Below are 55,180 nucleotides of genomic sequence, written 5' to 3' on the forward strand. Positions count from 1 at the left end.
AATACTAGTATACAATCCATTCAGGATTTAACCTTTCAAACCATCTCGGAATTCTCCTATGCCAAGAAGTTACGATTTTCTGTATCCCTTGGTATTCCTCACTCTAAAGGTTTTTAACGGTTAATAACCGATAATTATCAGTTAAATGAAAGAAGGAATACTGATTTTTAAATTAGACTACTTTCTGTAAATCTTGCTACACTTGAGTGTTCCCTTTAATACTAGTATACAATCCATTCAGGATTTAACCTTTCAAACCATCTCGGAATTCTCCTATGCCAAGAAGTTACGATTTTCTGTATCCCTTGGTATTCCTCACTCTAAAGGTTTTTAACGTAATAACCGATAATTATCAGTTAAATGAAAGAAGGAATACTGATTTTTAAATTAGACTACTTTCTGTAAGTCTTGCTACCCTTGAGTGTTACCTTTAATGCTGGTTAACAATCCATTCAGGATTTAACCTTTCAAACCATCTCGGAATTCTCCTATGCCAAGAAGTTACGATTTTCTGTATCCCTTGGTATTCGCCACTCTAAAGGTTTTTAACGGTTAATTGAATTGATAAATTAGAACTGTTTGTCTTGCTAAATTGATTGTTGAGACCAGAGATGATGATTTTAAATTTCAAGCGAAGGATTTGAATAGAATTCTTTTGAAGAAGTTGAAAATATCGAAATTTCTATTAAATTTAGCTTATGACACTACAATACTGTTCCGACCTCCACATCGAATTTCCAAGGAATAGACAGTTCCTACAAGAAAATCCAATTATTCCAATGGGAGATATTTTGATCTTGGCAGGAGATATTGCTCCTTTCCGTATAATGGAACAACACAAAGATTTCTTTAAATTTTGTTCTGATAATTTTAAGGAGACTTTCTGGATTCCAGGGAATCATGAGTATTACGGGTTTGATATTACACAGAAAAGTGGGGGTTTTCATGAAAATATAAATTCCAATGTTCATCTGTTAAACAATCAAATTGTAGAATTAGAAAATGTTCGGCTGATTTTGTCTACACTTTGGACAAAAATAAATCCAGCAAACCAATGGCAAATTGAAAGAGGAATGAATGATTTCAGGACTATTCGATATGGAAAATATCTACTTTCTGCCGATAGAGTCAATGATTTGTACCGGGAAAACTATGGGTTCCTCGTGAAAGCATTAAAGGAAAATACACAAGAAAATAGAATTGTGGTCACTCACCATGTTCCTACATTTCAAAATTATCCAAAGCAATATAGAGGAAATGTGCTCAATGAGGCTTTTGCCGTTGAATTAACAGATTTAATTGAAGAATACAAACCCAATTATTGGATTTATGGACACCACCATGAAAATATTCCTGAGTTTAAGATTCATGAAACCACTATGTTGACCAACCAATTGGGATATGTTGAAATGGGTGAGCATAGAGGTTTTAATTTCGAGAAAACACTTAAGTTTTAGTCCTGTTTGCTAGAATTAAATTGGGGTATCTCTTCGATTACCTTTGGATGACAAATTATTCAGTGGGTGAAGATACAGCTGATTTAATCATTTCAAAAAACGCGTTTAAAAAATACCCGTATTATCAAAAACAGAAAAAATAAGGAATATTGGAGCTGAATAAAGCTTTATGCTTTCGAGCCATAAACCTTTTTCTAATTCTTTCGAATATAAGGGATGGGCTAATTATAGCTTCAGAGAAGAGGGGTAAAACAATGGATAAATCTACTCTTCCAGAATAAAGTCCACCGCTAATTGGACATGTAAACCGGTCGTGTCAATCAATTGAAAATCCGTTTCTTTTTGTTTAATGAGAATAGGCAGCTCAGTGCATCCCATAATCATAGCGTCTGCGCCTTTTTCTTGTAAAGACTTCATTTGATCTAAAAAGTAACTTTTAGCTTCATCAGAAAAGATTCCTTGTGTTAATTCTTTCGATATATAGTGATGTATGGTGTCTATTTGTTCTTCATCTGGCAGAGTGATGTCTAGTGGATAATTTGCTTTGATGAACTTCTCTAAAAATCCTATTTTAACAGTTGGTTTTGTACCTAATAGACCAAGATTTTTAAAATTGTTTTTTACCGCAAAATCTCCAATGGCTTTTCCAATGTGAAGGATAGGAACCTCAACTTTAGCCTGAACAAACTCATAAACCATGTGTGGCGTGTTGGCGCAGATTAAAATTCCTTCTGCTCCAATGGAAATAAGTTCTTTTGAAATTCTTAAATATTCTTCTTGAATTTTTTCACGATCTCCAGAGCGCATTAAAGCAATGTTTAAACTGTACAAAAGCAACTCAGGATTTTGATCATGACCAATTTTATCTCCTACTTTTTCATTAATCATTCTGTAATAATCTATCGTAGAATGATAGGACGTTCCTCCAATTAAACCCAGTTTTTTCATTTCTAATTAATTATTTTTTCTTACGGCGAGTGTTTTTCGTTAACAATTAGCCAAGATGTTACCGCGAGTGCTACTGCGAGTTTCGAAACTCGTGGTAATACCTCGCATTAATAATTTTCAATCCTTACTTCTCAAAAATAATACTCCAAATTCCTCTTACTTCATTGTCTCCGTAACCCGTTGCTTTGTCTTCAGGGTACAAATCTGCTAACATCGCCAAGGTAGCTGGTTTTACTTGTTCTTCCTTTGTTCCATGGCATTGCAAGCACATTTCATTGGTGATAATTGGATAATAAAACTGAACTTTGTCTCCCTTCATTTTAACATTCGGAGTGATTTCTTTACCTGTTTTCCCTTCTGCAATTAGTCCTTTATAATATTCAATTTGCTCCAGTTCCTCAGCATTAGCTTGGTTATTTTGATTTCTCGGCTTGTCACTCACACGGGTTATTTTGGCATTGTGCTCCTGGCTCATACTGTCTGTAAGTGTCATGGCTTGAACGTTACAAAACTCTAATGCATGTTCTGTTCCTTTCTCCATTATTGCGCCCATCAAGTTCTTACCTAATGTTGCTTTCGTTGTGGAGGCGTACTTAAAGCCAATGTCACTATATTTTTGAATTTCGGCTTCCTGTTTTTGTTGCTCCACCAAAACCAGTGAATCTTGTGTTGCTTGTTCTTTTTCCGCCAATTCTTGCTCGTTTGGAGATGAACATGCCACGAAAAGAGATCCAGTAATCATTAGGAATGCTAGTTTTTTCATTGTTTCAGTTTTAATGATGTTATAAAGTAAGACAAATATAAATGTAAGGTTTTTAAATTAATGATACAAAAGTCACAGTGAAAGACTTTGATCTTTGTCTCTTAAAACTATTCACCTTTTCATCCTTAAGAAAATAAAAAAATCCCAGTTTATCTCTTCCGCATGATCTTGTCAGTTCAACGCTTAATCACATACTTGAATAGATAGGTTTGCTGGTGAAGTTTAGGGTAGGTACTATGTTTTAAAGTCTCAAATACGCTCTATTGCAAACAATCAATTGACAAATGACATTTAATAGGTGATAATTCGTAATTTTGAATTATGACGGAAGACGAACAACAAATCTATCTAAAAGTGACACCAATTCTTGAAGTAAATCACGAAAGTACAAAGCATTTAATTGCAGATATTGATACTTCACAGTCGAAGAAGCAACAAGCGATTGATTTATATTTAAAAGTGCGTGATGGCTTTATTTATAATCCTTATCACCTAGATTTACGTCCTGAAAAATTGAGGTCAAGTGTGGTTTTGCAGAAGAGTAGGGCTTGGTGTGTTGAGAAAGCTATTGTTTTGGCGACTGGGTTGCGTGCTTTGGGAATACCTTCGAAATTAGGTTATGGAATTGTGGTGAATCATATTGGAGTGGAGAAATTGACGGCAGCTTTGCGCAGGGAAGAAATTGTTTTTCATGGTTATGTTTCTGCCTTTATCGATGGAAAATGGGTAAAATCTACTCCGGCTTTTGATCCATTGATTTGTAAACTCTCTGGTGTTGAACCTTTGGAGTGGGACGGCGAAACAGACTCTTTATTTCAAGCGTATAAAGGCGATCAGAAATTCATGGAATACAAGCATTTTTATGGAGAATTTGAAGATGTTCCTGTGGAATTAATGAACGCGGAAATGAAAAAATATTATCCTCACCTTTTTGAAGAAGAACACAATTCTCGTAGTTTTTCATTCTTTCATTTAGATTCTTAATTTCTACCCTTATGTGTTACAATGTTCAACAGAAAGCAACATTAAAAGAACTGACCGAAAAATTTAATGCACAGTTTGAAATGCCAGCGCTCTACACTCCCCAAAACCTAGTGAATGGTTTTAATTTCCCTTTACTTCCTGTTTTAAAGACGGATTCACCCCAGACCTTTCAATTTCTTAATTGGGGACTAATTCCGCATTGGGCAAAAAACGAGGATATTCGAAAACACACTTTAAACGCGAAATTGGAAACCATTGGCGAGGTGGCTTCTTTTCGAGATATTAATGAGCAACGCTGTATTTTGCCAGTGACCGGATTCTATGAGTGGAAATGGTTGGACAGTAAAGGAAAACGTAAGGAAAAGTATTTGATTCAATTGGAAAAGCAGACTGTTTTTGCTTTGGCAGGACTTTATAGTTCATGGACAAACCCTAAGAATGGAGAAGTCGTTGATTCGTTTTCTTTGCTAACTACAGAAGCCAATGAAGTGATGGCTGAAATTCATAATATAAAAAAGCGAATGCCTTTAATTATGGACGACAAGCAGGCAAAGAAATGGCTATCCGAAGGGAATTTAGCGCTGAACCATGATTTAAAAACGCAATGCATAGAAAATGATGGTCAATTGGACTTGTTTTCGTAATGTATCTGACAATTAATGGCTTTCACCTAGACTTGATTTGCTTTTGATATGGTTTTTTCATAGTTTTTAGGAAAGTTACAATAGTGTAACTAATCAAACTAAAATAAATCTATTATGTTAAAACGTTCAAACGCAATAAAAAATGGTTTAATTCTTTTCGTAATGCTCGGGATTTACTTCCTTATACTTGATGCATTAGGATGGGCTGATAACACATTTTTAAGATTAGGGAATTACATATTCGTGGTACTAATGATTAATAGTTCGCTCAAAAAAGCAACTCAAAACGGAGAGGACTATTTGAGTAAAATGGCCGTTGGTGTGGTTACGGTGGCCATTGCAATGACGCTAGGTGCTATATCTTTATTTGCGTATTTAATGATTCTTCAACCTGATATTGAGCGCTACATTAGTCCAGTTATCGCCGCCAATAGCTACTCAGGTTTGAGTATAGCACTTTTTATACAAAGTATAGCCTCATCTGTGATTTTGGTTTTTATAATGTCACAAATGTACAAAAACAAAAAGTCCACTGAAGTAGTTTAGTGTCACGTTATTTTTAAGGGTTGGCTTACTATATTCTTTTGAATGCTTATCAGGAACCTTGTCAGCTATTTAATATGCTACAATAAAAAGTACTCTCTTTAGCTAGGTCAAATCTTTCCAGCGTTGAAAATTAAGATTTTCAACGCTGGAAAGGATGATAGTTGTGGGTGCTTTTGCTTTTTCCCTTTCACTTGAAATATAACCTTAGCTCAATTTCATCCTGAAGTGGATTTCTTTATTCAACTGGTTGGAAATAGAAATTTGTAAAGGATCTTGTCAGTTTACCGCTAAATCACATTATTGCTGGGTTGGATATATTTACTGGTAAAGTATCGGATTGGTATTTTCTTTTGAATTATTTCTTATTTTTAAGAGATAATCCAAAGAAATGATAGATTTTAAGAATAAAACAACTTTAATAACTGGTGGTGCGTCAGGAATTGGGAAAATAATGGCAAGATTACTTCTTGAAAGAGGAGCTAAGGTTATTTTATGGGATATCAATACTCAAGGTATAGCGGATGTTATTGCGGAGTTTAAAGAGAAAGGGGAGATTTGTGGTTACACCGTGGATATTTCGGATCAAGAACAAGTTAAATCTTCTGCAAAAGAAGTGAAGAAAGAACAAGGTGTCGTAGATATTTTGATCAATAATGCTGGGATAATTGTTGGTAAATATTTTCATGAACATTCCACAGAAGAGATTTCTGCAACGGCAGCTATTAATGCCAACGCGCCAATGATTATTACCAGTTGTTTCATAAAAGATATGATGGACCAAAACTTTGGCTCGGTTTGTAATATAGCTTCTTCTGGCGGACTTATTTCTAATCCAAAAATGTCGGTTTATGCAGCGAGTAAATGGTCTTTAATTGGCTGGTCGGATAGTGTGAGATTGGAAATGAGTCAACTCAAGAAAAACATCCATTTTACGACCATAATGCCCTATTACATCAATACAGGAATGTTTGACGGAGTGAAATCTAAAATTCCTATTCTGGATCAAGAAGCAGCTTCCTTAACGATAATAAAGGCAATTGAAAAAAAGAAAGTAATGGTAACCTTACCCGGTTGGATTTATAGAGTTACACGATTGGGACAGGCGGTAATGCCTATTAAAATGTTTGATTGGTTTGCTGGGAGTATTATGGGGATTTACAAAACCATGGAGAATTTTATAGGTAGAAAATAATAGATAATCAGCAATTCATAATCGGGGGTACTCGCGCCCCAGCGAAAATGGAAAGCTTGATGAAATGATTTGTATCAGCTATTCAATAAAACAAAGCGACTTTAGGAGCTCTTGGAGGATTGATGATAGCGTAACAAACTCATGAAACAACTTGGAAGTGCAGATGGATTAAGGCGCCCAGAAATAATTACTAATGGATGAATTACAAATTACGAATTAATGGCGAGCGGCATAGCTATCGAATGCGTTGATTACGAATTGGAAATCAAAAAAACAATAATACCTTACTAAAAACCAAGCTGTAACATGAAATAGTCCCGACCAGCGCCCCTGTTAAACATTAAATTAATGATTAATGTTTAATTATTAATGGTTAACGCCCAGGGTATTGAATTTCAACCGTGTTGAAATTGACGTCCAGCGCAACCCTCGTTAAACATTAAACCTTAACAATTAAACATTAGAAATACAGCGCAACAACATCACCGCAACCCTCGTTAAACATTAAACCTGAAAAATTAAACATTAGAATATAGCGCAACAACATCACCATCGTTAAACATTAAACCTTAATAATTAAATATTAAAAATTAATGTTAGTCCTCTGCCTCTGGTTTTTCTTCTTCCTCAAAACCACTCATCAGATCATGAGTTTTGGTGTTGTACATTCCTTTAAGATCGTCAATTTTTGTTTTTTTCCACATTGGAACACCTACAAAATAGGCTGCTCTCCCTATCACATGGGCACTGATGGGGGCGGTGAGTAGAAGAAATACAATAATGGCAATAACACGTGTTGTGATGGAAGTTTCCATGTAGTAAAGGGCTAGTCCCAATAGAATTAGTCCTACTCCCAGGGTAGCTGCTTTGGTCGTTACCGACATTCTCAGGTATAAATCAGGCATACGTAATAAACCTATGGCTGCGAGGAGAATGAAAAGTGTTCCAAGTGAGATGATTATCATTATTAAAATATCATTCATTTCTTTTTCTTTTTTCGAGGTAATATGAAAATGCTACGGTACTTAAAAATGCGATAAGAGCAAAAATCATTGCAATATCTAAAAATGAAGGTCTTTTGGTAACAATGCTATATACGGCTATAATTGAAATACCAATTGTGATCAATAAATCTAATGCCACAACCCTATCTGGCAGGGTAGGTCCCATTAAAAACCGAATGAATACCAACAAGGTTGAGGTGCTCAATAGGGGTAAAATAATGTATGTTAAATAATCTTCTATACTCATCGTACTATATTCAAAATTCGTTTTTCAAATCCATTTTTAATGCCATCGATAAACTCCTCTTTATCGTGAACATACATGGCGTGGATATACAATACTTTTCTATCGTCTGAAATGTCTAGGCTTAATGTTCCAGGCGTTAAGGTAATCACGTTGGCCAAGAGTGTTATTTCTAAGTCTGATTTCGCATTTAAAGGGTAGGCGATAATTCCTGGTTCCATGTAAAACTTTGGGGTGATTACATCAGCTGCTACCTGCAGGTTGGCTTTAATAAGTTCATATAAAAAGTAAAATGTAAAACTGATTAAGCGGGGGATTATAATAAAGTATTTTTGTTTTTCTTGACTAGAGCTAATAAGCCAAAGTACTAAGAAACTCAATATAAATCCAAAAGTAAAATTAACCGCATTTATTGTACCGGTAAGAAATACCCATACTATAGCCAATAAAATATTTAATAAAAATTGAACTTTCATGGTTTTGTAACTTATTTAATTCCAAACACAGCATTATAATAATGTTCTGTGTTCATTAATTCTTCCCCAATTCTCGCGGCCACCAATTGAAAGTGCTCGGCGAAAAAACTGTAATATAAAGTAACTCCTACCAAAATAATGATAGGAACAACATAGGCCGCTTTTTCAGAAAAACTGAAATCTTCAAAATATTTAAAGGAAGATTTTCTTTCTAATTTGGGCGCATCTTTTGAAAAGCTTTTGTTCCACACTTTCGCGATGATCACCAATGTGATTAAACTGGCAAAAATAAACATCACCAGCATTGCTATTTCTCCAGCGGTGTAACTTGCGCTAAATAAGGACACTTTTGGCCAGAATCCGGAAAGGGGAGGAATACCCACTAATGCGAAAAGGGGAATGGCAAAGAGCAGAGAAAGGCGTGGATAATTATCCATTAATCCACCCATATTTCTCAATTTTGTAGAACCAAAAATACGGAACATCACTCCACCCATCATGTACAAGGTCGCTTTTACAATTATGTCATGGAACATATACATTACGGCTCCCACAATTGCTACTTCAGTAAATAGACTGAGTCCTCCAACCATGAATCCGATGTGACAAATAATTAAATAGGAGAATACGCGTAGAATATCTTTTTGCACTAAAGCACCTATCCCTCCGAAGAACATGGTTAGTCCTGCAATGACCATTAAAATGATTTGATTCACTTCTCCCAGCGGGAATATTAAAGTAAAAACGCGGAGCATTGCATAAATCCCCACTTTGGTTAATAATCCGGCAAAAAGTGCTGAAACCGCCGCAGGTGGCGTGTGATAGGAGGCAGGTAGCCAGAAATAAAGCGGGAAAACTCCTGACTTTACTCCAAATCCAATGAAGAAAACCAAAGATATTGTCTGAATTAATCCTTGATTCTCTATTTCTGGAATGATACGAGACAATTCGGCCATATTCAACGAGCCAGTAGCACCATAAACCATTGCTATTCCAGTAAGGAAAATGATGGAAGAGATCATGTTTAATGTAAAATACTTGACTGCCCCTTCAATTTGTATTTTTCTTCCACCGATAGTAAGTAATACAAAGGAGGAGATGATAATTACCTCAAACCAAACATAGAGGTTAAACAAATCCCCAGTTAAAAATGCACCGCTCAAGCCCATGATTAAGAAATGGAAAATGGCATAATAACCAAATTTTACTCTTGATGAAACCATGTTTTCCGTAGAGTAAATCGCGAGTGCAAAGGCCACTATGTTGGTGAGTAATATTAAAGAAACAGCTAGCGTGTCTGCGACCATGCTAATTCCAAATGGCGCTTCCCAGTTTCCTAATTGTATGCTTTGAATTCCGCTACTCCATACTCTTTGAAATAGTAGTGCCGCGATTACAATTCCTACACCACCTCCAAGAATACTGATGTAACGTTGGATTTTAGGTTTCATCCAAAAGAACAACAATAATACTGCTGTTATTAAATGGACAATGATCGGATATATTATTAAATGTTCACTCATGTTATTTAATATCGTCAGTTTTATTCATTGTATCAATATCGTCAGTTTTTAAGACTTTATATGCTCTTTTGATCAAAACGATGGCAAAAGATTGAAGTCCGAAGCTGATTACAATTGCTGTTAAAATCAATGCTTGTGGAACGGGATCTGCAAAAATACCTTCCAACATTTTTCCATCCTCAGCAATGAGTGGAGGTCTTCCTTTAACTAGGCCTCCCATCAGGAAAATTAAAAGGTTTACACCATTTCCAAGTATGACAATTCCGATGATTAATTTCACTAAACTACGGCGAAGAATCAGATAGATTCCTGCTGCATAAAGTATTCCCGTCATTATCGCTAATAATATTTCCATAATGTTTATACGCTTTCTGAAATAGTGAATATGATGGTTAAACAAACGCCAATGACTACAAGGTAAACTCCTGTATCAAAAAACAAAGCACTACCAATTTTACCAAGAATAGCAATGTCTTTTTCGTACCACAGCCCCGTCATTAGTGGGTCTCCCGTTAAAATAATAGGAGCTAAGGCACTTAATATAGCGATGGATAAACCAATGGGGATTAAAAAACCTGGATGCATCCTTAATACTTTTCTTGTTTGTGTTAGTCCATTCGCAAAAGCGTGCAAAATAAAGGCAATGGCAGCAATTAGTCCCCCAATGAAACCTCCTCCTGGTAAATAGTGACCACGCAATAGCACAAAAACTGAAAATAAAATCAGCAAGGGCAAAAGTGTGGTTGAAACGGTTTTTAATATTAAACTTTTCATATTATTTCTCGTGTTTCTTTAAATGTAATTTCAATAATGCAAAAACGCCTATGGCTGCAATAGACAACACAACAATTTCTATCATGGTGTCAAATCCACGGAAGTCTACCAAGATAACATTCACAACGTTTTTTCCTTTGGCAAGGGTGTAAGCATTTTCTGCATAATATTGCGTGGTAGACTTTATAGGATTTTCATTCATTATTTCAATAATGGTTAATGCTAAGAATGTTCCAAAAGAAGTAGCGATAATTCCATCTCTTAACCTGTTGGTTCTGTTGGATAGTTTTAAATACTTAGGTAAACGGTAAAGCACTAAAACGAATAAAATAACAGTTAATGTGTCTATCGAAAATTGAGTCATTGCCAAATCGGGTGCTCCGTAAAACACGAAGATTAGACACATGGTGTAGCCCAAAACGCCCATTCCGGCAATTGCAGATAGTCGTGATTTTGTAAATACTGTGAAGATAATGGACACTAACATCATGGCTAAAATCACAATTTCGTTCCAGTTTAGTGCTTTGATTTCTTTTAATTCTAAGAAAATTCTTGGATTAATAAATACGTGAATTCCAAAGACTAAGGTGAGCAGAACCAGTATGATTAGTACATACCTTCGCAAATATCCATTTTGGAAGGTCCTGGTAAGAAAATAGGAAATTCTTTGAAATAAATCTGCAAATTTTAGTGCTAAACTCTTAGGAGCGAAGGCATCAAATTTGAGCATTCCGCTTTCTTTCTTGTGACTTGGTTTCCAAAAGAAGTAAATGGCAATACCTCCTAAAATGGTAATAGCACTCAGTAAAATGATTAAATTGAATCCGTGCCAAATAGCTAAGTGTGGACTCGCTTCTCCCGTTAGTAGCGGGGTAATGTTTTTTGTGAATAAGGCTTCAACCATTGCAGGGAATAAACCGAACAATAAACTTAAAGCTGCCAAAATCATAGGCATGAACCACAATAAGAAATGTGGCTTTTTAATTTCACCTAATGCTTCTGGCTTTTTCCCAGAAAAAGGTTTTACTCCTACGAGTAGACCTGCAAATACCATTAAAATGTTGGTTAAAACAGCCATGGTGGTCAAGAGCGTTGGGTTTAAACCTCCGTTTAACGTTGCTTCATAAATCAGGTCTTTTCCTATAAAACCAATAGTTGGGGGGAATCCACCACTTGATAAGGCTGCGATAAACCCTGCAATTGCTAACGGCATTAACACTTTACGAAGTCCGCCCAATTGGGTCACGTCACGCGTTCCTGCTTGGTGATCAATGGTTCCTGTAACCAAGAATAAACTTGCTTTGTAAAGTGCATGAACTACAATAAAAACAATGGCTGCAGTAATTGAAGATGTGGTTCCAATTCCGATTAAAAACACCATTATTCCCAAAGCTCCAATTGTTGAATAAGCCAAAATTCCTTTTAAATCGGTTTTGAATAAGGTTTGAAAGGCTGCGTAAAGCATTGTTATTGCTCCAACAATTAAAAGCGTGGTAAAGAAATAGGAGTTATTTTGAAAGTGCGGAGTAAAACGCAATAGCAAATAAATACCCGCTTTTACCATGGTTGCAGAGTGCAAATAAGTAGAAACTGGTGTTGGCGCTTTCATTGCTCCTGGCAACCAAAAATGAAAAGGAAATTGGGCCGATTTTGTAAATGCAGCCAAGAATATAAAAACCATTAAAATAACCGAATACTGATGATTGGCGAATACCTCAGGGGACTGAAGCATTTCGGAAATAGACAGTGTTCCTGTGATCTGTGCTGCCAAAACAGCAAAAGCCAATAAGGCCAAACCACCTAAACCTGTTATCGTTAAAGCTATAATTGCCGATTTCCTTGATGGTGACTCAGTGTTATTGAAGCTAATCAAAAAGAATGAGCTTATACTCGTTAACTCCCAAAAAATAAATAAAGTGATGATGTTGTTTGAAGTAACTAATCCTAACATCGCTCCCATAAATATGGAAAGAAAAACGTAGAAACGCATCAGTTTTGGGTGGCCCTTCAAGTATTGCGTGGTGTACAAGAAGACTATACTTCCTACACCTGTAATGAGCAATGTAAAGAGCAAGGCAAGATTGTCTAGCCTAAAGTCCAAGTTAATTCCGAGTGAGGGAACCCAAGAGGTGAAGAAATTGAAAACTTCTCCGTCCATTATGGATCGAGCAAAACTCGAAAAATAGATGAATAATGAAATAGGCAATAAGGCTGCGAACCATGTCATTCTTTGAAATGTCTTTTGTCCAATGCCGAAAAGCAAAAGGGAAAATACGAATGATGAGAGTATAACGATTAAAAATACGGTCATAATTATAAATTATTCAATTGCCAAGATATCTGATTTTTCATAATCTAATTCTTAAACAACTTTTCAGCTTTTTGGTTTAGCGGATAAATATACGAAAATCCGCGTTTTTAGGCGCGGAGTAGCTAGGTTTTCGGATTATTTTTAAGTTAAATTGTGTTTTGGTTTTTTCAAAACTAAAGTTAACGGAGTTCATCGGAACTCACACAAGTTTCGCAACTCATGGGGTTTGAAATTCGTAATTTGAATAATCACTTACACATAGCAACAAAGAAGAACTACTTTCTTCTTTTATTTTTTCTTTGCTTTTTACGTTCTATTTTTTTCTCAATCGGACGAATATTTCTTCTCTCTCCAACTGCTGGGGCTTGGTTTTTCTCACCATCACCAATAGAATGTTTTGGGTTTAATACTGTAGGTCCGTCATGAATGTCGGGTGCTTCTTCTAAAGGAATAAGTAAAGTTGTTGCTTCAACCTCTTCTGGAAGAGAGGAAATTGGAATAGCCAAATTCATGAAGCTTTGAATTTCTTCAAACATTTTTTGATCAGATTCCTTGATAAACGAAATGGTATTTCCTTCCGCATCTGCACGACCAGTTCTACCAATTCTGTGCATGTATTGTTCTTTGTCGTCTGGTAAATCAAAATTAATTACGTGACTCACATTATCAATGTCAATTCCACGAGAAACAAGGTCGGTAGCTACAATTCCTTTCAGTTTGTTTTCTTTGAATTCACTTACCATTCTTAGTCGGTAGTTCTGAGATTTATTACTGTGAATAACTCCGAATTGTTCTGGGAAATCTTCCTCGATTCTTGTATGAAGTAGGTCTGCATAAACTCTTGATTGAACAAAAATAAAAGCCTTTTCAATAACATTATCTGATGTCAAAAGATGTTTTAAAAGATTGTATTTCGTATTGAAATTTTCTGTTGAATATGCTGTCTGATTAATCTTCTGCAATGGAGTTCCCGCAGGCGCAGCGATAATTCTCTCTGTTTTTCTAAAGAAAGTAGCTACCAATTCATCAACATCATTAGTAATTGTTGCCGAAAACATTAAATTTTGTCGTTTGGTTGGCAAAAGATCAAAAATACGCTGAATTTGAGGCCTAAATCCTAAACTCAACATTTCGTCGCATTCATCAATAACTACTTTTTTAATATCTTTTAAACGCAATAATCCTGTCATAGCAATGTCGTATAGACGACCTGGTGTTCCGATAATTATATCACAACCAGCATACACTGCTTTTTTCTGTGTGTTAATGTTGGTTCCGCCATAAACAGCAATTGTTCTTGTTGACATTGAGCCTGTCAATTTCTCTACTTCCGAAGCCACTTGTACTGCTAACTCACGTGTAGGGACAAGAATAAGAACCCTGGGGTGAGTAGAGTCTGTATATTTTAAATCACGTAAAATAGGCAATAAGTAAGCTAAGGTTTTTCCTGTTCCCGTTTGTGCGATTCCAATGACATCGCTTCCCGCTAAAACTTTTGGAATGGCTTTCTCCTGAATGGGAGTCATATCCACGATTTCTTGCTCCTTAAGCGCTTTTAAAAGCTGCTTATTTAATTTTATATCTTCGAATTTCATTGCTTATCGTATTACTTTTACACCATTGTCACTTCCTACTTTAACAATAGAAGAGGGTTGGCGCATTACTTCTTCTAGTCGTTCGTTTAAAATTAAATCTACTCCAGTTTTAATTTCTTCACTAATTTCTGCATAACTTTCTGCATTTGGCTGGCCAGAAATATTTGCACTTGTGGAAACCAAAGGCTTTCTCAAGCGTTGAATGATCTTTTTACAATTCATGTCTTCAGTTACACGAATAGCAATTGTTCCATCTGCTGCCAAAAGTGATTTGGGTAAATTGATGGGTTCATCATAAATTATGGTCAATGGCTTCACAGCAAAATCAATTAGGTCAAAGCAAACATCCGGAATATTGTTTACATAACGCTCTAACATAGCAACACTGTCTACCAATAAAATAAATGATTTTTCATTCGACCGATTTTTGATGTCAAATATTTTTTGAATGGCTTCCTCATTGCTGGCATCACACCCCAACCCCCAAACAGTGTCTGTAGGATAGAGTAAGGTTTTTCCAACTTTTAAACCTTCGGCTGCATCATGTATATTAACTAGCTTCTCCAATTCGATTCATTTTCGACAAAAATACAACACTCATTTGTATTGTCGTCACTCTTGGCTTCTTTTGTGGATATCATTGTGACCTTCTTCTATTTCATCCTTCACATCTTTAATGATTCGGGTTAGAAAAAAGTACTCTTGTGTACTATTTTGATTCAACCAAGTAAATCCCTGAGGGTCACCGTCGACAGCTATGGCCATGTTGTAGAGCAAGGTAAAATTATTCTTTAAAAGCCAATTTGTAGCTTGCCTGTTTCCTTCGGCTGCATTAATGAAAGCCATCAAATGTGGATATCCATTTTTCATTAACCAAGTTCTTGCTTTTTCTTTTAGTCGAATGGCGTGAGTGGCCATTACCAATTCTTTGTAGCCATTATTTAGTAAATAATTAAGTAATTCAGAATGTCCTTCTATTCCCTTTGCCCAAGCCAGAATGATTTTCGGATGATAATCAAAAGCTTTCATTTCAACTTTTGTTGCCTTTTGACGGGTGGCTCCCAAATCGTTTTTTTTGTTCTTATTGAATAATGCCATAAGTTAAAGTATACTTTTATTAACACCTTTCTCAAAGTTAAGTTTTTTCTCCGTATTTCCGAACACTCCATTTTAAATCGATTACTTTTGTAAAAAAGAATAAAGATGATTGATGAGAGGGTATTGACGATGTACAAAGCTTCAAATAAATTTGGAGCATTTCTTGAAATGGAATTAGAGGTTTTAGAAGAAGGACAAGCGAAGTACATTATTGAAATCAAAGAGAAACATTTAGCAACTCCAATAGCGGCTCACGGTGGAGTAGTGGCCGGATTAATTGATGGAACCTTAGGCGTTGCTGCCTTAACAATTGCTGGTAAAAATAATAATGTGGTCAGTACGGTTGAATTACAAGTTAATTATCTAAAACCAGTAAAGTTAGGAGATGTTTTAACTTCTGTAGGAAAAGTAATTTCTGCAGGAAAACGCTTGCTTTATGTTGAAGCAGGGGTGACCAATCAAGATGGAGTTTTGGTTGCGAAAGCAAGTGGAACATTTAACGCATATCCGGCGGAGAAAGCATTTAAATTGATTGAAAAATAAATTTTCCAGATATTTTAGTTGTAGAGAGGGCTTAGCGTGCGGGGGAGATGTTGGAGAAGGTGAAAGTTTTCCCTCTCTCTTGAAATATGACCCTAGCTTAATGCCGTCCTGATGCGGATTTCTTTTTTTTCAACTGGTTGGAAATAGAAATTTGCGAAGCATCTTGTCAGGTTACCGCTGAACGACATTATTGTTGGGTTAGATTTATTTACTGGTACTGTATCGGATAGGCATTTTAATTTTTAAATAAAATGACACGCTTGTTCATAATTAGGCGTTCCTCCACCAAGCTTTGCGAATACCTAAGGAACCTTAGCTTCACAGTTCCACTCTTTCCTCTTCTCTGTGAAAAAATCTTTAAATGCCGTAGGCATGACTCTCTTTCCTCTGGGCATCTTTGCGTCTTTGCGAATCACATTCGGCAAGCTAATTGCGGTGCTCTGCGTAATTCTTCTCTTCCTCTGCGAAACCCTGCGCCTTTGCATAATTCTGCGTAATTCTTTTCCCTCTCTTTTCCTCTTCTCTAAGAAACCCTACATCGTTGTAAATCACATTCGGCAGGCCAGTGCAGCGCTTAGCGTCATTCTTCAACTTTTCTTTTTTTCTCTGCGTACCTCTGCACCTCCGCGTGACTCTGCGTAATTCTTCTCTTCCTCTGCGAAACCCCGCGCCTTTGCATAACTCTGCGTAATTCTTTTCCCTCTCTTCCTCTTCCTCTTCCTCTTCCTCCTTCTCCTTCTCCTTCCTTAAACATTAAACACCTCTCCATCCTCAGGAATAAAGACCTTTTCAAAAATAGCTTCCGCTTCTTCTTTGTGCAGTTCCATGGTTTTATACCTCGCAGAAAAATGACCTAGAATTAGCCTTTTAGCCTCTGATTTTAGAGCGATGGTAGCGGCTTGTTTAGCCGTAGAATGAAACGTTTCTGAAGCCCTTTCACTTTCCTTATCTAAAAATGTAGCCTCATGATAAAGTAAATTCACTCCTTTTATGGCATTTATAATTGGCGGATGATAAGCTGTATCAGAGCAAAATGCGTAAGATTTAGTTGGTTTTGGGGGGAAGGTAACATCTTCTGATTTTACGATTGTTCCTTCATTGTCTATCACATCCTCTCCCGAAATCAATTTTTGAATGTAAGAGGTACTTATTCCAGTTTCATCAAAAGCTTCCTTATCCAAACCTCGTTTTCCAGGTTTTTCATTGATTCGGTAACCTTGAGTCGGAATGCGATGAGATAATGGAAAAGTTTTAATTTCTATGCATTTGTCTTCATATACCATAGCTTCGGTGTTTGGAGCTAATTCATGAAATTCAATGGGGAAACCGTTGTAATAACCAGAAATTTTGAATTGATTTAGAAGAAATTCTTTAATTCCGATTGGGCCAACTATTGTTATGGCCTCTTTTCGACCCAATAGTTGCATTGTGCTGATTAAGCCTGCTAATCCAAATATATGATCTCCATGTAAATGTGAAATTAAAATAACTTGTAATCCTTGAAACTTTACTTTGAATTTACGCATTTGGATTTGCGTTCCTTCACCACAATCAATCAAAATGGAGCGCTGCTGACAATTTACAAATTGAGATGTTGTGCCCCTGCTTAAGGTTGGTACTGCAGCTCCAGAGCCCAAAATTGTAACAGTAAAACTCATGATTTATTGAATTTCTTGTTCTGCTTCCTCTAATGTTTCTGTTATGCTCAGTACCCTGTGAAGTTGCGCAATTTCAATCATTTTTTTTACGTTGGCGTTGAGCCCTGTTAGAATAAACTGCCCATTTGAGTTTTTGCACAAACGATTAGCCGATAATAAAGCGCTTAAGCCTGATGAATCGCAATAAGACGTTGCTTTTAGGTCAATAATGATATTGCTAACATTCGCCTTATTGATTTCTAGAATTGTTGATTTTAATTCTGAAGCGTTTGATAAATTGAGCTTGTCAACTGCTGAAGAAATAATACTGTAATCTGCTTTATTTAAAACTTTAAAGTTCATTCTGAATTCGTTTTATCAAAAATAACAAAATTTATCAACGTTCAATCTTTGAAGCGAGTAAGTATATTACCGCCATTCTTATTGCCACGCCATTTTCCACTTGGTTTAATATAATGGATTGCTTACTGTCGGCCACATCACTCGTTATTTCAACTCCTCTGTTGATTGGGCCTGGGTGCATTACCACTATTTTTTTAGAGAGACTATCCAGTAGTTTTTTATCTAATCCATACAACATGGTGTATTCTCTTAAGGAAGGGAAGTATTGAATATCTTGACGCTCTAATTGAATACGTAACATATTGGCAACATCACACCATTCTAGCGCCTTTCTTAAATTGTGCTCCACTTTTACGCCTAATTCGTGAATGTGTTTAGGGATGAGTGTGGTAGGACCACAAACCATTACTTCTGCTCCTAATTTTTGTAAAGCGTAAATATTAGATAAGGCTACACGAGAGTGTAAAATATCACCCACGATTACGACTTTTTTTCCCTTTACTTCGCCCAATTTCTCACGAATAGAGTAGGCGTCTAATAAAGCTTGGGTGGGGTGTTCGTGTGTTCCATCACCAGCATTAATTACTTTTGCATTAATACGTTCAGAAAGAAATTTTGCCGCTCCAGGATTTGGGTGACGCATAACCACCATGTCAACTTTCATCGAAAGAATGTTGTTTACGGTATCTACTAAGGTTTCGCCTTTTTTTACAGAGCTACTTGATGCACTAAAATTGACTACATCAGCACTCAATCTTTTTTCTGCTAATTCAAATGATAACTTTGTTCGGGTAGAATTTTCAAAGAAAACATTAGCAATAGTTGTATCTCTTAATGACGGAACCTTCTTAATTGGACGATTGATTACTTCTTTGAAACGATCAGCTGTTTGAAAAATTATTTCAATATCTCTTGTCGTGAGATGCTCGATTCCAATTAAATGGTCAACACTTAAATTATCCATTGTTCTCTTTGGTATATAATATCACTTTATCTTCTCCTTCTATTTCATTCCACTCTACAGAAACCCTTTCAGAAACCAGAGAATCTACTGTTTTTCCAATATAATCTGCTTGAATGGGTAGGTGACGCTTAAATCTTCGGTCAACAAATGTGAGTAATTCAACATTGTTTGGGCGACCATAAGCGAGCATAGCATCCAGTCCAGCACGAATGGTTCTTCCGGTATACAAAACGTCGTCAATCAAAACAATTTTCTTGTTTTCTAGTGAGAAGTCAATATTTGTAACACTTGGGATGAGCGGAGTTTCGCGCCTTCGGAAATCATCACGGTGAAAAGTGATGTCTAAGCTGCCACATTGAATTTCCTTGTCTAAAATCTCTTCAATTAAGGTTTTTAGTCGATCCAATACACGTATCCCTCGGGGTTGTAAGCCAATTAAAACCGTGTTTGAAAAATCATCATGATTTTCAATGAGTTGTCGACAGAGGCGTTGCAGGGTGAGATCAAACTGCTTTGCGTTGAGAATTACTTGGGTTTCCATCGGGGTCAAAGATAAAATTAAACTGCTAATAAATTGGAGCTTGTGAGAAGAAAATTTCAATCCCTTTGCCTTGCACTATTAATAATAAATGAGACCAACACCCTTGGCCCTGAAATGTCGGGATGGCGTTTGCAGTGTTTGCCAATGGTAAAATCGGTTAAATTGTGAGCTGTGCTCTTAGATCTAGTGTTATTTTCCGCTTCCTTTAAACACAATTACGACGGTGTAAAGCAAAATTTTAAGGTCTAGTGCTATCGACATATTCTTAAGGTAAAGTAAATCGAATTTCATGCGTTGTAGCATTTCGTCTACATTTTCTGCATATCCGAATTTCACTTGACCCCATGAGGTAATTCCTGGTTTTACTTTCGTTAGTTGAAGAAATTGAGGTTCGCGCTCGGCTATTTTGTCTATAAAAAATTGGCGTTCTGGTCTAGGGCCAACTAAGGACATTTCGCCCACAACAACATTCCAAAATTGAGGAATTTCATCTAAACGAACTTTACGCATAAATTTTCCTGTTTTCGTAATGCGTTTATCGTGAGTAGAGGAGAGTTGTGGACCAGACTTTTCGGCATCAACAACCATCGTCCTAAACTTTATAATATTAAAAGGTGCACCATTTTTTCCAATTCTTTCTTGTAGAAAAAAGATAGGACCTTTAGAAGAACTTTTTACAAGAATTGCTAAGACGAGGTAGACAGGGGAGAGAATTAAAATCGCAAAAACGGATGCAACAAAATCTATTATTCGTTTAATTACAAATTGCCAATGCGGCATTATTTCGTCATTGACTTCGATGAGTAGTGCTCCAAAAATATTGGTCATTTTAACGCTACCACTAAGTAGATCGTACATGTTTGCACTAATTTTTATTTTAATATCTCTTCCTTGAATGCGTGCAATTATGTTTTTTAATCTTTCATGTTCGGAGGAGTCAAGGGCGATAATAACTTCTTCTATCGCATTTTCGTCAATGATTCTCTCCAAATCGTCAATGTGTCCTAAATGAGGCATGAGGTTAGAGATATCATTGTCTATTCCATTTAAATTGATGAAACCAATAAAATTCGATCCAGTTGACTTGGGTAATTCTTCTACTTCTTTATAAATGTCAACGGCTTTTGAGCTTCCTCCAATAAGTAGAGTCTTAAAGCCGTCTTTCTTATTGCGAATGTGCTGAACAATGTAGTTGGTGATTAGTAGTCTTGGGACTAAGGTGAGTAAAGAGTGAAAAATGAAAAGTGCTATTAGTAGGTTGTAATAATAGGTGTGGCTAGGGATTTCATCATCTAAGATGAGGAAGAAAAAAATAGCTAAAGTTCCCAGAATAAAGGCCCTCATAGAGAAGGAGAGTAAACGCATAAAATACATTCTCTTGAGATTGTTGTAGGTTCCGAGGAAGAAATAAACTGCAATCCAAAATAGAGGAATAATGACCATTCCTAAGTAAAACCGTTCTGAAGTTTGGAAAGGAACAGCTTCAACATATACCTTTCTAAAATAAAAGAATATTGCCCATGCCATTGCAGCAGTGACCAGATCAAGAATAATGAAAATTGATTTTAAGCGCTTTTGATTCATATGGGTATGCTATGGATAAACAAGCTTGATATTGTCTATATAAAAGTAGCTCGAACTCAATTCTGGGTCAAGCACAAACTTAAATTCAGCATCGTTGAGTGGAGTTGTTTGTCTAAAAGAAACAATTTCTTTTAAATCGAGATAGGCATGCTTCCAAACAGCTTCTTCCTTGGTTTGGGGATTAATTAGGATGTATTCATCTACGAAATACTCATCATTCCCGTAAGAAATAACGCTTGTGAGCATAGAATTGGTGTTGATGTAGTCAAACTCTAGGTAGACTTCAGTCCCTAACTTTGGTAGAACAGTACCAAATGTGGTTACAAAAGAAAGTTTGGAAGTTGAGTCTTTAAGAATGATTTCTCCATATTTATTTCCCCATTTTAAGAACTCAGGGTCATCGTTTCTGCCCAAAGTAGCAGTAGAAGAGGGTGCAACATCTACTTGCATGCTCGGACTTTCGAAATCCTCAATTAAAAATTTGATGGAATTATAGTATTGGGTCGTAGGGGTAAAGGAAACAGTATCGTTTCTTTTAATTTCAATAGATCCTTTGTATTGTTCTAAAAATGGATACCTTTTTTTTGTTGCACTGATACCGTTGTTTACTACTCCGGGAATTAAAACAAAGTCATGCAGTCCATCTCCGATAATCGGTATTTTTGCCGGGAGCTCATAAGCACCTAAACTTTTACCATCCATGTTAACAAATACCTGAGATATATCATGTGACATTTCTCCTTGAGGGTTTTCCGCGTTTGGATTAGCGTTTAAAATCCATTTATCAATTTTTAGCCAGGCCACATCAGGCTGTTCTTTTGTACAGGATGAAACAAAAAGAGATAAAATAAATAATGTAATTATGTGTTTCATTTGGAATGATTTAAAAAGAGAACGTGAAATTTTACAGATTATTATTTGTCCAGTATAGAACCATTCATCTTTAGTTTGTCGAGAATTTGCTCAGCTACGTGTAAAGCCAGCATTCCATCTTCTAAAGAAACTATTGGTGTTGTGTCATTTTTAATGCACTCCGCAAAAGTTCGAAGCTCTTCTTTTATGGCATTGGTAGACTCAATTTCAGGTTTGTCGAAAATAATCTTTTTAGAAGGTTTTCCGTTACCCATCTCCATTACCATGTCGTAAGGACCTGCTTCTCCTTCGAGTGTTTCCATTTGAACAACCTCCATTTCTTTTTCTAAGAAGTCTACACTGATGTAGGCATTCTTTTGAAAGAAACGCGATTTACGCATATTTTTTAATGAAATTCTAGAAGCTGTTAAATTCGCCACGCACCCATTGTCAAATTCTATCCTTGCGTTGGCAATGTCTGGCGTGTCAGATACAACGGCAACACCAGAGGCTGAAATTTTACGAACACTTGAGTTAACAACACTCAAAATAGCGTCAATATCATGAATCATAAGGTCCAAAATAACCGGGACATCAGTTCCTCGGGGATTAAATTGAGCCAAACGATGTGTTTCTATGAACATCGGTTGATCAAAATAAGGAATGGCTGCTCTAAATGCCGGATTGAATCTTTCCACATGTCCGACTTGCACTTTAACCTTAGCCTCTTCAGCCAGTGCAAAAAGTGCACGTGCTTCATAAGTGGTTTGCGTAACCGGTTTTTCTATAAAAACATGTGTTGAGCGTTTAATCGCTAAAGATGCTGTTTCAAAATGTGTAGTTGTGGGCGTAACAATATCTACACAATCAGATTCTTCTATCAAATCTTCGGCAGAAGAAAAGGCTTTACAACCAAATTCTTGCGCTACTGTTTCAGCATGTTCAAGGTTGCTGTCAAAAATCCCCACTAATTCATAAACGTCCGTTAATTCTTTAATTAAACGTAAATGTATTTTTCCTAAATGTCCTGCACCAATTAATCCAATTTTTATCATCTCAACGATTTTTTACAAATATACAGTATGTAGGCTAGTAATAATAGCCTTTTTCAGGATGTTATTAACACGTTATATACAATTCTGATTTCTTCAAGCTGCGTGGTATTTTTCTTTTAATACACAAGGCTTTGATTTACAGTGCTGTGATTAATTTGTGAGAAAAAAAATTAAAAAAAAGTAGAATTGAAGCGTTTGAGATAAGTTTATTTTAGTTATATTTGCATCCGATTTGAGCGACGGCTGAAATTACGAAATTGAAATAATACATTTTTACAACCTTAGTTTTAGGTTGTTCAAATTATAAAAGCATATAAAATATTTCTGAACTAATTCTTACGAAGAAATATATATAGTTTTAAATGGTGGTTGTAGCTCAGTTGGTTAGAGCATTGGTTTGTGGTACCAAGGGTCGTGGGTTCGAATCCCATCTTCCACCCGAAGGCTAGTCTATTCTTAGACTAGCCTTTTTTTTGGTTAATACTTTTTAATTATTTTTTTTTGATCAGTTAAAAAAAACACGAGCGCCAAGAGGTGACAAGTTAATAATTTGGTTTTGAGAAATTCTGAGATATTATCTTTGAAGTAAGTTAAACTTTTGACTTAGAGTGCAAGCCAATTTAATTGAGGTTTGCTTTGCATTTTTAGCGAGCGCAATAGAAATGTTTGATACGGTATTTTAAAGATTTTAAGTTCCCTATTTTCCCAGAGAGTTTTAATGAAGGCGTTAAGTTTCTGTTTTTTAGTGCGATGAAAACAATTTTGTTTTTTAGCATAAGGCTACAGAAAAACATTATTTTTGGCAACCTTTTCAAACTGGGTTTCGTTTTTTTAACAAGAAACTTATATTAAGGTTTGATTTAAGAGATTAATGCGGACCTGATTTTTTTAATTATTAACACATATAATAAAAGACATGAAAAAACTACTTCTTTCTTTATTCGCTCTAACGTTCTCTTTAGCGATTTTTGGACAGCAGAATTTATATTCTGACACAAAAGTCCAAGTTCAATTTACGGTCGAGCAATTTACTGATGCTGTAAATGACAATTTCTTTGAATATTACTCTTTTGAAATGACAAATATCTCTCAGCAGGATGTTTCTTTTACTCCTGATTTTATCTACGTTACGGAGACAGGAGATCAGCGGTCTTCAACAACACATGATGAGAATAATGTTATTCACTTGGCTCCTGGAGAAACAGTAAAAGGGGATATTTCAGATCATGATAACTTAACCTTGTTTAAGCAGTTCTTAGTAGGAAACAGCGGTAAAAAAGCTGCCAATTCTACAATAACTGTTCAATCAGTATCTATTAACTATCAATAAGAAACATTATGAAAAAAATTATATTATTTATCGCCACTATTTTCACCGCGAATTTTGCTATTTCGCAATGTGACATAGATATTAATACTGCCACAACTTCTATTGATTGTGGTAATACCTTTGTTTTAACCGCGGTTGGAACATCTCAAATATCATTATTAGATGAGAATTTTAATAATAGTACACTGGCATCAGGGTGGATTCCAAATCAGCCCGTTATGTTTAGTAATCCATGTGGTGCTCCGCCAGACGGATCACCTTCAGCATGGTTCGGTAATTCTCAGCCACATCCTCGGTTTTTAGAAACAACTGATTACGATGTGACCTGTGGTGGTGATATTTGTTTTATGATGAAGTATGCAACTCAAGGTGGCTCTGGGTCTTGCGAAGGACCCGAACTTACAAGTGAAGGTGTTGATTTGCAATATTCACTGAATTCTGGTGCCACATGGGTGAGTATAGCTTATCATCCACCACTCAATGGTGGTTATGATGCTTATCAAACAACATGGAACCAATATTGTTATGCAATTCCTGCAGCTGCTCAAACTACTTCTACTAGATTTAGATGGATTCAAGGTGGAAGCCATGGTGCCAATAATGACCATTGGGGTATTGATGATGTTCTGATATCTGCCTTGAATTGTGCTGTGTATTATTACGACTGGGCTGTTGATGGTACTCAGAATACTGCAGATACTGTTATTACGCAATCAGTAAACTCAAAGACCTATAATGTAATTTACACTAACGGTATCGATGATACATGTTCTGCTTCGATAACAATTGATGCCTCTCTTTCTCCTGACTTTGATTATTTCGCTCCTTGTGAAGGTGAACAGGTTACTTTTACTAACATCTCCACAGGTCCTTTTACGAACGCGAAGTGGATTTTCTTGAATGGAACAGACACAATTCAAGCTCCTAGTGCAACTTACACCTTCCCTCCAGGAAGTAATATGGATGTTGAATTGTATATTGAGGATTCTGTAGGTTCGTGTACGGGAACCGTTACGAAAACGGTAGTTGAAACACCAAAATTACAATTGTCTGTTGATAATCAGGTGGATGTTACATGTAATGAAGGAGAGGATGGTATTGTGACAGTAGGTGTTTCTGAAGGAACTTCGCCTTATACTTATAGTTGGTCAAATTCAGTTTCTACAGGGGCAACTGCCGATGATTTAGCATTTGGTCCAACGACGGTTACAGTAGTAGATTCTAATGGTTGTACAATTTCTGAAACAGTGAATATCGACCAACCAGAACCTTTAGTTATATCGAATGTATCGCCTGACACAGTTATTTGTATTGATGATCCTGTTGATCTATTTGCCGTGGGTTCAGGTGGAAGTACTGCCTATATTTATGAGTGGAGTGAGAACGGACAGGTGGTTGCCAACGGAAGTAATGTTACGGTTACGCCTACATCGGCATCTACCGAATATATGCTCGTGTTGAGTGAACAGTGTGGCTCTCCCCAGGATACAGCTTATGTTACTGTAAATTATCCAGATGAATTGATTCCTGCATTAACTCCAGATATCACAGGTGGTTGTTATCCTGTGGCAATCGATTTTACAAACAGTACCAACACAAACGAGGTGATTGATTACACCGTATGGGATTATACCGATGGAAATATTGATACAATTGCTGGATCAGGAAATGCTGTTCATGAGTTTGATTTAGGAGTTTGGGGTGTAAATATGGAAATTGTTTCAGAAAGAGGGTGTAGGTATTTCCGATCGTATACCGACCTAATTGAAGGTTATCCTTATCCAGAGGCGAACTTTTATGTAAATCCGAACCCTGTTTCAATCTTTGAATCAACAGTGACGGCTTACGGAGAATCTAGTGGAGACATTGTTTCTTACCAATGGTTTGCTGAGGAAGCAGACCCTGACTATTCTTCCATTCAAAACCCAACACTTGAATACCCTTCAGAAATCAAAAACTATCCTTTAATACTTGTTGTTGAAAATGGTTATGGTTGTACGGATACCATTCAAAAGTTGGTTAGGGTAGAGAATGTGGTTACTATCTTTACTGCAAACACATTTACTCCTGACGGTGATGGCTTAAATGATACTTGGAAGCCAAACTTATTAGGAATTGATACACAAAATTTCAGACTGGAAGTCTTTAACCGATGGGGAGAAACAGTTTTTGAATCTCAAGACCCTGATGGAGAGTGGGATGGGACATATGGAGGTAAGCTTGTAAAGGCAGGAACTTACATGTGGGTTATCCGTGTAAATGATTTTGAAAATGATAATAAACATGAGTTTAATGGAAGTGTAAACGTGCTGAGATAATTAGCCGAAACATAAATACAATTAGAAATAGTCACTCTTTGAACAGAGTGGCTATTTTTTTTGCCATGAGTTTGAAGAGGGAGTGTTGCTTGTTTTGTGTTAGCCTTATCTAATGGTCATTTAATATAAAGGATTCTCTTCAAAGGCGGAGGATATCTCTGGCTATCGACTGAATTTCTCCCGATTTTAAAATGCTCTCTTTACCAAAATGATTGGAAAAAAGAGAGCTCATTGAAATCATTGACGAAGTATTTTTTTGATCTAATTTCTTCTGATTTGCTAACAACCGTTATATTCTTCAATTGGAGAGCATAGTTAACTTGTAAATTCGCTTATTACTTTTTTTCGACGAGTTTGTATTTCGTCCAATAATAATAGTAGAGCTAGCCTCTTAAGTCGCAGATTGTAAAAGCCTATTTTCTTCCCTACGAAATTTAAATTTAATGCTTGTCGAGAACTTTACCAGCAGTTTAATAAATTACAATAGAAAATTGTTCTCCCTTTAATTTGACTAGTCCCTTCCTTCAGGAGATAAATTGGTTTTTCTGAGGGAAGAGTCACTTTTAATCCATTTGTTATCAAAGTTCTTTACAAGAAAAGACAAATAGTGCTGGACATTAGTGCTTATTGCGATTTAAAAGGGTAGCCCTAAAAAATAAATATCCAGAAGTAAATTTCTATGTCAATTTTAGAGCTCAATAATCTGCTAAGTTTCTCACGAGATGATGGCTTAACCAGATGCTTAATAGGTTAGGAATATTTACTGGTAAAATGTCGGGTAGCCATTTAAAAAATAATTGGTCTTAAATCTTTTTATATTTTAGTTGCATTTTACTAAAGAATATTTGTATTATTGTGGCATCGCAACTCTGCGGTGATCTCTATAAAGAAATATAACAAGCTTTTAGTTATCTCTTACAATATTATTTCATACAAGTAAATGGAAAAAGACGAATTAGCTGGGAAGAAACTCCCTGAATTGCGCGTTATCGCAAAAACACTTGGTATTAAGAAAGTTGAATCATTCAGAAAGTCAGAATTAATTGATATAATTAAGAAGGGCGGTCCATCAGACCAAAATACTTCGGCAAATGAGGATGCTAAGAATTCTGCAGAACCTGCAACAAAAGAAGTTGAACCAAAGGCAACTCAGCGAAAAAGAAAAGTGAAGGAAGCAGAGCCGATCGCGGCATCAGACAAAAAGAAGGAGTCCATAGAAACATCCAAAGAATCTCCAAAAAAGGAAGAAAGCAATAATAACACATCGGCAGATGATTCGGAACCTAAGAAAACTAAAAAATCTGAAACAAGCGATTCTTCCGAAGCTACAAAACCTGTAAAAAGGGAACAAACCGACGCTAAGAGATTAAGAGAGATAAGAGAAAAAAGAAAAGCCAACAAAAATCCCTTAGACAAAAAGGGCCAAGATAAAAAGAACAGCGATAATAAAACTCAGGACACCAAGGGCTTTATAAAAGTTAATGGTGATAATGGAAAGGCGAAGGATTCCAAATCAAATAATCCACGCTCATCTAAAAATGATAACGCTAAAAACCCTAGAAACGATAATCCTAACGCTAATCGTAAAAATGACAACCAAAAGGCAAGAGAAAAGAAATATGATCTTTCTGGAATTGTAGCTGCGGAAGGTGTTTTGGAAGTGATGCAAGATGGATTTGGTTTTTTACGTTCTTCAGATTATAACTATTTGTCTTCTCCTGATGATATATATGTTAGTCACAGTCAGATTAAATTGTTTGGTTTAAAAACTGGAGATACGGTTTACGGAACAATCCGTCCACCTAAAGAAGGGGAAAAATATTTCCCACTGGTAAGGGTGGACTCTATTAATGGACGTGACCCTGCATTTATTCGTGATCGTGTTCCTTTCCAATACTTAACACCTTTATTTCCTGATGAAAAGTTTAAGTTAACTGGTCATAGACAAGAAAGCATGTCCACGAGAATTATGGACTTGTTTGCACCAATCGGAAAAGGACAACGTGGAATGATAGTAGCACAGCCTAAAACGGGTAAAACCGTTTTGCTAAAGGATGTGGCCAACGCTATTGCTGCAAATCATCCAGAGACATATTTAATTATTTTACTAATTGATGAACGTCCTGAAGAGGTGACTGACATGGCAAGAAGTGTGAATGCAGAAGTTATTGCTTCCACCTTTGATGAGCCAGCAGAACAACACGTAAAAGTGGCGAACATGGTACTAGAGAAAGCCAAAAGAATGGTTGAATGTGGTCATGATGTTTGTATTTTATTAGATTCTATTACACGTTTAGCACGTGCTTATAATACAGTATCACCCGCCTCTGGTAAGGTGCTTTCAGGGGGAGTTGACGCCAACGCCTTGCAAAAACCAAAACGCTTCTTTGGAGCTGCACGTAAAATTGAAAACGGAGGTTCACTTTCAATTCTGGCAACAGCATTAACGGATACTGGTTCCAAAATGGATGAGGTGATTTTTGAAGAATTCAAAGGAACAGGAAATATGGAGCTTCAATTGGATAGAAAAATCGCAAATAGACGAATTTATCCAGCTATTGACATCTTGACTTCTGGTACAAGACGTGAAGATTTACTAATGGACAAAGAAACGCTTCAACGTGTTTGGTTGTTACGTAAAGTGGTAGCAGATATGAACCCAATTGAAGCTATGGAATTCATGAAAAACAATATGAAGGACACAAAGAGCAATGAAGAGTTTTTAGTTTCAATGCATAATACATAGAATATGAGACCGGCATTAAAGATGGCGCTGTTGTTTTCCGGCGCATGGATTTTATTAAAATTAATCCTGTTATCCCTCGATATATTTCAAGAAGATGTTGTAAAACCTGGATTAGTGAATAATCTATTTCTTTTATTAGCGATAAGTGTTGGTCTTTATCTGGAAAAACAAAAGGAGGGTTTCGGAACGGGAACCCCCTTGTCTGATATAAAGCGGGCGTTAACAGCAGGTGCTCCCTATGTATTGATCGTATCTGTTTTTATGTTTTTCTACTACGATACGATTAATCCGGATTTTATAGATAATAGAGTCACTGAAAGAATGGATGTTATCTATGATGAAGCCCAAGATGAAGCCTATGTGGATACGCTGCGTGTACACAATCCTGAGTTTAGAGTGATGACAACGGAAGAAATATTGCGCGATATTAAGTCAGATACAGAAAGCGCCTTATCTGCCAAAACCCTATTTGTCTTCTCACTCCTTGGATTAATGGTGATGGCGTTGACTTACGCGATATTCGTCACATTAATCTATAGAAAAATTTTATTGAGAGATTACTACCCAAAGCGCTGATTTTTTAAAAGCGTAGGCACACGTTACACTTTATCGCCTTATTGGCATTGCGTGTAATGTCTTGTCAATAAATAAGCTTTTTAAGCCCTTTTTACTGAGTAGAGCTCTGAAGATTAGAGCGTACTCCATGCTCTTTGTTTATTGACTAACGCGAAAAGGGCTGGGAGTTCGGACTTTGAATTTATCGAAACGTATCCCACCTTGTTATCTGGCCAACAGGAATAAACTTTCGAAGCAACTGATTCTGTCCTCGCTTTTTCCTGCTTTTTTTATAAATTACCTTTCTTTCCTTAGACCACGATAATAGGGTAGAATCAACTCAGGTTAAGGGATTATCTTTGGGGTGCAACAAGTTTAGGTTGCACACTTTTTATACTTAAACTGTGTTGAAAATAAGTTGGTATTTCTTAGAATAAAGCTCAAAATTAAAGCATAGAGCGATCAATTTAAGACAACAATTGCTAAGTTTAGTGCAGTAGCAAAGGAAACCCATAAAAGGTATGGAATTAATAAAAAAGCGGAAAGCCTATCTAATCTATAAAAGTGTCTAATCAGAATAATAATAAAGGCCAGAATTATAAAAATTATGGCTAGTGCTAGTCCTGGCATATGTAACCCGAAGAAAACTGGTGTCCATATCAGATTAAAAATAAGATGAATCAAAAAGATTACAATTCCTCTTTTAGCAAATTTTTTGATGGTTGGGTAGCGTCCAACTGAAACAATTTGCCAAATAATCGCCAAAGATCCTCCCATTAGAATATACAAAATTGACCAAGCAGGGCCGAATAACCAGTTTGGTGGGGTGAAAAAGGGCTTGTTTAGTCCATCATACCATTCTTGGAATCCACCCATAGATGACAATCCACTGAATGTTCCTAAACCAAGAATTCCGAGTGAACAAATTAAGATTTTCCACCAAAGTCCACTTTTAAAAGAAGATGTGTTGTGCGGTCCTGAATGTATTTGCATGTGCCTCAATTATATATTTAATTTCTTCAGAATATCCTCCCCCCATACTTACAACGATGGGTAAATTTAATTCTTTCGCTAAGTTTAGAACAATTTTATCTCTTTGTTTGCATCCTTCAATGCTTACTCCAAGTCGCCCTAGTTTATCTGTCTCAATGATATCGATTCCCGATTGGAAAAACAAAAAATCAGGAGCGAAAAATTTTAAAATTCGATCTAAGGATTGTTCTAATAGGTAAATATACTCATTATCTTTTATACCGTCAGGTAAAGGGACGTCAAGATCAGAAGTTTCCTTTTTTAAAGGATAGTTATTTTCACCGTGCATACTAAAGGTGAAAACATTTGCATTGTTTCGAAACACTTCTGCTGTTCCGTTTCCTTGATGAACATCCAAGTCAATGATTAATATTTTGCTTGCTTTGTTCTGGTCTAAAAGCCATTGAGCAGCAATAGCTTGATCATTCAGTAGGCAAAATCCTTCACCGTGATCAGTAAATGAATGATGAGTTCCTCCAGCAATATTCATTGATACACCATGTTCTAGGGCGTATTCAGCACATTGGCGTGTACCTTCCATGATTATTTGTTCCCTTAGAATTAAATCTTCATTGTGAACAAATCCTGTTTTTCTTTGTGCCCTTCGGTCTAACTTTAATTCTGTTAAGTTTTGAAAGTAGTCTGCATGGTGAATTGCTAGCACCTGTTCTTTGCTTATTATTCCTGGACTAAAGAAAGCATCTTCTTCAACTGTACCTTCCAAAAGTAGTTGCTTTGGAAGCAATTCATATTTTACCATAGGAAATCTGTGTCCTTCGGGTAAAGAATGAATATAATAATCGTTAAAAGCAATTTTTAGCATGGATCTACATTGGGGCAACCATTCTCATTAATTCGGCGGCCATAATTGCGCCAAAAGTTCCTATGAAATATCCAACAACGGCCATCAAAACTCCGACTGTTGTTAACGCAGGATGAAAGGCATTGGCAACAATAGGAGCAGAGGCAGCACCACCTACATTGGCTTGACTTCCCACAGCCAAGAAGAAAAAAGGTGCTTTAATTATTTTAGCTACAACGATTAAAAGTAAGGCATGGAATGCCATCCAGATAAGCCCCACAAAGATTAAGAGTGGCTTGTCAAAAATCATGGTAATGTCAACTTTCATACCGATGGTCGCCACCAAGATATATAAGAAAACAGACCCTATTTTTGATGCTCCTGCGCCTTCATAGTTTTTGGCTCTTGTAAAGCTTAAGATTAGTCCATAAACAGTTGAGATAACAACCATCCAAAAGAACTGACTGGAGAATGTGTTTCCTTTTCCATAGTTTTCTAAAAAGAAACCAGAAAGATATTTTCCAGCAAAGTGTGCTAAGGCAACGCCTCCAAATACTAAACCTGTGATAACCATAAAGTCGGTAAGCGTTGTTTTTCTTTCTACTTTCTTCTGGAAATCCTCAACCTTTACTACTAATCTATCAATGGAGCTACTATCTGCTTTCAACCATTTATCGATTTTTGCTTTTTTACCAATTCCAAATAAGATCACCGCCATCCAAATATTGGCAACAACGATATCTACGAGAATCATTCCACCGAAAAGTGTTTCTTTGTATTTGTAGGTTTCGAGCATAGCAGTTTGATTTGCACCTCCACCAATCCAAGATCCGGCTATTGTAGCCAAACCTTTCCAGGTCGCCTCATTTCCGCTTCCGCCCACTGTTTCAGGTGAAATAAATGTGAAGATCCATACCGCAAAGACTCCTCCCAATATAATTCCGATTGTTCCAGTGAAGAACATAATCAAACTTTTAGAACCTAATCCAATTAAACTTTTTATGTCAGCAGACAGTATGAGGAGAATCAAAGAACCTGGCAGCAAATAGCGACTAGCCATATAATATAGGTTAGTTGATTCAGGATCAATAATGTTGAATGAGGTTAAGGATGCGGGAATCATGTAACACAAGAAAAGAGCTGGAATTATGGTGTAGAAACTTTTCCAAGCTTTACTTTTTAAACTTGCTGTAAAAAAGATGAGCGCAAGTACAACTGTTAAAATTCCCAATACAATTCTGTCATCTGTTACCAATGCATTTCTCGGAGCCTTGGCTAAAAAACTCACTTTAGTTTCTCCTTTATGTTCGTTGAAAGTAAGTTCTTCGTTGTTTTTATAGACTTTCAATCTTACTTTTATTAATTCATCTGGTCCAGGATTCTTAAAAAAGATGTTATTGATGCTATTGACTTTTATCGAATCTTCATTGAAGAAAACTTGAATTTCATCTGCGTTCTTTAAGACTCTTCTGTCGTCATCATCAAAGGAAATAATACCGTATGGAGATGTACTGTATATTTTCTTTTCTTTTCCGAATTGGTAGGACTCCATTTTGTCCAAAACATTCTGTGGAATTTCATCTGTGGAAATGAGTAAACTATCTTTCCCACTTTTTAAAACATGCTCTTGCGCATTTGTTTGTGAAATTGTTAAAAGAAAACCGATGATTAAAAAAAAGAATTTTTTCATGAAAGTATATCTTGTTTATTTGGAGCACCAAAATAATTAACAATTCTGAAATACACCTCTATTTATTGGTGTTTATTTCTAATTCTCTTTCATTATTTGGCTTTTGAGCTAAAATAAAAGCTTCTTTACGATTTTGACCTGTTTTGTTTTTCAATGGTGCATGCTTTTGGTTAATACTGCATATCGTTGAAAAAAAGAAGGACCACAATAAACTGTAGTCCTTCTATTCAATATTTATTATTGAATTTGTTTAGGGAGTAATTGGCTCCAGGAAATGTTCTTTAAAATGTTTTGGCTGTTTTGGTTATTTCTGTTGCACCAAGTTTGGTTAAAACAGCTTGTAGTCGATCTACCACATTTTGGTTGTTGTCAACATCTACAGCGTAGAAGTTGACCAGTAATTGATTTTTATTGGTTTGCATTTCCTTAATTACTGGTGTGTTTAAAATAACCTCCATTAAGTCAGAATTTAAGTCTTCATTATTAATGGCCACTTCGAGATGGATTAAGTTACTTTCTGGATTTTCAATTGCATTTTTACGATATGGAGTGCTTTCATTTATAATGGAGTAAGCATTATTGTACACCGAAACTTTTTCGAAATCTGCCATAAATTGTGATGAGATTATATCTCCATCAAATAAGAAACTTTGAATTTTTTGAGTTTTAGAATCATAATAAAACAGTTCGCCTTCCTCATTGTATCGGTTCAGCTCTTGAATTGGGAATTCCGGATAGCTTTTTGTTGAAACAAGTAAGTTCTTGGTATTGCTGCTGTTTATGAATGCTTCCTGAGTTTCATTTGCAATGGACGTGACATTGTTATTGGCCATTTCATTCCTTCTTGGTTTAGGCATATTTGATTGTAATACTACGTCTCCTTGAGCTTTTAAAATAGCGTTTGCTTCTGAGGCTGTTATGCGTAATCCTTTATAATAGGCAACGATGTAAGCGTCTGATATTCCTTTTTCGACCACTTGATTTCTTTTAGGAATTGCTGCATCATAAGAATCAAATACACCAGAAGAATAACGAATGAGTCCTGTAGGTAATCTCTTCGTAATTAATGGAGAAACATTACTTAACTGTTCCGACGTAGCTGGAGTATTATAAACACCAACTTGAACTGTGTAAAATAATCCCGCTTTGTTTTCAACCACATCAGCCTCCGCAGATCCAATGGTTTTGTTGTATGCGAATTCATCTAATTCATTCGATTTGGTGATCGTTGTAAGGGTTCTTGCTGTTGAGTCTGAATCGTTGTCTGTTTCAGCAATCAAGTCTTCATCATCATTGATCTCTGAAATACATGCCCCTGAGCTGGCTAACTCTACGGCGCGATATACAGGTATTCTTTCACCATCACAATAAGCAACAATAAATGCATCTGAATATCCTAAAGCCCTAATTTTGTCTCGGGCATCTCCTGCAATTTCTCTGTCACCGAATAAACCAACGACATATTTTATCCAGCCTGAGCCAATATTATCACCCGAAATAGGGGAGAATTGATTGAAAGTCTCATTTGGAACAGGGTTTCTAAATGCTCCAATTTGAACTCGGTAAACTAAGCCAGACATTTGATCATTTACTTCACGGATAATCGGAATAGGATTTTCATCTGAATAAATTGCTTTGGCTTTTTCACCAATGACCAAGCCTGTTTTCACTAAAGCCAAGCTAGAGGTTCTTATCGGCATGGCTTTCAGAGGTGCTACATCTCGTGCAATCATGTTTTCTGTTTTGTAGCGTAGTTCTGCATCATTGGGCAAAGACATGGCAACGTCGTTTTGTTTGTTCTGCACATTTTCCCTCAATCGGGCTACATCATTTTTAGTTTTACTAATTGCAGCAAGTTGTGTTTTGATTGCTTCTTTCTTCTCGTCAGTTAATCTTCCATTGGTTTTAACCTCGTCATAGATCTCTTTCAGCTCTGTTTGTTCGTCATTTAACTGCGCCTCTTTTATTCTTAATTCATATTGTGCTTGGGTTAAACGATTATTGTTTCTCAGTTGATCGATATATTCTTTCGATTGAGCAATTTCAACTTCTTCCTTGTAGGTCAAAGTGTTTTTTATGGCCTCCTTTGAAATTCCTTTATTGGCATCGGCCCTTTGTTGTTCTTCTATTTTGTCTAGTGCTTTAGAATTCTCGTATAGTCTATTTTCGAGGCCTGTTTTAATAAGGTTCAATTGATTTATGTTGAATTCTATAGCGTTTTTATTTTGTCTATTGGCATTAATGACCATTGCATTTAACTCATTAATTTGCTCATTGAGGTTCACTAATTTTAGATTGAGCTGGTTTTGCTCTTTCATTATTTCATTCGCCGTAAGTGCTACCGTTTTAGTTTCTATATTTTCTAAGTTTAACTCCTCAACGGCTTGTGAAATATAGTTGTCAATTTGTTTTTGAGTTCTGGTATCTTTAATCAACTTTAGTGTCTTCTCTTGCTCATTAAATGCCTCAGAAAATAAGTTGTATAGTTCCACAGCAGATTTTTGCTCTCCAGACTTTTGAAGTATCTGTTCAATCTTTACAACACTTTGTTGGGCACTTAAAGATGAAATTTCGTCTGGTGATTTTTGAAGTAATTGATCAGATTTTCGAACTAAATCGGGATAGTTGGTAATTAATGAGTTTTGCAGTGCAATACTTAGCTCAGAAGCAATCTCATTTTCAATTTTATTCATTTTAGAACTGGTTTTTTTGTTTTCTGCTAAAGCTGGATTAGCTTTTATTGCTAGTTCTAATTCTTCTTTTTCCTTGAATAATTTATTGATTTTTGATTGTGATTTATCCGTTAAAGAATTTTCAATCTTTCTTGGAATATCTTCTTTTGAAATTGTACTGATGGATAAGACATCTTCGAAACTACTTTCAGTATTGTTGCTAGAAGCAACCAACTCATGACTTTCTAAATCATCGATTTCTTGAACTATCTGGTTTTCTATAGTATTTATTGTTTTGAGTTTTTGTGCCACAATAGGAGTAGGGTTGATTTCTTCCTCTCTTAAAGTTTCGGATTTCACATCTCCTACATCAATTAAAACCTTGTATTTGCGTTTGATTAAATCTGAATTGGTTTTTGTGCCTTCTTGAATTCCTTGCTCAATTTGAGCAACTTCACTTAAGTAATTCGGGTCAATAAGCTCCAATACACGCTCCGGATTGGAAACAGTAGCCATATCCTCAATAGTGATCTCATCATTTGCTTGCGTTTCCTCAGTTGATTCTTCATTGGTTTCTGCAACTAATTCATTTTCATTTGTGCTTTCGTTTTCTTCAGTTGCTTCCGCTTCGTTGTTCGCTAATTCATTGTTAACGCTTTCTACACTTGCGTTGTTTTCATTCGTCGCTTCTTTGGAGTTTTGAGTGCTCTCAGTGTTTTCACTGTTTTCCGCGATTTCAGAATTGTTTTCTGTCTCGGCATTTGCTTGACTTTCCTCAGCTGCTCCTTCATTGGTTTCTGCAACTAATTCATTCTCATTCGTGCTTTCGTTTTCTTCAGTTGCTTCGGCTTCGTTGTTCGCTAATTCATTGTTAACGCTTTCTATATTTGCGTTGTTTTCATTCGTCGCTTCTTCTGAATTTTGAGCATTCTCAGTGTTTTCAGCGATTTCAGAATTGTTTTCTGTCTCGGCATTTGCTTGACTTTCCTCAGCTGTTTCTCCGGTGGTTTCTGCAACTAATTCATTTTCATCTGTGCTTTCGTTTTCCTCAGTTGCCTCCGTCTCGTTGCTCGCTAATTCATTGTTCGCGCTTTCTATATTTGCGTTGTTTTCATTCATCGCTTCTTCTGAATTTTGAGCATTCTCAGTGTTTTCAGCGATTTCAGAATTGTTTTCTGTCTCGGCATTTGCTTGACTTTCCTCAGCTGTTTCTCCGGTGGTTTCTGCAACTAATTCATTTTCATTTGTGCTTTCGTTTTCCTCAGTTGCCTCCGTCTCGTTGTTCGCTAATTCATTGTTTGCGCTTTCTATATTTGCGTTGTTTTCATTCGTCGCTTCTTCTGAATTTTGAGCATTCTCAGTGTTTTCAGCGATTTCAGAATTGTTTTCTGTCTCGGCATTTGCTTGACTTTCCTCAGCTGTTTCTCCGGTGGTTTCTGCAACTAATTCATTTTCATTTGTGCTTTCGTTTTCCTCAGTTGCCTCCGTCTCGTTGTTCGCTAATTCATTGTTTGCGCTTTCTATATTTGCGTTGTTTTCATTCATCGCTTCTTCTGAGTTTTGAGTGTTCTCTGTGTTCTCAGTGTTTTCAGCGATTTCAGAATTGTTTTCTGTCTCGGCATTTGCTTGACTTTCCTCAGTTGCTTCTTCGTTGATTTCAGCAACTAATTCATTCTCATTCGTGCTTTCGTTTTCTTCAGTTGCCTCCGCTTCATTGTTCGCTAATTCATTGTTAACGCTTTCTATATTTGCGTTGTTTTCATTCATCGCTTCTTCTGAGTTTTGAGTGTTCTTTGTGTTCTCAGTGTTTTCCGCGATTTCAGAATTGTTTTCTGTCTCGGCATTTGCTTGACTTTCCTCAGTTGCTTCTTCGTTGATTTCAGCAACTAATTCATTCTCATTCGTGCTTTCGTTTTCTTCTGTTGCCTCCGCTTCATTGTTCGCTAATTCATTGTTAACGCTTTCTATATTTGCGTTGTTTTCATTCATCGCTTCTTCTGAGTTTTGAGTGTTCTCACTGTTCTCAGTGTTTTCCGCGATTTCAGAATTACTTTCTGTCTCGGCATTTGCTGGACTTTCCTCAGCTGCTTCTTCGTTGGTTTCTGCAACTAATTCATTCTCATTCGTGCTTTCGTTTTCCTCAGTTGCCTCCGTCTCGTTGTTCGCTAATTCATTTTCAGTATTGGTTTCGATTTCTGAGTTCTCATTCGTCTTGTTATTTTCAGCCAATAACTCCTCGTCTTCTTTAATGGCATTTTCTATTGTTTCAATTTCGCCATAAATTCGATTTTCGAGATTATTTAGCAGATCCACCTTCATTGCCAAATCTAGATCCTCTGGAGTTTGGGATAGGAGAGTAGTTGTCTTTTCTTTAGCCTCGTGAACTTTTAAAGCTGCCTGATATCTTCTTTTAATTAGCGCATTTCGGTCAGCGTTTCCTTGCTCTATATCTTTTTGGATTTGTGCAATGTCTTCTGTATAATCAGAGTCGATTTCTAATAAGGCTTTATTGATTGAATTGTCTGCTTCTTCCAATACAATATTGTTCAGTTGTTCGTTGCTTTCTAATTCTATAGCCTCGCTTACTTCCTTATTTTCAGCGATTAATTCTGCCTGAGTGCTGTCCGTTTCACTTGATTTTTCTTCGGTCTCATTAGCTGTGTTTTCTTCAGTGCTCTCTGTTGTTTCGCTAGCTAGTGCCTCTGCTATCATTTCATTTTCTGAAGCAATTTCTCTTTCCAGTTTTTCAACATCACTGATCAAGGATTGCTCTATGGAGCTCAATGCTTCAAGTGCTGATGTTAGCGCTTCATTTTGAGCTCCATCAACTTGTTTATCATTGACTTCTACTATTGCATCTTTCACTTTAATAATTGCTTGGTTTTTCCTTGCAATTAGGGCCGTTTTATCAGTTTCACCTGAATTTACTGCTGCTTCTAACTGTGCGATATCTCGTACATAATCGCTATCAATTTCAGCTAATGTTGGCAGAGAAACAGCCTTTGGAGTGCTAGGATTTTCGCTTTCTTCACCTTTGATTTCTTCAGTCTTCTCAGGATCAGCTTCTTCATTAGCGGATGACATGTTTTTAGTTTCATTTTCTGCCAACTGCTCGCTTTCTTCATTCTCTGTTGTAGCAGCAATTATACCACTTTCAGCATCAATTTCCGTTTGTAGCACTGCCACCTCCGAAAGTAGTTTCTCCTCTAGTTTATTCAAGCTCAAATTAGTTCTCGACAGATTGATGTCTCCTGGGTTTTCAGCGGATTGCTCGGCAACAATTACTTGTGCTTCTTGAATTTTTGATATGGCTTGTGTTTTTCTTTCAACAAGCTGATTCTTGCTGCTTGAGCCATTTTCAATGTCCTTTTCTATTCGCGCTATATCATCTGCATATTCTGGATCTAAAACAAATAATGTAGGAATAACCGTAATTTGTTCTTCTGCTTGGTCATTAGATTCTTCCTTTTTATCTGTTTCTTCAACTGTATTTAAATCTGCAGATTCTTCCTGATTCTCAGCAATAATTTCGTTTTCTGAATTGTTCTCAGTTTCCTGCTCTGTCTCTGCGATATCCTTGCTTTCTGGCAGGGCATCAGCATTGTTTTCTATTTCATGAATATCTGCTAAAAGATTTTCAAATTCCTCTGCTAAGTCATGCTCGGCAATCATGTCCTCCTTAATCGGACTTCTGCTAATTTGTGCTAAAGTTTGTTTCTGATCAGCAATTTTACTTTTCTCTGCAATTACTTCTTCCGTATATTTTATCTCATTTTCAAGTCCTTCTAGTCTTATTTCAGCCTTACTTAATTCGAAACTAATGTCTTCTTTTTCTCTTTTGGAAGCAGCGGCATATGCTCTTTCAAGTTTTGCAAGTTCAGTTTGTGTAGCTTGTTTGGCTCTGTTTAATGAATCTTTTGTGGAAATTAGATTATCTCTTAGACGTAACTCGTCATTGATTACGGCTAAATACTCAAAATATGCATTTGTTTTTGTCCTTACCAAAAGCTCTTCGCTTACAAATGTTGGGTATTTTGAAACAGCGTCAATAAGTCCCTTTGTATTGCTGGTTTTAAGGTCTTTTATGCTGTTATTTAGGTTTTTAGCGGTAGCCAATAGACTTTCTTTTTCGGCATAATCTTTTTCTAAGTGAGATAAAATGATTTGCGCATTAAGCATGTCTTGCTGAATGGCTTTAGATTTTTCAATTTCACGCGCAGATAGAGTTCTCCACCTTTCTTTTTGAGGATCTTCAGGATTTTCTTTGCTCAGTTGCATAAGGGAGTCAGCTGATTTTACTGCCTTTTTAATTGCATCATTCCCATTTTGTACAATGTATCTCGATTTTAAGATCAATGAATCGGTGCTGGTTTGTCTTAAGTATAAATCTTTAAATTTAGTTTGAATTAAATCTCTAATCTCTACATTGGTGTACTGTGCTAATCCTACTTGATCAAAAACTTTTTTCTGTTCTTGAATTTTATCTAAAGAATCTAAATTAAATAAATCCCTGTTAATATTCATTTTTGCTTTGGCTTCAATGGCTTCTGCTAATATTTCGTCATAATTTTCAACTTTTTCGTTGAATAAATTATTGAAGACAACGAGATTTTCACCATCCTTTTCAATTTCTGTAATGGTTTGCTTTAATGGACGGAAGGAATTAACTTTAGGAATAGAAATAGTTTCCTTAAACTTTTTGTCGTTTTTGTCCAGTTTCACAACAAATTCATATTTTCCTTTTTTAGGTAATCGAATGTTGTATTCTCCTTTGTTGTTGGAGGTAAATTTGCCTACTAAATCTCCTGTAGCATCATTCACTTCTATAGAGATTGTTTTATGAGTAGGGTTAATTTCTGAATTAAAATTTCCAGCTAAGACTACCATTTCCATTGGTAATCTTTCCAGTCTTACCTTATAAACATGAACCTTATTTGTTTCACTTTCCCTTTGGGATGCGAAATAAGCATGTTTATCCAAGGAATCAACGATATATAGGAAGTCATTGTCCGGTGAAGAAATTGAAATATTCATGTTTTCTGGAATACCAAAAGTATTGGTTGATTGATCGTATTCACTTCTGAAAACGTCGTAGCCTCCCATGCTTTTATGTCCTTCAGAAGAGAAATACAAGTATTTTCCGTTAGGGTGCATGTAAGGATAGTCTTCGTTATATGGTGTGTTCACATCACCAAGCACTGGACTTTCTTTCGACCATTCACCATTTGTTGTTCTGTATCTGAAATAAATATCCTTGTTTTCGGATCCAGATCCATAGCTAGAATAGTAAATATAATCTGAGTTTATAGGGAAGTGAATCAGGGGAGTGTGGTTGTTTTTTTTGTCTTGTTTACTTTGAAACTCCTCTGCAACAATTAGATTACCACCAATGTCTTTTAAATCATAAATCCTGAAGAAACTTTTTAAATCAATTTGGGTTTTCTCGAGAACTATAGTTTCCGTAATGTCGCTGAACTGTGTTTTTCCATTTCTACACATTTCAATTTGCCTGTCTACTTGCAGTTCCTCAAGTGCTCTTGCACCAGCTTTTTGTTTATATAATTCGTAGTTTTTTATGGCTTTATTGAATCTGTAAGTGAGGTGATAGGCTTTCCCTAGATAATAATAAGCTTCTGCATCAACTTCACTGTCTTTTTGTATAGAATAATTTAAATACCTAAATGCTTCGGTGTTTTTATCTGCATTATAAAGAAGGCAGGTTCCATATTTATAGTTATAATTTGGATTCCTCGGCTCCAAGGACAAAAGCCTCAAGAAAAGAGGTGTGGCTTCTAGGTATTCACCTTTTCTAAAAAGTGCTTGTGCTTGTTTATCAATATCTTCCTTGGACTCTTGCGCGGTTACGAATAATCCACCAAAGATAAGTGTAAGCAATAAAAGGAAGTGTTTTAATCCCATTTGTAGTGACATTTTAAATTAACAGAACGGTTCTAAGAAAAAGTATACGACTATTTCTTAAAAAGGTTCATTTTATTCTCATTTCCTTGAATAAGGCGTTTAATATTCTGGTGGTGTAGAATAATTACAGCAGAAGAGAGAACAATACTAAAAACTGTAAGCGAAGTATTTTCATTTTTGAAAGCAAAAACAACAAGCAGTGGGAAAGCCAGAGATGATATTATTGCGCCTAAAGAAACATAGTTAAAAATGATGAATACTGCAAGAAATAAAACAACACAGATTAATGCTGCTGGAGGGTGAATTCCTAGAATTACTCCCAATGAAGTGGCTACACCCTTTCCTCCATTAAAACTGGCAAAAACTGGAAATATATGGCCTAAAACAACCAAGATACCCGACACTATTTTAAGGTGGATTAAATGGTCGTTGTTCCATAAATAATCATTTATTAAAAAAGGCAGAATTACAGCAAGAATACCTTTTAAGACATCTACTGAGAGTACTAAAATACCTGCATTTTTACCTAGAACCCTAAAAGTATTTGTTGCTCCAGCATTTTTACTTCCATGTTCTCTAATGTCTAAGTCATACTTCACCTTTCCCACCCAAACGGCTGTGGGTATAGAACCTAATAAATATGCTATTAAACCGAATATTAAAAAATCCATTTTTAATTTATTAATTAAATACCCTCAAGAATTGACTTTTGTAAGCCGAGTTCTGCGTTATATCATAAATGAACTTTCTTGATTTTTTCTTGTCAGCTTTTAATTCAGAGACTTCAGTGTTAAAGTCTTTGTCATCTGTCAATATATTCATAACTCCATCTTTTCTGTAATCGTAATCAATAAAGTACTCAAACCCTCCAGGAACATTCAAGAAAAGTCCAAGTCTGTCTCCCATGTTGGACCTTTGCTCTGCAAAAATACGCGTTGAAACATATTTCATCACAGGTTGATTAAATATATTTACAATTGCTGATTGTGTTGATGTTGTAAGCAATCCTTTTTGGTTGTCACCAGGTTTTGCATAAGACGTCAGCTCAATGCCTGTAATAACAATAGCGTCCTCTAATTCTTTCGGAACATTTTTAAATTCCTTCTTTAGTGTAAAGTCAGATTTAATTTTATCCGCTGATTTACGGTTTACCCACTCTACAAGTGCTTGTTCCAAAGTACTATTGTTGAAGTCTGTGTCTTTTAAACCAGGCACTTCAATTATTTTAGCACCAATGTCTCTAAACGCTTTTGTTTCAACAGGTGCTCTAATGGCCATGGTAAGCTTTAGGTCTGTTTGTTCGCTTGCTTCATCATAGTTTACTTCTCCAATTGAAGTAACGTCAAGTGTTCCGAAATCCATACCTAAATTAATATCCCCGTCTCCATTGAGTGAGCAAGTTTCGGTGTGCAATGAAATATAGTTTCCTTTTTCATTTCTATTCACAAGCTTCTCTTTGTTCGAAATTTGATATTCCTTGGTTGAACCATTATACTGCAACAGCCCACTAGCAGAGAAAACTTCAGGATCCTCTTCACCCAAAACCTGACTCAAGAAAGTTGGGTACAATCTTACTTCCTCTTTGTTTGTGGAGTTTCTCCATCGAATACCAACGGTGATTTTGTTTCCTTCTAAATCCACCATGTCTTCGCCCACTGGTATTTGAATTTTTTCTGGATCAATTGCCGTCTCAAATGCCATCCAACTTCTTTCAAAATTCTTACAATCATGATTAACTTTCGTTGCTCCTTTAAACAATAAATAAGGGTCTGCAGCTTTTAACCTTACATCTCCATAGAAGCTAAATTGTTCGCTCAATGCGAGTATGTTTTCTTGATCTACTGCACCTACTGCAACAGTTTGGAAAGAAGTGTCTAATCTAATTTCTGAAAGATGAATTAATTGTTTTTCTTCTCCTTCTCTTCCATATTCATAGTCTCCAATTGCTGTGTACGCTCTTCTTGCTGTAACTTCAGCCTCCACGTTAACCATAGAGTGATACTTGGTAATGAAATTGGCTACAATTTTAGCATTTTCAAATTTATCAAGTTTGGCATTTTTCCGAACTACAACAACAGCGCTGTCTGGGAAAATTCTGGCATCTGCAATTTCTAAAAACTCTGTGTCATAAGCATAAATTGTTCTCTCTTTCAAGCTGAACTTCGCTTTTGGAGACAAAAATTGTAGAGAATCTTGTTTGGGGTTTGTAGAGAAAAAGTTTGGGCCATCCAAGTCCATACCACTTTCTATGGCTAAATTGTCTTGCTCCTTTTTCTCTAAAGTCATCTCGTCTTGATCCATCTGCCAAGTAAATTGATCAATTTTACAGATGTACTGGTTTACAGGGAATTCTACAATCGAAATTCCTTTATTAGGTCTAAATATTCCTACCCTCTCTTTAAAATCAAGCTTTCCATTCACATTGTCCGTCTTAAAGGCGAGTGCGTCCTCAGTTAAATCTCCTTCTTTTTTATACTTATTGTTTAAGAGGAAAGATGCCGTGTCGGTTTCAGCTACCCACCTGGTAAAATCGAAATGTCTTGACCTAAGCTTGGCAGATGATAAGTCTAAACCTCCTCTTCCTGTCATTCCTTGGTGGTTTAAAACTGTAGAACCTTCTAGTTTAGCTTCTCCATTGAAAAACGCTATATCTTCTTTGTTTGATCTGGCTTTTAGCTGTTTTTCCCTCGGTAAAAAGGTGATAAAAGCGTCTGGACCATCTGCATCTGGATATTCAACTCCCGCTTCTTGAGGTCTATTTATGAAGGTAGCCACTCCAATAGCTGAATCTGGAAGGAATGTAAATAATGATTTTGATGTGGATGAGGAATTGATAAAGTTAATGGTTCCTCCTCCTTGAAGTCCATTGTTAGAAAGTAAAATCTTGTTTTCATAGATGGCGTCCGTTCCATAAAACTCATAACCTTCCGATGGCACATCTTGAGAAAAACCAAGGGAATAGTCTGCCATCACCTTAAGTTCATCTCGCATTTTTGGGAAAATACCGGCAGAAGTCAGCTCTCCTGGGAATCTAAGGTTTCTCTCATTGAATGTAAGTAAACTATCCAGTGTGAAGGGATCAACCTCAAAGTAAAAACGTTCTTTGTTGTAGGCTCCACGGTGTAATTGTTTTTGATCGTAATAGACACGTGTTTTTTCTTTAGAAACTAAAATGGGATATTCATCAAAGCCCTCGTTTAGTCCAGATCTGTTGCTTGTTGCGTCTACAATGATTTCTCCTTGTAGTCCGTTCAATACGGATTGGAGAGGAATAGCCCTTTTACCGTCTTCAGCTCTTAAAGGATTTGCGTTAAAATAGGCGACTTTTGAGTCATAAACGTTAAACTTATTGCTTTCATAAACGTAGTCTCCTTTTTCAATTTTCACTTCCCATTTACCACTATTGATCCAGCCAGAAAATACAATATTCCTATTTTTCTTAATCACTACTTGGTTGCTGTCTGGAAAAATAGTTGTTCTTTTAATATCGGCAATTTTAATGAAATCTACGGCCTGAATATCCATATCCAAAGAGGACAAATCCATTTTACCATATTGGTTTATTTGAGAACGCTCTAAGTTTCTTTTGCGTACTTTTTCTAAGTAGTCTTGATCTGTATTACCTTGTTCACTACGAATGGGAGAAAGGTTGGAGGTGAATGAAATATTGTCGTAATCACTGGCCCTAGATTTCGACTTTACAAAATGCTCGGTTTTTGGATTCACAACTACCGTCTCTCGATCGGTATCATAACTAATAAAACCTAAGGCAGAAAGTTCTAGTAATTTTGGTTTTGCTTGTTCAATTGTTCGGTTTAATGCCGTAGCAGCTGTACCTTCATCCATATTAAACTTGTCGTACTTGTAGGCATATTTATAGAGGGCAACCAAAGGATGAAGTGCTTCAACTCCCTGAAGTCTTTGGTATAATCTTTCATCATAATAACTGAAGGATTCAAATCTAGCATTTCGCTGTTGCTCGGATGTATTGATGTCGTACCCTAAAACAAGATCATTGGAGTTTTTATTCCAGATTAACTCGTCTACATACATATTCATTTTGTGGAAACTGTTAATAAATGGAGCCTGAGAAATGGCGGCACTTCCCCTTGTCATTTTTAGCGATTCTGTTTCCTGATTGTACGAAACATTAAGTCCTGTATGAGTTATAGAATCTCTAAGTCCAATAAACATGGTCATTTTTGCCATGTCAGTTCTTACACTTTTGCTGCTGACCCTAACTTGGTCTGATTGTGTGATGATGAATGGTTTACTTTTTCGGTAGTAAATTAACTCAGCTTGCATTTCATCATTTCCAACACCAACAAATTGGTCTCCATTTAAAGAAAAACCTCCTTTGTAATCAACATCTTCAATGATGTTTTTTATTTCGAAATTGGCTTGATAGGAGCTAAATTGTGGGTAAACCATATCACGGTTTTCTCTGTAATTACCTTTTACGGCTCTGTCAATAATTCTTCCCGGAACGGGTCTAGATATGTAAGGCGTCTTTAATGAAACACTGTCGACCGTAAAATTTGTTGATCGAAAAGAAACAGAGTAATTATTCAAAGTAGCTACGGTTTCATTTTTTGGTAAAAGTGCTTTTTCCCAAGTAAATTGACCTCCTTGCCCTTCCCATTTATTACTGGATAAATCTGCAATTCCCGAAGTGTTCTCTATTTTTACCGAGTCTGTAAAAGAAACGTCCTTCCAATTAGATGCTCTGTTGATCGTTTTGCAAACGATGGTTGTGTTTTCAACCCTAAGTTGAGGTGTTTTATCATTGATAAACTCAAACTCATTACCTGATAAGTACCATGTAAAATTAGGATCTTCGGCGATAATATTTTGGTATAAAAAAGAACGGGAGACAGCTAAAAACTCCTCTAATCTTCTTGTGTTTCTGTTTTTAATTAAGTCGTCTACAATGTTGTGCCAATTATCGAATTGAATACCTGTTTTTCCTCGTTTTACAAGTGAGTAAACCGAAACGACATAGTTGTGAAGGTGAGGGAAAGGTGTGATTTGCTTTTCGTTGAGTTGGTCTACGGTAGTTTGCATTTGTTGAAAACGTTCCTCAGGAAAAAAGTTTCCTCCCAGTAACATTGGACTAAGCTCATTGTCGATAAAGTCCTTGATTTCTTTTGCTCGTCCGGCTTCCATTGTACGGGAATAATCAGATATAAATTTTTCACGTTCTTCATTGGGCTTGTTTTTCTGACCAAAAGAATTGTGTACAGAAAGCAATAAAATAATGAATAAAAATAGAGCGGACGTTTTCATAATTATATGGTTTTGGTGAGCTTAATTACAGCCCAGGTTTCCTTTTGATAGGATTCTAAGGTATCAAAGTTGTACAGTTTAGCATGAGCGGAAAGCTCCGAAATATCAGTTTCAAAGAATCCACTTAAGAAGAGTAAACCATTTTTCTTTGTAAGTTTTGCGTAAGCTTCCATGTGTCGCTTCAAAACATTCTTGTTGATGTTTGCAATGACAATGTCATACTTTTCATTTGGAACGAGATCAATATCACCTTTAATGATTTCGAAGTTCTTTACAGCATTGCGCTCACAATTTTCGATGGCATTTTCAACAGCTCCCTCTTCGATGTCTGTCCCAAAAACGGTTTCGGCACCAAGCTTGGAAGCCAGAATACCTAAAACCCCAGTACCAGTGCCCACATCAAGGACCTTTTTTTCTTTAAAATCGACAGTTAACAGGTGTTTACTTAAAAGATAGGTTGTTTGATGGTGACCCGTTCCGAAAGACATTTGTGGTTGAATTTCAATCGCCAACTCAAACGATGAGTCTGCTTTGTGAAAAGGGGCACGAATCAGTATTTTTTTATCTATGTTTACTGGTTCATAATCAGACTCCCAAACAGCATTCCAGTTTTGAGCGGGAATATGTTCTTTCTCAAATTTAATGGCTACTTTTTTTTGCCTATATTCCTCGATGAGAGCATTAAATTGATCCTCATTATAATTTTCTTCAGATACATAAGCCTGCAATGATTTATTTTCTTCGGTAAAACTATCAAACCCAATAACTGCAAGTTCTTGGGTTAGGATTTCGGTCCAAGGCTTTATTGGTGCTATATTTAAGGTAATTTGAAAATAATTCATAGATCAATTATAGGTTGCTATTATTTTGAGAAAGTCTTCAGATTTTAAAGATGCTCCTCCGATGAGTCCACCATCAATATCTGATTGATTGAGTAATTCGGTTGCGTTTGAAGGTTTGCAACTTCCACCATATAATATGGAGGTATTCTGAGCAATTTCTTGTGTATAGGCGTGCTCTATGGCTTCACGTATACTTTTATGCATTTCGTTTGCCTGTTCCGGACTAGCAGTTTTGCCTGTTCCAATGGCCCAGATAGGCTCGTATGCAATCACAATCTTAGCGAATTCTTTTGAAGGCAAGTGGAATAGCGAGTTTTTCAATTGCTTGATTACAGTTTGCTTATATTGTCCAGATTCTCTTTCCTCAAGGGTTTCTCCACAACAAAAGAATACTTTTAGGTCTTCCTCCAATGCTGCATCGACTTTTTCTTTCAACAAAATATCAGATTCATTGAACAGTTGACGACGTTCAGAGTGGCCAATTAAAACAGCTTTTGTGCCAATTCCGGAGAGCTGAGACATGCTTACTTCTCCAGTAAAGGCACCGTTTTTTGCTGGATAGCCGTTTTGCGATCCAACGTTTACTTTTTGATCACTTTCCAATAAAGTGCTTAAATATATGGAAGGAACAAAGTGGTACACTTCGCAATTAAATTCAGATGTTTCTAGGGCATCATTGATTTCAGAGTGAAGTGATTGAGCCTCCTCAAGAGACAAATTCATTTTCCAGTTTCCAGCTACTATTTTCTTTCTCATATCTTATTCAACTATTAGTACGTTTTTCGTTAACCATTCCCAAGATGGTGTTGAGCGGAATGGGTATTTCCCTTTAACCACACTATTCGATAACACCATCAATGAAGGGTTGGAGCGTGTAATGGCTTTTATTTCAATTTCATCATTTTGTAAAGTTGGAATCATTAATCCAGTTTTCTCGCGGAATGCCATAACCTCCTCTTTTGAAGCTGTAGAAATCATAATCATTGAAATATTATGTTCTTTTGCTTTTTCAGCAATTTCTTTCAATCTAGATATTCTACTAAAGTTTCCATTATTTAAGTTTCTACTGAATATTAATATTACTTGCTCTTGATCTAAGATGTAATCCTTTAAACTAATGTCTGTTAAGGATTCGTCTAATCTTACAAGCGTGTCTCCGATGGAATACATTGCAGTGTCTATGTCTGGTAAATGGAAATCTGCAAGCGTCATTGGGTAGCGATCACCCGTTTCTTTATCGATTACATCGATGTACTGTGCCTGATTGTTTTCTAGAATTGTGGAGATGGGTTCAAACTCTTTTTCCACTGTTGTTAAATTTTGAACAGGAATACTAGGATCAAATTGCTGAATAGCGTGAGGAATCGCAGCCTTTATTGTTTTGGTTTCTCTTTTCTCGAACTTCCATGTTTCAGTGTCCCCCCAAATGCTTTTAGTACTTTCGTCTAGGTTTGTAATCATGGTGTCTTTCTTTGTTTTAAGATTACTGTAAACCATGAAGTTTTCGTAAATCCCATCTTCACCATCTTGCATTCGTTCCACTAAATTAGAACCAACATGGTAAGGCCTGTAATCTCTCATTGGAAGATACATTAGAACATAGGTAACAAAAATAGAGCACACAACGGTGAGAATAAGAATCATACCCCAATCATTTCCTAAAATTCTACCCCCAGTTCTTCTTATCCATAAAGCAAGAATAAGTGAAGCTAAGCCAAATATGATAGGGAAGGACCAAGTAAAAATAAAGGAGAAGAAGCTAATGAAAAGTGTACCAAAGACAATCATTACTATATTTTCTCGATTTGTGTTGTTTGTTATTTTTCTTCTTGAAATAAAAATTATTACTACCAAATAAAGTAATACTATATCTTTCCAAAAGCTTTCAGCAGGCGTTAACGACCGACCTATTGAGCCTTTCATTGCGTCTCCAAAACAACCACAATCATCTACACATTGAGGTTTTTTTACTTCCTTAATGGTAACAAATTCCTGAGTCTGATTAAGTATGGTAATGTTTTCATTGTTGATGGCTTGTGGAATTTTAGCATTTGCCGCGGTGGAATTGATTGCGTAGGTATCTACATCTGTGAAAGTAGTGTGAGGGTCACATTCTTTTGTATGCCACGTTAAGAAGGTGAAAAACAACATCATGATCAGCATTAACCAAGAGGAGGATTTCATTTTTGCCCCCAAAAGAACAAGTGCTCCCAATACAATTTCAAATATACAGATCAAAACACTTAAAAGTAAAGCATGTTCAATAAGGTATTCCAAAGTGAACGTTTCCCAATTGAACCACTCTTTAATTCTGTACGCTAAGGCTCCGTCTTCAAAGTATTCTTCAAGTTTATATGCAAATCCTTTGGGGTCATTCGCTTTAATTAAACCCGAAACGATAAATAAACCGCCCACAAGAACACGCGAAACATAAGCGAAAAGAAGCATACCTTGTAGGAGAAAAGTGGTCACAAGTGTGGCTGCCATTAAGCCGTAACCTAGTATTTTATAGATAAAGGCATTGGCTTCAAAAGAAGGGTGATATCCCATGACTAAAAATGATAGTCCTAAAAGGTTTACCGCAATAAAAATAATGTTGAGTATCAGCGATTTTCCAGATAACGAAAAATTAGTGTTGTTAAGCATTTTTTTCTTTTTTGAATGTTAAGTGAATTAAAGCAAAGACGGAATAGTTTAGCATGTCAAAATAATTAGCATCAATTCCTTCGCTAATTAAAGTTTTTCCTTTGTTGTTTTCAATTTGTTTTACACGTAGTATTTTCATTAAAATTAAATCTGTTAATGAGCTTACCCGCATATCTCTCCAAGCTTCACCGTAGTCATGGTTCTTTGTGATCATAAGGTCTAAAGCGTTTTTAGTGTATTTATCATAAAGCTTCTCCGCCTCCTCAGCATCCAGTTCTAAAGCTAAATTTTCACCCTCATGAAGCTGTATCAATGCCATTACGCAATAGTTAATTATCCCAATGAATTCATCTTCAATGTTTTCTCCGACTTTATTGTGTCCAGTTTCTTGAATTGTTCTTATTCTTTGGGCCTTAATGAAAATTTGATCCGTTAAGGAACTCGTGCGTAATATTCTCCAAGCGGTTCCATAATCCTTTGTTTTCTTTTGGAATATTTCGCGACACTTGGAAATAACTTTTGTATATTGTTCAACTGTTTCTGACATTATTTATGGTAAAAAGTTTTTGTAGTGGGGAAAGATAATAATTATGACTCAAAAAGTATGAATATTAGAGGTGATAAATTATATGACCTTAATTGTCCCTTGATAATGGGGATAATAAATGTGACTCCGGATTCATTTTATAAAGAAAGTCGCATGGGTAATTCTAGCCAGTTGATGGATGAGGTTACCGCAATGATAGACGGTGGAGCGCATATTATTGATGTTGGAGGAATCTCGACTAGGCCCGGAGCTGACTTAATGACAAATACAGAGGAGTTAAGTCGAGTTATTCCGGCGATTAAAGAAATTCGGGAAAAATTTCCCAAAATACTAATTAGTGTAGATACTTTTAGGGCAGATGTCGCAAAGCAGGCTGTTTTGGTTGGAGCAAATATAATTAATGACGTGTATGGTGGTAGGTATGATGACAAAATGTTTGATACCGTGGCAGAACTCCAAGTGCCCTATATTTTAATGCACAGCCGGGGGGATGCCAGTAATATGAAAAGCCTTGATAATTACAATGATGTAGCGGCAGATGTTTGTTTAGAACTGAGTGAAAACCTGTGGGAATTAAGAGCAAAAGGGGTAAAGGATATTATAATTGATCCTGGATTTGGCTTTGCTAAAAATGTGGAGCAAAATTACGAGCTCTTGAAACACCTTTCTGTACTAAATTTATTAGAATGTCCTGTTCTTATTGGAGTTTCGAGAAAGTCTATGATTTATAAATTGTTAAATTCAAGCCCGCAAGAAGCTTTAAATGGCACGAGTGTTTTGAATACGATAGGCCTAGTTAAAAATGCATCAATAATACGAGTTCATGATGTTAAGGAAGCCAGTGAGGTAGCTAAAATTGTTAGAAACTTGATGAGATAATTATGGATTTTAAAAATGACTTATACGAAATACTTTTTGGGGCTATTCAAGAAGGCCTTATTTTAGTGAACAGTGAGGGTGTAATCATAGAACTAAATAAGACTGGAAATGAAATGTTCGGGTACGAGGAAAGTGAACTTTTAGGACAGAAAATAGAGGTTTTGGTTCCAATGAAAGCAAGAGGTGAACACCAGAAACACAGAGATCAATATAATGAGCACCCAACTTCTCGTTCTATGGGATCAGCTTTGAAGCTCGATGGGGTTAGAAAAGACGGTTCTGAATTTCCAGTTCAGGTTAGTTTAAACCCTTTTGAAAGTCAAACAGGGGAAAAGTTTGTTGTGGCTTTAGTTTCTGATGTAACGGAAAGAAGAGAAAATGAAAAAACTTTATTGAAACTCAGGGAGTCATTAGAGCAGAAGGTGAAAGAAAGAACAAAGGAGTTGAGAGAGAGTGAAAAGCTCTACAAGTCCATTGCTCGAAACTTCCCTAGTGGTGTAATTAGTATTTTTGATAAATCATACAGGTATTTGTTTGCAGAAGGACAAGGACTCTATGAATTAGGGATCGAGACCTCCGATTTAATTGGCTTGGATTATTTAAACCGTATAGACTCTAGAGCAAGGGTACTTGTAAAGCAGGAGTTAGACAAGGTGTTTAAAGGAGAATCAAAAAACTTTGAGGTAAATGTCGGTAAAAAAACTTATTCATTAAGCGCAGTTCCTTTATCTGATGCAGGTACCGAAGTGGATAGGATATTAGTTGTCGAAAAAAATATAACAGCCGAGAAAGAAGTTTCCAAAAAACTGGAGGAGACCCTCAAGCAGGAGAGAGAATTAACTGAAATGAAATCAAGATTCGTTTCAATGGCTTCTCATGAATTTAGAACCCCTTTAACGACAATCAATTCATCGGCTACATTGATAAAAAAATATCATGAAAAGAAAAGTTATGATAAATTAGATAAACATACGGACAGAATTAAGAATTCCGTACGCAATTTAACAGCTATTTTAAATGATTTTCTTTCCTTTGAAAAACTAGAAGCGAATCAAATGAAAGCAAGTTTTGCGCAATGGTCCATTCCTAATATATTGCAGGAGACTTTCGAGGAAATAGCAGATATTATAATTGCCGAACAAAAAATTGTCTATAAAGGTCCAAAAGAACTAATACTCTTAACGGATGGCCAATTGTTAAAGAATTCAATGTTAAACATGTTATCCAATGCAATAAAATATTCGAAAGCGAAAGGTGAGATCATTGTGCGTTTAGAAGAAATGGAGGAGAAGATAGTTATTTCCATTCAAGATTTTGGAATGGGAATCCCCCTAAATGATCAAAAGAACCTATTCACACGATTCTTTAGAGCAGGAAATGTAACGAACATAGAAGGAACAGGTTTAGGGCTAAATATAGTTGTTAGGTACCTTGATTTATTGAAAGGGGAGATCTCCTTTAAGTCGAAAGAGGGAGAAGGAACAATATTTTTTATTACATTGCCAAAAGAAAAATAAAATTACTTAGAGAACATGACTAAAATAGTGTTAATTGAGGATAATCACGAGATGAGAGAAAATATTCAAGAAATATTGGAACTTGCTGATTATCATGTTTTAACTGCTGAGAATGGAAAGGTAGGACTAGAAATGGTGAAGAGGGAAATTCCTGATTTGATCATTTGTGATATCATGATGCCGGAACTTGATGGGTATGGAGTTCTTTATTATTTGAGTAAGATTCCAGAAACGCGCGCTATTCCATTTATTTTTCTTTCGGCTAAAACTGAAAGAACAGATTTCCGGAAAGGGATGAATCTTGGTGCGGACGATTACATTACAAAGCCATTCGAAGAAATGGAGCTGCTTGAAGCTATTGAATCCAGATTGTCAAAGAGAAAACGTTTTGAGGCTGTGCTGGAAGGGGAGGACAAGTGGAAAGGTTTCCAAGATGCGGTCTGTGATTTGACGGGATTAGATGATCTTAAAGACAGCGCTCAGATTAAATCTTACGGCAAACGAGAAGGAATCTACTTCGAAGGTGATACTCCAAAATGGCTCTACTATGTAAAAGAAGGGCATGTTAGAAATTATAAAGTAACAAAAGACGATAAAGAACTCGTAACAGGTTTGTTTGGAGTTGGGGATTTTTTCGGGTATATTGATTTACTCTCTCAAGGAACATATAATGAATATGCGGTGGCTCTGGAGGGTGCAAAACTCGCATTGATTTCAAAAGCCGATTTTGAGAATTTAATTCTTTCTAATAAAGATGTATCTATTAATTTTATTAAACTTTTGGCGGGTGATATTGTAGATAGAGAGAATGAATTGGTGAGTCTAGCCTACAACACTGTAAGAAAGAGAGTTGCTAACGCGTTAAGCAAACTTTACATTAAATATAAAGAAGGTTTGGCTGAACGAGTGGAGGTCACAGTGACTAGAGATGAGCTCGCCAGTATGGTAGGAACAGCTACTGAATCGGTGATAAGAATTTTAAGTGAATTTAAAAAAGATGGTTATATAAAAACCAAAGGATCATTGATTACAATATTGGATTACCCAGCATTGAGGGATTATAAGTTTTGATAGAATACCTTATATATAGTCTATTATTTTATTAGCACTCCTGCAAGTTTGCAAATCCCGATAGCTCCTGCGAGACGGTGTCTCGAGGTTCTAAGTTTTTTTTAAAAAACTTTTCAATTTAAATCAAACATTTTAAGAGAGTTAAGCATTAATTTAAAAATACTTCAATAATAGTTTCCGAAAAAGCTTGGATATGGAAAAAAGCTCAGTATCTTTGCACCCCGCAAACG

Annotated in this window: 43 protein-coding genes and 1 tRNA gene; 14 read left to right on the top strand and 30 right to left on the bottom strand. The window is 36.2% G+C overall.

The window, feature by feature from the left end; all coding sequences use genetic code 11:
* Positions 1-698 precede the first annotated feature (698 nt).
* A complete protein-coding gene (locus tag DIT68_RS14860) occupies positions 699-1,457 on the top strand; it encodes a metallophosphoesterase (RefSeq protein ID WP_109360613.1) in 759 nt (252 codons plus the stop codon).
* A 264-nt stretch (positions 1,458-1,721) separates the two neighbouring features.
* Here DIT68_RS14860 and DIT68_RS14865 read toward each other — a convergent pair whose 3' ends face one another.
* Positions 1,722-2,405 (bottom strand): aspartate/glutamate racemase family protein, encoded by a 684-nt coding sequence (locus tag DIT68_RS14865; protein ID WP_109360614.1) that lies wholly within the window; start codon positions 2,403-2,405, stop codon positions 1,722-1,724.
* Positions 2,406-2,529: 124 nt separating this feature from the next.
* A complete protein-coding gene (locus DIT68_RS14870) occupies positions 2,530-3,168 on the bottom strand; it encodes a Tll0287-like domain-containing protein (RefSeq protein WP_109360615.1) in 639 nt (212 codons plus the stop codon).
* Between the two features lie 321 nt (positions 3,169-3,489).
* Between DIT68_RS14870 and DIT68_RS14875 the strand changes: the two genes are divergently transcribed.
* From DIT68_RS14875 to DIT68_RS14890, 4 genes are all read left to right on the top strand, one after another.
* Entirely contained in the window at positions 3,490-4,152 is a 663-nt protein-coding gene (locus DIT68_RS14875; protein WP_109360616.1) for a transglutaminase-like domain-containing protein, read from the top strand.
* 11 nt (positions 4,153-4,163) lie between these two features.
* Positions 4,164-4,796 (top strand): SOS response-associated peptidase, encoded by a 633-nt coding sequence (locus DIT68_RS14880; RefSeq protein WP_109360617.1) that lies wholly within the window; start codon positions 4,164-4,166, stop codon positions 4,794-4,796.
* A 114-nt stretch (positions 4,797-4,910) separates the two neighbouring features.
* Positions 4,911-5,342: a hypothetical protein gene (locus tag DIT68_RS14885; RefSeq protein ID WP_109360618.1), complete on the top strand. Its 432-nt coding sequence runs from the start codon at positions 4,911-4,913 to the stop codon at positions 5,340-5,342.
* Positions 5,343-5,730: 388 nt separating this feature from the next.
* Positions 5,731-6,534: an SDR family NAD(P)-dependent oxidoreductase gene (locus DIT68_RS14890; protein WP_109360619.1), complete on the top strand. Its 804-nt coding sequence runs from the start codon at positions 5,731-5,733 to the stop codon at positions 6,532-6,534.
* Between the two features lie 596 nt (positions 6,535-7,130).
* Here DIT68_RS14890 and mnhG read toward each other — a convergent pair.
* The 10 genes from mnhG to DIT68_RS14940 all read right to left on the bottom strand — a co-directional run bounded on the left by mnhG (position 7,131) and on the right by DIT68_RS14940 (position 15,559).
* The gene (mnhG, locus tag DIT68_RS14895; protein WP_109360620.1) at positions 7,131-7,517 is read right to left on the bottom strand and encodes a monovalent cation/H(+) antiporter subunit G; all 387 of its coding nucleotides are present in this window, start codon (positions 7,515-7,517) and stop codon (positions 7,131-7,133) included.
* The gene (locus tag DIT68_RS14900) at positions 7,510-7,785 is read right to left on the bottom strand and encodes a cation:proton antiporter (protein ID WP_109360621.1); all 276 of its coding nucleotides are present in this window, start codon (positions 7,783-7,785) and stop codon (positions 7,510-7,512) included. The genes mnhG and DIT68_RS14900 overlap by 8 nt, the downstream gene beginning before the upstream one ends.
* Entirely contained in the window at positions 7,782-8,258 is a 477-nt protein-coding gene (locus tag DIT68_RS14905; RefSeq protein WP_109360622.1) for a Na+/H+ antiporter subunit E, read from the bottom strand. Before DIT68_RS14905 ends, DIT68_RS14900 begins: the two co-directional genes overlap by 4 nt.
* Before the next feature lie 11 nt (positions 8,259-8,269).
* Positions 8,270-9,781 (bottom strand): proton-conducting transporter transmembrane domain-containing protein, encoded by a 1,512-nt coding sequence (locus DIT68_RS14910; protein ID WP_109360623.1) that lies wholly within the window; start codon positions 9,779-9,781, stop codon positions 8,270-8,272.
* Position 9,782: 1 nt separating this feature from the next.
* On the bottom strand, positions 9,783-10,136 hold the full coding sequence (locus tag DIT68_RS14915; RefSeq protein WP_109360624.1) for a Na+/H+ antiporter subunit C: 354 nt from the start codon (positions 10,134-10,136) through the stop codon (positions 9,783-9,785).
* 5 nt (positions 10,137-10,141) lie between these two features.
* The gene (locus tag DIT68_RS14920) at positions 10,142-10,555 is read right to left on the bottom strand and encodes a Na+/H+ antiporter subunit B (protein WP_109360625.1); all 414 of its coding nucleotides are present in this window, start codon (positions 10,553-10,555) and stop codon (positions 10,142-10,144) included.
* A gap of 1 nt (position 10,556) precedes the next feature.
* Positions 10,557-12,866, bottom strand: a complete 2,310-nt coding sequence (mbhE, locus tag DIT68_RS14925; RefSeq protein WP_109360626.1) for a hydrogen gas-evolving membrane-bound hydrogenase subunit E — start codon at positions 12,864-12,866, stop codon at positions 10,557-10,559.
* Positions 12,867-13,141: 275 nt separating this feature from the next.
* Positions 13,142-14,461 (bottom strand): DEAD/DEAH box helicase, encoded by a 1,320-nt coding sequence (locus tag DIT68_RS14930; protein ID WP_109360627.1) that lies wholly within the window; start codon positions 14,459-14,461, stop codon positions 13,142-13,144.
* Positions 14,462-14,464: 3 nt separating this feature from the next.
* On the bottom strand, positions 14,465-15,028 hold the full coding sequence (locus tag DIT68_RS14935) for an L-threonylcarbamoyladenylate synthase (RefSeq protein WP_233244211.1): 564 nt from the start codon (positions 15,026-15,028) through the stop codon (positions 14,465-14,467).
* 45 nt (positions 15,029-15,073) lie between these two features.
* Positions 15,074-15,559, bottom strand: a complete 486-nt coding sequence (locus DIT68_RS14940) for a hypothetical protein (RefSeq protein WP_109360628.1) — start codon at positions 15,557-15,559, stop codon at positions 15,074-15,076.
* A 105-nt stretch (positions 15,560-15,664) separates the two neighbouring features.
* On the opposite strand from DIT68_RS14940, the gene DIT68_RS14945 reads away from it, so the two are divergent.
* Positions 15,665-16,102 (top strand): PaaI family thioesterase, encoded by a 438-nt coding sequence (locus DIT68_RS14945; protein WP_109360629.1) that lies wholly within the window; start codon positions 15,665-15,667, stop codon positions 16,100-16,102.
* Between the two features lie 580 nt (positions 16,103-16,682).
* Here the strand turns inward: DIT68_RS14945 and DIT68_RS16375 are convergent.
* The 8 genes from DIT68_RS16375 to DIT68_RS14980 all read right to left on the bottom strand — a co-directional run bounded on the left by DIT68_RS16375 (position 16,683) and on the right by DIT68_RS14980 (position 23,098).
* Positions 16,683-16,856: a hypothetical protein gene (locus tag DIT68_RS16375; RefSeq protein ID WP_158276208.1), complete on the bottom strand. Its 174-nt coding sequence runs from the start codon at positions 16,854-16,856 to the stop codon at positions 16,683-16,685.
* Positions 16,849-17,760: a ribonuclease Z gene (locus tag DIT68_RS14950; RefSeq protein ID WP_109360630.1), complete on the bottom strand. Its 912-nt coding sequence runs from the start codon at positions 17,758-17,760 to the stop codon at positions 16,849-16,851. Before DIT68_RS14950 ends, DIT68_RS16375 begins: the two co-directional genes overlap by 8 nt.
* A 3-nt stretch (positions 17,761-17,763) precedes the next feature.
* Positions 17,764-18,102 carry an STAS domain-containing protein gene (locus DIT68_RS14955; protein ID WP_109360631.1) on the bottom strand — a complete coding sequence of 113 codons (339 nt, stop codon included), beginning with the start codon at positions 18,100-18,102 and terminating at the stop codon, positions 17,764-17,766.
* A gap of 34 nt (positions 18,103-18,136) precedes the next feature.
* On the bottom strand, positions 18,137-19,066 hold the full coding sequence (locus DIT68_RS14960) for an aspartate carbamoyltransferase catalytic subunit (RefSeq protein ID WP_109360632.1): 930 nt from the start codon (positions 19,064-19,066) through the stop codon (positions 18,137-18,139).
* Positions 19,059-19,607, bottom strand: a complete 549-nt coding sequence (pyrR, locus tag DIT68_RS14965; protein ID WP_109360633.1) for a bifunctional pyr operon transcriptional regulator/uracil phosphoribosyltransferase PyrR — start codon at positions 19,605-19,607, stop codon at positions 19,059-19,061. Before pyrR ends, DIT68_RS14960 begins: the two co-directional genes overlap by 8 nt.
* A 189-nt stretch (positions 19,608-19,796) precedes the next feature.
* Complete coding sequence (locus DIT68_RS14970; RefSeq protein WP_109360634.1) at positions 19,797-21,191, bottom strand: sugar transferase; 1,395 nt, start codon at positions 21,189-21,191, stop codon at positions 19,797-19,799.
* Between the two features lie 9 nt (positions 21,192-21,200).
* Complete coding sequence (locus DIT68_RS14975; protein WP_109360635.1) at positions 21,201-22,064, bottom strand: hypothetical protein; 864 nt, start codon at positions 22,062-22,064, stop codon at positions 21,201-21,203.
* Positions 22,065-22,105: 41 nt separating this feature from the next.
* A complete protein-coding gene (locus DIT68_RS14980) occupies positions 22,106-23,098 on the bottom strand; it encodes a Gfo/Idh/MocA family protein (RefSeq protein WP_109360636.1) in 993 nt (330 codons plus the stop codon).
* Between the two features lie 364 nt (positions 23,099-23,462).
* Between DIT68_RS14980 and DIT68_RS14985 the strand changes: the two genes are divergently transcribed.
* From DIT68_RS14985 to DIT68_RS15005, 5 genes are all read left to right on the top strand, one after another.
* Positions 23,463-23,538 (top strand) — tRNA-His (locus DIT68_RS14985).
* 476 nt (positions 23,539-24,014) lie between these two features.
* Positions 24,015-24,428: a hypothetical protein gene (locus DIT68_RS14990; RefSeq protein ID WP_109360637.1), complete on the top strand. Its 414-nt coding sequence runs from the start codon at positions 24,015-24,017 to the stop codon at positions 24,426-24,428.
* A gap of 8 nt (positions 24,429-24,436) precedes the next feature.
* Positions 24,437-26,746: a T9SS type B sorting domain-containing protein gene (locus DIT68_RS14995; RefSeq protein ID WP_109360638.1), complete on the top strand. Its 2,310-nt coding sequence runs from the start codon at positions 24,437-24,439 to the stop codon at positions 26,744-26,746.
* A 940-nt stretch (positions 26,747-27,686) separates the two neighbouring features.
* Positions 27,687-29,492 carry a transcription termination factor Rho gene (gene rho, locus DIT68_RS15000; protein WP_109360639.1) on the top strand — a complete coding sequence of 602 codons (1,806 nt, stop codon included), beginning with the start codon at positions 27,687-27,689 and terminating at the stop codon, positions 29,490-29,492.
* Positions 29,493-29,495: 3 nt separating this feature from the next.
* Complete coding sequence (locus DIT68_RS15005; protein ID WP_109360640.1) at positions 29,496-30,068, top strand: DUF4199 family protein; 573 nt, start codon at positions 29,496-29,498, stop codon at positions 30,066-30,068.
* A 441-nt stretch (positions 30,069-30,509) separates the two neighbouring features.
* Here the strand turns inward: DIT68_RS15005 and DIT68_RS15010 are convergent, their stop codons facing one another.
* From DIT68_RS15010 to DIT68_RS15055, 10 genes are all read right to left on the bottom strand, one after another.
* Positions 30,510-31,040: a TspO/MBR family protein gene (locus tag DIT68_RS15010; protein ID WP_109360641.1), complete on the bottom strand. Its 531-nt coding sequence runs from the start codon at positions 31,038-31,040 to the stop codon at positions 30,510-30,512.
* A complete protein-coding gene (locus DIT68_RS15015; protein WP_109360642.1) occupies positions 31,000-31,902 on the bottom strand; it encodes a histone deacetylase family protein in 903 nt (300 codons plus the stop codon). Before DIT68_RS15015 ends, DIT68_RS15010 begins: the two co-directional genes overlap by 41 nt.
* Before the next feature lie 4 nt (positions 31,903-31,906).
* Complete coding sequence (locus tag DIT68_RS15020; RefSeq protein WP_317133917.1) at positions 31,907-33,571, bottom strand: DUF819 family protein; 1,665 nt, start codon at positions 33,569-33,571, stop codon at positions 31,907-31,909.
* Positions 33,572-33,852: 281 nt separating this feature from the next.
* Positions 33,853-42,162 carry a hypothetical protein gene (locus tag DIT68_RS15025; protein WP_146194243.1) on the bottom strand — a complete coding sequence of 2,770 codons (8,310 nt, stop codon included), beginning with the start codon at positions 42,160-42,162 and terminating at the stop codon, positions 33,853-33,855.
* A gap of 50 nt (positions 42,163-42,212) precedes the next feature.
* A complete protein-coding gene (plsY, locus tag DIT68_RS15030) occupies positions 42,213-42,833 on the bottom strand; it encodes a glycerol-3-phosphate 1-O-acyltransferase PlsY (RefSeq protein WP_109360644.1) in 621 nt (206 codons plus the stop codon).
* Between the two features lie 10 nt (positions 42,834-42,843).
* Positions 42,844-47,448: a hypothetical protein gene (locus DIT68_RS15035; RefSeq protein WP_146194244.1), complete on the bottom strand. Its 4,605-nt coding sequence runs from the start codon at positions 47,446-47,448 to the stop codon at positions 42,844-42,846.
* A 2-nt stretch (positions 47,449-47,450) separates the two neighbouring features.
* A complete protein-coding gene (gene prmA / locus DIT68_RS15040) occupies positions 47,451-48,290 on the bottom strand; it encodes a 50S ribosomal protein L11 methyltransferase (RefSeq protein ID WP_109360646.1) in 840 nt (279 codons plus the stop codon).
* A 3-nt stretch (positions 48,291-48,293) separates the two neighbouring features.
* Complete coding sequence (tpiA, locus tag DIT68_RS15045) at positions 48,294-49,046, bottom strand: triose-phosphate isomerase (RefSeq protein ID WP_109360647.1); 753 nt, start codon at positions 49,044-49,046, stop codon at positions 48,294-48,296.
* A 3-nt stretch (positions 49,047-49,049) separates the two neighbouring features.
* A complete protein-coding gene (locus tag DIT68_RS15050) occupies positions 49,050-50,936 on the bottom strand; it encodes a DoxX family protein (RefSeq protein WP_109360648.1) in 1,887 nt (628 codons plus the stop codon).
* On the bottom strand, positions 50,929-51,483 hold the full coding sequence (locus DIT68_RS15055; RefSeq protein WP_109360649.1) for a DUF1599 domain-containing protein: 555 nt from the start codon (positions 51,481-51,483) through the stop codon (positions 50,929-50,931). Before DIT68_RS15055 ends, DIT68_RS15050 begins: the two co-directional genes overlap by 8 nt.
* Before the next feature lie 105 nt (positions 51,484-51,588).
* Here DIT68_RS15055 and folP point away from each other — a divergent pair, with 105 nt between their 5' ends.
* The 3 genes from folP to DIT68_RS15070 are packed head-to-tail and all read left to right on the top strand — an operon-like array spanning position 51,589 to position 54,950.
* Complete coding sequence (folP, locus tag DIT68_RS15060) at positions 51,589-52,362, top strand: dihydropteroate synthase (RefSeq protein ID WP_317133918.1); 774 nt, start codon at positions 51,589-51,591, stop codon at positions 52,360-52,362.
* 2 nt (positions 52,363-52,364) lie between these two features.
* Entirely contained in the window at positions 52,365-53,879 is a 1,515-nt protein-coding gene (locus DIT68_RS15065) for a sensor histidine kinase (RefSeq protein WP_109360651.1), read from the top strand.
* Between the two features lie 15 nt (positions 53,880-53,894).
* Complete coding sequence (locus tag DIT68_RS15070; RefSeq protein ID WP_109360652.1) at positions 53,895-54,950, top strand: response regulator; 1,056 nt, start codon at positions 53,895-53,897, stop codon at positions 54,948-54,950.
* The last annotated feature ends 230 nt before the right edge of the window (positions 54,951-55,180 follow it).

The organism is Brumimicrobium oceani, assembly GCF_003143775.1.
GTDB classification, from domain to species: domain Bacteria; phylum Bacteroidota; class Bacteroidia; order Flavobacteriales_D; family Crocinitomicaceae; genus Brumimicrobium; species Brumimicrobium oceani.

Bases quoted from the DNA above. Each gene is read 5' to 3' on its own strand.
- DIT68_RS14860 (WP_109360613.1), top strand. From the start codon at position 699: ATGACACTACAATACTGTTCCGACCTCCACATCGAATTTCCAAGGAAT.
- DIT68_RS14865 (WP_109360614.1), bottom strand. From the start codon at position 2,405: ATGAAAAAACTGGGTTTAATTGGAGGAACGTCCTATCATTCTACGATA.
- DIT68_RS14870 (WP_109360615.1), bottom strand. From the start codon at position 3,168: ATGAAAAAACTAGCATTCCTAATGATTACTGGATCTCTTTTCGTGGCA.
- DIT68_RS14875 (WP_109360616.1), top strand. From the start codon at position 3,490: ATGACGGAAGACGAACAACAAATCTATCTAAAAGTGACACCAATTCTT.
- DIT68_RS14880 (WP_109360617.1), top strand. From the start codon at position 4,164: ATGTGTTACAATGTTCAACAGAAAGCAACATTAAAAGAACTGACCGAA.
- DIT68_RS14885 (WP_109360618.1), top strand. From the start codon at position 4,911: ATGTTAAAACGTTCAAACGCAATAAAAAATGGTTTAATTCTTTTCGTA.
- DIT68_RS14890 (WP_109360619.1), top strand. From the start codon at position 5,731: ATGATAGATTTTAAGAATAAAACAACTTTAATAACTGGTGGTGCGTCA.
- mnhG (WP_109360620.1), bottom strand. From the start codon at position 7,517: ATGAATGATATTTTAATAATGATAATCATCTCACTTGGAACACTTTTC.
- DIT68_RS14900 (WP_109360621.1), bottom strand. From the start codon at position 7,785: ATGAGTATAGAAGATTATTTAACATACATTATTTTACCCCTATTGAGC.
- DIT68_RS14905 (WP_109360622.1), bottom strand. From the start codon at position 8,258: ATGAAAGTTCAATTTTTATTAAATATTTTATTGGCTATAGTATGGGTA.
- DIT68_RS14910 (WP_109360623.1), bottom strand. From the start codon at position 9,781: ATGAGTGAACATTTAATAATATATCCGATCATTGTCCATTTAATAACA.
- DIT68_RS14915 (WP_109360624.1), bottom strand. From the start codon at position 10,136: ATGGAAATATTATTAGCGATAATGACGGGAATACTTTATGCAGCAGGA.
- DIT68_RS14920 (WP_109360625.1), bottom strand. From the start codon at position 10,555: ATGAAAAGTTTAATATTAAAAACCGTTTCAACCACACTTTTGCCCTTG.
- mbhE (WP_109360626.1), bottom strand. From the start codon at position 12,866: ATGACCGTATTTTTAATCGTTATACTCTCATCATTCGTATTTTCCCTT.
- DIT68_RS14930 (WP_109360627.1), bottom strand. From the start codon at position 14,461: ATGAAATTCGAAGATATAAAATTAAATAAGCAGCTTTTAAAAGCGCTT.
- DIT68_RS14940 (WP_109360628.1), bottom strand. From the start codon at position 15,559: ATGGCATTATTCAATAAGAACAAAAAAAACGATTTGGGAGCCACCCGT.
- DIT68_RS14945 (WP_109360629.1), top strand. From the start codon at position 15,665: ATGATTGATGAGAGGGTATTGACGATGTACAAAGCTTCAAATAAATTT.
- DIT68_RS16375 (WP_158276208.1), bottom strand. From the start codon at position 16,856: ATGTTTAAGGAAGGAGAAGGAGAAGGAGGAAGAGGAAGAGGAAGAGGA.
- DIT68_RS14950 (WP_109360630.1), bottom strand. From the start codon at position 17,760: ATGAGTTTTACTGTTACAATTTTGGGCTCTGGAGCTGCAGTACCAACC.
- DIT68_RS14955 (WP_109360631.1), bottom strand. From the start codon at position 18,102: ATGAACTTTAAAGTTTTAAATAAAGCAGATTACAGTATTATTTCTTCA.
- DIT68_RS14960 (WP_109360632.1), bottom strand. From the start codon at position 19,066: ATGGATAATTTAAGTGTTGACCATTTAATTGGAATCGAGCATCTCACG.
- pyrR (WP_109360633.1), bottom strand. From the start codon at position 19,607: ATGGAAACCCAAGTAATTCTCAACGCAAAGCAGTTTGATCTCACCCTG.
- DIT68_RS14970 (WP_109360634.1), bottom strand. From the start codon at position 21,191: ATGAATCAAAAGCGCTTAAAATCAATTTTCATTATTCTTGATCTGGTC.
- DIT68_RS14975 (WP_109360635.1), bottom strand. From the start codon at position 22,064: ATGAAACACATAATTACATTATTTATTTTATCTCTTTTTGTTTCATCC.
- DIT68_RS14980 (WP_109360636.1), bottom strand. From the start codon at position 23,098: ATGATAAAAATTGGATTAATTGGTGCAGGACATTTAGGAAAAATACAT.
- DIT68_RS14990 (WP_109360637.1), top strand. From the start codon at position 24,015: ATGAAAAAACTACTTCTTTCTTTATTCGCTCTAACGTTCTCTTTAGCG.
- DIT68_RS14995 (WP_109360638.1), top strand. From the start codon at position 24,437: ATGAAAAAAATTATATTATTTATCGCCACTATTTTCACCGCGAATTTT.
- rho (WP_109360639.1), top strand. From the start codon at position 27,687: ATGGAAAAAGACGAATTAGCTGGGAAGAAACTCCCTGAATTGCGCGTT.
- DIT68_RS15005 (WP_109360640.1), top strand. From the start codon at position 29,496: ATGAGACCGGCATTAAAGATGGCGCTGTTGTTTTCCGGCGCATGGATT.
- DIT68_RS15010 (WP_109360641.1), bottom strand. From the start codon at position 31,040: ATGCAAATACATTCAGGACCGCACAACACATCTTCTTTTAAAAGTGGA.
- DIT68_RS15015 (WP_109360642.1), bottom strand. From the start codon at position 31,902: ATGCTAAAAATTGCTTTTAACGATTATTATATTCATTCTTTACCCGAA.
- DIT68_RS15020 (WP_317133917.1), bottom strand. From the start codon at position 33,571: ATGAAAAAATTCTTTTTTTTAATCATCGGTTTTCTTTTAACAATTTCA.
- DIT68_RS15025 (WP_146194243.1), bottom strand. From the start codon at position 42,162: ATGGGATTAAAACACTTCCTTTTATTGCTTACACTTATCTTTGGTGGA.
- plsY (WP_109360644.1), bottom strand. From the start codon at position 42,833: ATGGATTTTTTAATATTCGGTTTAATAGCATATTTATTAGGTTCTATA.
- DIT68_RS15035 (WP_146194244.1), bottom strand. From the start codon at position 47,448: ATGAAAACGTCCGCTCTATTTTTATTCATTATTTTATTGCTTTCTGTA.
- prmA (WP_109360646.1), bottom strand. From the start codon at position 48,290: ATGAATTATTTTCAAATTACCTTAAATATAGCACCAATAAAGCCTTGG.
- tpiA (WP_109360647.1), bottom strand. From the start codon at position 49,046: ATGAGAAAGAAAATAGTAGCTGGAAACTGGAAAATGAATTTGTCTCTT.
- DIT68_RS15050 (WP_109360648.1), bottom strand. From the start codon at position 50,936: ATGCTTAACAACACTAATTTTTCGTTATCTGGAAAATCGCTGATACTC.
- DIT68_RS15055 (WP_109360649.1), bottom strand. From the start codon at position 51,483: ATGTCAGAAACAGTTGAACAATATACAAAAGTTATTTCCAAGTGTCGC.
- folP (WP_317133918.1), top strand. From the start codon at position 51,589: ATGGGGATAATAAATGTGACTCCGGATTCATTTTATAAAGAAAGTCGC.
- DIT68_RS15065 (WP_109360651.1), top strand. From the start codon at position 52,365: ATGGATTTTAAAAATGACTTATACGAAATACTTTTTGGGGCTATTCAA.
- DIT68_RS15070 (WP_109360652.1), top strand. From the start codon at position 53,895: ATGACTAAAATAGTGTTAATTGAGGATAATCACGAGATGAGAGAAAAT.